Annotated in this window: 51 protein-coding genes, 1 pseudogene and 1 riboswitch (1 of these 53 running past the window's edge); of the genes and pseudogenes, 44 read left to right on the top strand and 8 right to left on the bottom strand. The window is 26.2% G+C overall.

What is annotated here, in order from left to right:
• The 5 genes from Q0K52_RS04410 to Q0K52_RS04390 form a co-directional block, all read left to right on the top strand.
• Positions 1-573 carry the 3' portion of a DUF4261 domain-containing protein gene (locus Q0K52_RS04410; RefSeq protein ID WP_297296875.1) on the top strand. The gene continues 324 nt to the left of window position 1, outside the view, so only the last 573 of its 897 coding nucleotides appear in the window; the start codon falls outside the window, past its left edge; it ends in the stop codon at positions 571-573.
• Between the two features lie 192 nt (positions 574-765).
• Positions 766-1,266, top strand: coding sequence for an NAD(P)H-dependent oxidoreductase subunit E (locus Q0K52_RS04405; RefSeq protein WP_297296873.1), 501 nt, complete (start codon positions 766-768; stop codon positions 1,264-1,266).
• Positions 1,267-1,278: 12 nt separating this feature from the next.
• Entirely contained in the window at positions 1,279-1,626 is a 348-nt protein-coding gene (locus tag Q0K52_RS04400) for a (2Fe-2S) ferredoxin domain-containing protein (RefSeq protein WP_297296871.1), read from the top strand.
• The gene (locus Q0K52_RS04395) at positions 1,586-2,968 is read left to right on the top strand and encodes an NADH-quinone oxidoreductase subunit F (RefSeq protein WP_297296869.1); all 1,383 of its coding nucleotides are present in this window, start codon (positions 1,586-1,588) and stop codon (positions 2,966-2,968) included. The genes Q0K52_RS04400 and Q0K52_RS04395 overlap by 41 nt, the downstream gene beginning before the upstream one ends.
• A 29-nt stretch (positions 2,969-2,997) precedes the next feature.
• Positions 2,998-4,746 (top strand): NADH-dependent [FeFe] hydrogenase, group A6, encoded by a 1,749-nt coding sequence (locus tag Q0K52_RS04390; protein ID WP_297296867.1) that lies wholly within the window; start codon positions 2,998-3,000, stop codon positions 4,744-4,746.
• 95 nt (positions 4,747-4,841) lie between these two features.
• On the opposite strand, the gene Q0K52_RS04385 is transcribed toward Q0K52_RS04390, so the two are convergent.
• The 3 genes from Q0K52_RS04385 to Q0K52_RS04375 all read right to left on the bottom strand — a co-directional run bounded on the left by Q0K52_RS04385 (position 4,842) and on the right by Q0K52_RS04375 (position 10,129).
• Positions 4,842-5,792, bottom strand: a complete 951-nt coding sequence (locus Q0K52_RS04385; protein WP_297296865.1) for a flavodoxin family protein — start codon at positions 5,790-5,792, stop codon at positions 4,842-4,844.
• 552 nt (positions 5,793-6,344) lie between these two features.
• A complete protein-coding gene (locus Q0K52_RS04380; RefSeq protein ID WP_297296863.1) occupies positions 6,345-7,952 on the bottom strand; it encodes a peptide ABC transporter substrate-binding protein in 1,608 nt (535 codons plus the stop codon).
• Positions 7,953-8,124: 172 nt separating this feature from the next.
• Positions 8,125-8,245, bottom strand: a riboswitch (TPP riboswitch).
• 48 nt (positions 8,246-8,293) lie between these two features.
• The gene (locus Q0K52_RS04375) at positions 8,294-10,129 is read right to left on the bottom strand and encodes a hypothetical protein (RefSeq protein WP_297296861.1); all 1,836 of its coding nucleotides are present in this window, start codon (positions 10,127-10,129) and stop codon (positions 8,294-8,296) included.
• 245 nt (positions 10,130-10,374) lie between these two features.
• Between Q0K52_RS04375 and Q0K52_RS04370 the strand changes: the two genes are divergently transcribed.
• The 11 genes from Q0K52_RS04370 (at position 10,375) to Q0K52_RS04320 (ending at position 20,178) form a co-directional block, all read left to right on the top strand.
• Positions 10,375-11,850, top strand: a complete 1,476-nt coding sequence (locus Q0K52_RS04370) for an MBOAT family protein (protein WP_297296859.1) — start codon at positions 10,375-10,377, stop codon at positions 11,848-11,850.
• A gap of 14 nt (positions 11,851-11,864) precedes the next feature.
• Positions 11,865-13,313: an SGNH/GDSL hydrolase family protein gene (locus tag Q0K52_RS04365; RefSeq protein WP_297296857.1), complete on the top strand. Its 1,449-nt coding sequence runs from the start codon at positions 11,865-11,867 to the stop codon at positions 13,311-13,313.
• Positions 13,314-13,580: 267 nt separating this feature from the next.
• A complete protein-coding gene (locus Q0K52_RS04360; RefSeq protein ID WP_367270960.1) occupies positions 13,581-15,056 on the top strand; it encodes an MBOAT family protein in 1,476 nt (491 codons plus the stop codon).
• Positions 15,057-15,067: 11 nt separating this feature from the next.
• Positions 15,068-15,823 (top strand): bifunctional 2-polyprenyl-6-hydroxyphenol methylase/3-demethylubiquinol 3-O-methyltransferase UbiG, encoded by a 756-nt coding sequence (locus Q0K52_RS04355; RefSeq protein ID WP_297296854.1) that lies wholly within the window; start codon positions 15,068-15,070, stop codon positions 15,821-15,823.
• Between the two features lie 73 nt (positions 15,824-15,896).
• Positions 15,897-16,457, top strand: coding sequence for a GNAT family N-acetyltransferase (locus Q0K52_RS04350; protein WP_297296852.1), 561 nt, complete (start codon positions 15,897-15,899; stop codon positions 16,455-16,457).
• A gap of 26 nt (positions 16,458-16,483) precedes the next feature.
• A complete protein-coding gene (locus tag Q0K52_RS04345; protein ID WP_297296850.1) occupies positions 16,484-17,914 on the top strand; it encodes an SGNH/GDSL hydrolase family protein in 1,431 nt (476 codons plus the stop codon).
• A 55-nt stretch (positions 17,915-17,969) separates the two neighbouring features.
• The gene (locus tag Q0K52_RS04340) at positions 17,970-18,182 is read left to right on the top strand and encodes a hypothetical protein (RefSeq protein ID WP_297296848.1); all 213 of its coding nucleotides are present in this window, start codon (positions 17,970-17,972) and stop codon (positions 18,180-18,182) included.
• Positions 18,183-18,193: 11 nt separating this feature from the next.
• On the top strand, positions 18,194-18,361 hold the full coding sequence (locus Q0K52_RS04335) for a hypothetical protein (RefSeq protein WP_297296846.1): 168 nt from the start codon (positions 18,194-18,196) through the stop codon (positions 18,359-18,361).
• The gene (locus tag Q0K52_RS04330) at positions 18,336-18,797 is read left to right on the top strand and encodes a hypothetical protein (RefSeq protein ID WP_297296844.1); all 462 of its coding nucleotides are present in this window, start codon (positions 18,336-18,338) and stop codon (positions 18,795-18,797) included. Before Q0K52_RS04335 ends, Q0K52_RS04330 begins: the two co-directional genes overlap by 26 nt.
• Positions 18,784-19,272 (top strand): leucine-rich repeat domain-containing protein, encoded by a 489-nt coding sequence (locus tag Q0K52_RS04325; protein WP_297296842.1) that lies wholly within the window; start codon positions 18,784-18,786, stop codon positions 19,270-19,272. The genes Q0K52_RS04330 and Q0K52_RS04325 overlap by 14 nt, the downstream gene beginning before the upstream one ends.
• 234 nt (positions 19,273-19,506) lie before the next feature.
• On the top strand, positions 19,507-20,178 hold the full coding sequence (locus tag Q0K52_RS04320) for a hypothetical protein (protein WP_297296840.1): 672 nt from the start codon (positions 19,507-19,509) through the stop codon (positions 20,176-20,178).
• A 431-nt stretch (positions 20,179-20,609) separates the two neighbouring features.
• On the opposite strand, the gene Q0K52_RS04315 is transcribed toward Q0K52_RS04320, so the two are convergent.
• The gene (locus Q0K52_RS04315) at positions 20,610-21,179 is read right to left on the bottom strand and encodes a phosphatase PAP2 family protein (RefSeq protein ID WP_297296838.1); all 570 of its coding nucleotides are present in this window, start codon (positions 21,177-21,179) and stop codon (positions 20,610-20,612) included.
• 144 nt (positions 21,180-21,323) lie between these two features.
• Here Q0K52_RS04315 and Q0K52_RS04310 point away from each other — a divergent pair, with 144 nt between their 5' ends.
• Both Q0K52_RS04310 and Q0K52_RS04305 read left to right on the top strand, forming a co-directional pair.
• Entirely contained in the window at positions 21,324-21,944 is a 621-nt protein-coding gene (locus tag Q0K52_RS04310; protein ID WP_297296836.1) for a class I SAM-dependent methyltransferase, read from the top strand.
• A gap of 102 nt (positions 21,945-22,046) precedes the next feature.
• Positions 22,047-22,688, top strand: coding sequence for an ankyrin repeat domain-containing protein (locus Q0K52_RS04305; RefSeq protein WP_297296834.1), 642 nt, complete (start codon positions 22,047-22,049; stop codon positions 22,686-22,688).
• Positions 22,689-23,489: 801 nt separating this feature from the next.
• Here the strand turns inward: Q0K52_RS04305 and Q0K52_RS04300 are convergent.
• Positions 23,490-24,503 (bottom strand): alpha-hydroxy-acid oxidizing protein, encoded by a 1,014-nt coding sequence (locus Q0K52_RS04300; RefSeq protein WP_297296832.1) that lies wholly within the window; start codon positions 24,501-24,503, stop codon positions 23,490-23,492.
• Positions 24,504-24,804: 301 nt separating this feature from the next.
• Between Q0K52_RS04300 and Q0K52_RS04295 the strand changes: the two genes are divergently transcribed.
• The 11 genes and pseudogenes from Q0K52_RS04295 to Q0K52_RS14745 all read left to right on the top strand — a co-directional run bounded on the left by Q0K52_RS04295 (position 24,805) and on the right by Q0K52_RS14745 (position 38,740).
• The gene (locus Q0K52_RS04295; protein ID WP_297296830.1) at positions 24,805-26,457 is read left to right on the top strand and encodes a tetratricopeptide repeat protein; all 1,653 of its coding nucleotides are present in this window, start codon (positions 24,805-24,807) and stop codon (positions 26,455-26,457) included.
• Between the two features lie 25 nt (positions 26,458-26,482).
• Positions 26,483-28,936, top strand: a complete 2,454-nt coding sequence (locus Q0K52_RS04290; RefSeq protein ID WP_297296828.1) for a tetratricopeptide repeat protein — start codon at positions 26,483-26,485, stop codon at positions 28,934-28,936.
• A 311-nt stretch (positions 28,937-29,247) separates the two neighbouring features.
• Positions 29,248-30,510, top strand: coding sequence for a tetratricopeptide repeat protein (locus Q0K52_RS04285; RefSeq protein WP_297296826.1), 1,263 nt, complete (start codon positions 29,248-29,250; stop codon positions 30,508-30,510).
• 58 nt (positions 30,511-30,568) lie between these two features.
• Positions 30,569-30,784, top strand: coding sequence for a type II toxin-antitoxin system HicB family antitoxin (locus Q0K52_RS04280; protein WP_297296824.1), 216 nt, complete (start codon positions 30,569-30,571; stop codon positions 30,782-30,784).
• A complete protein-coding gene (locus tag Q0K52_RS04275) occupies positions 30,765-30,938 on the top strand; it encodes a type II toxin-antitoxin system HicA family toxin (RefSeq protein ID WP_297296822.1) in 174 nt (57 codons plus the stop codon). The genes Q0K52_RS04280 and Q0K52_RS04275 overlap by 20 nt, the downstream gene beginning before the upstream one ends.
• Before the next feature lie 517 nt (positions 30,939-31,455).
• The gene (locus tag Q0K52_RS04270) at positions 31,456-32,376 is read left to right on the top strand and encodes an ABC transporter permease (RefSeq protein WP_297296820.1); all 921 of its coding nucleotides are present in this window, start codon (positions 31,456-31,458) and stop codon (positions 32,374-32,376) included.
• 34 nt (positions 32,377-32,410) lie between these two features.
• A complete protein-coding gene (locus Q0K52_RS04265; RefSeq protein WP_297296818.1) occupies positions 32,411-33,403 on the top strand; it encodes an ABC transporter permease in 993 nt (330 codons plus the stop codon).
• An 86-nt stretch (positions 33,404-33,489) separates the two neighbouring features.
• A complete protein-coding gene (locus Q0K52_RS04260; protein WP_297296816.1) occupies positions 33,490-34,467 on the top strand; it encodes an ABC transporter ATP-binding protein in 978 nt (325 codons plus the stop codon).
• 84 nt (positions 34,468-34,551) lie between these two features.
• Positions 34,552-35,514 (top strand): ABC transporter ATP-binding protein, encoded by a 963-nt coding sequence (locus Q0K52_RS04255; RefSeq protein ID WP_297296814.1) that lies wholly within the window; start codon positions 34,552-34,554, stop codon positions 35,512-35,514.
• Positions 35,515-35,523: 9 nt separating this feature from the next.
• Positions 35,524-37,158 carry a hypothetical protein gene (locus Q0K52_RS04250; protein WP_297296812.1) on the top strand — a complete coding sequence of 545 codons (1,635 nt, stop codon included), beginning with the start codon at positions 35,524-35,526 and terminating at the stop codon, positions 37,156-37,158.
• A gap of 8 nt (positions 37,159-37,166) precedes the next feature.
• Positions 37,167-38,740: pseudogene (locus tag Q0K52_RS14745) on the top strand (ArnT family glycosyltransferase).
• A gap of 5 nt (positions 38,741-38,745) precedes the next feature.
• On the opposite strand, the gene Q0K52_RS04235 reads toward Q0K52_RS14745, so the two are convergent.
• A complete protein-coding gene (locus tag Q0K52_RS04235) occupies positions 38,746-39,930 on the bottom strand; it encodes a DUF815 domain-containing protein (RefSeq protein WP_297296806.1) in 1,185 nt (394 codons plus the stop codon).
• 240 nt (positions 39,931-40,170) lie between these two features.
• Here Q0K52_RS04235 and Q0K52_RS04230 point away from each other — a divergent pair, with 240 nt between their 5' ends.
• The 10 genes from Q0K52_RS04230 (at position 40,171) to Q0K52_RS04185 (ending at position 49,695) form a co-directional block, all read left to right on the top strand.
• Positions 40,171-41,832: a methyl-accepting chemotaxis protein gene (locus Q0K52_RS04230; RefSeq protein ID WP_297296804.1), complete on the top strand. Its 1,662-nt coding sequence runs from the start codon at positions 40,171-40,173 to the stop codon at positions 41,830-41,832.
• Positions 41,833-41,946: 114 nt separating this feature from the next.
• A complete protein-coding gene (locus tag Q0K52_RS04225; RefSeq protein WP_297296802.1) occupies positions 41,947-42,306 on the top strand; it encodes a hypothetical protein in 360 nt (119 codons plus the stop codon).
• A 121-nt stretch (positions 42,307-42,427) separates the two neighbouring features.
• A complete protein-coding gene (locus Q0K52_RS04220; protein WP_297296800.1) occupies positions 42,428-42,592 on the top strand; it encodes a zinc ribbon domain-containing protein in 165 nt (54 codons plus the stop codon).
• An 82-nt stretch (positions 42,593-42,674) separates the two neighbouring features.
• Positions 42,675-43,739 (top strand): DNA adenine methylase, encoded by a 1,065-nt coding sequence (locus Q0K52_RS04215; protein WP_297296798.1) that lies wholly within the window; start codon positions 42,675-42,677, stop codon positions 43,737-43,739.
• 33 nt (positions 43,740-43,772) lie between these two features.
• Complete coding sequence (locus Q0K52_RS04210; protein ID WP_297296796.1) at positions 43,773-44,873, top strand: hypothetical protein; 1,101 nt, start codon at positions 43,773-43,775, stop codon at positions 44,871-44,873.
• Positions 44,874-44,889: 16 nt separating this feature from the next.
• A complete protein-coding gene (gene purE / locus Q0K52_RS04205; RefSeq protein ID WP_297296794.1) occupies positions 44,890-45,378 on the top strand; it encodes a 5-(carboxyamino)imidazole ribonucleotide mutase in 489 nt (162 codons plus the stop codon).
• A gap of 214 nt (positions 45,379-45,592) precedes the next feature.
• Positions 45,593-46,309: a phosphoribosylaminoimidazolesuccinocarboxamide synthase gene (gene purC, locus Q0K52_RS04200; RefSeq protein ID WP_297296792.1), complete on the top strand. Its 717-nt coding sequence runs from the start codon at positions 45,593-45,595 to the stop codon at positions 46,307-46,309.
• Between the two features lie 114 nt (positions 46,310-46,423).
• Positions 46,424-46,960 (top strand): CbrC family protein, encoded by a 537-nt coding sequence (locus tag Q0K52_RS04195; protein ID WP_297296790.1) that lies wholly within the window; start codon positions 46,424-46,426, stop codon positions 46,958-46,960.
• A gap of 700 nt (positions 46,961-47,660) precedes the next feature.
• Positions 47,661-49,076, top strand: coding sequence for an amidophosphoribosyltransferase (gene purF / locus Q0K52_RS04190; RefSeq protein ID WP_297296788.1), 1,416 nt, complete (start codon positions 47,661-47,663; stop codon positions 49,074-49,076).
• A 136-nt stretch (positions 49,077-49,212) separates the two neighbouring features.
• Positions 49,213-49,695 (top strand): hypothetical protein, encoded by a 483-nt coding sequence (locus Q0K52_RS04185; protein WP_297296786.1) that lies wholly within the window; start codon positions 49,213-49,215, stop codon positions 49,693-49,695.
• Between the two features lie 316 nt (positions 49,696-50,011).
• Here Q0K52_RS04185 and Q0K52_RS04180 read toward each other — a convergent pair whose 3' ends face one another.
• Positions 50,012-50,863: an HAD-IIIA family hydrolase gene (locus tag Q0K52_RS04180; RefSeq protein WP_297296784.1), complete on the bottom strand. Its 852-nt coding sequence runs from the start codon at positions 50,861-50,863 to the stop codon at positions 50,012-50,014.
• A gap of 135 nt (positions 50,864-50,998) precedes the next feature.
• Here Q0K52_RS04180 and Q0K52_RS04175 point away from each other — a divergent pair, with 135 nt between their 5' ends.
• From Q0K52_RS04175 to Q0K52_RS04165, 3 genes are all read left to right on the top strand, one after another.
• The gene (locus tag Q0K52_RS04175; protein WP_297296782.1) at positions 50,999-52,207 is read left to right on the top strand and encodes a hypothetical protein; all 1,209 of its coding nucleotides are present in this window, start codon (positions 50,999-51,001) and stop codon (positions 52,205-52,207) included.
• 546 nt (positions 52,208-52,753) lie between these two features.
• Positions 52,754-53,593 (top strand): diaminopimelate epimerase, encoded by an 840-nt coding sequence (dapF, locus tag Q0K52_RS04170; protein WP_297296780.1) that lies wholly within the window; start codon positions 52,754-52,756, stop codon positions 53,591-53,593.
• Positions 53,594-53,815: 222 nt separating this feature from the next.
• Complete coding sequence (locus Q0K52_RS04165; RefSeq protein WP_297296778.1) at positions 53,816-54,373, top strand: lytic transglycosylase domain-containing protein; 558 nt, start codon at positions 53,816-53,818, stop codon at positions 54,371-54,373.
• Between the two features lie 33 nt (positions 54,374-54,406).
• On the opposite strand, the gene flgG is transcribed toward Q0K52_RS04165, so the two are convergent.
• Positions 54,407-55,201, bottom strand: a complete 795-nt coding sequence (gene flgG / locus Q0K52_RS04160; protein WP_297296776.1) for a flagellar basal-body rod protein FlgG — start codon at positions 55,199-55,201, stop codon at positions 54,407-54,409.
• 180 nt (positions 55,202-55,381) lie between these two features.
• Between flgG and Q0K52_RS04155 the strand changes: the two genes are divergently transcribed.
• A complete protein-coding gene (locus Q0K52_RS04155) occupies positions 55,382-56,743 on the top strand; it encodes an AAA family ATPase (RefSeq protein WP_297296774.1) in 1,362 nt (453 codons plus the stop codon).
• A gap of 5 nt (positions 56,744-56,748) precedes the next feature.
• Complete coding sequence (locus tag Q0K52_RS04150; RefSeq protein ID WP_297296772.1) at positions 56,749-57,357, top strand: hypothetical protein; 609 nt, start codon at positions 56,749-56,751, stop codon at positions 57,355-57,357.
• Positions 57,358-57,671 lie beyond the last annotated feature (314 nt).

The following is a 57,671-nucleotide window of genomic DNA, read 5'->3' as shown; positions in this document are numbered from 1 at the left end:
TGGGATATAAAAGAGCCAAAAGAATTGATAAAAAATTGCAATTATGAAATAATGCTTAGTGATTTTATGGCAGCAGGACTTGATTATAAAAAAAGAACAACATTGCTTAATAATTGGCTTTATATTTCATTGCAGCTTTTTAATAATTGCGTAGCAGTTTATAATGAACAAAGCGGAAAACTTTTACTTCCTGAACAAATATTAAATAATAATTATCCTAAAGATTTTAGATTTTTACTTTCAGGTGTTAATATAAGACTTTTCAATGTACAAGATTCAAAAGATATTATAGTTGACACTTTAGGAATGTATGCCATAGGTTTGCCGGATATACAATACCATTTCCATGATTTAAATGTTAATGAAATTATATCGCATGCGTTAAATATTGCTGCCTATATATTTGATAAAGGCGACATAATAAAAAGCGGCGATACTATACAAAGCATATTTGAAAATGTTCAATGGAAATGTCAATATGAGAAATCTTTACTTAAACCTCATAGAGAAATTTTAGATATTAATACATTAGAATACGCTTCTGGTAAAAGAGAAGAAAACAAAACAAACTAATTTATCAAAAATAATCATACAGTTTATTTACCAAAAATGAACATTATTTCATTAATAAAAATTCTAAAATAATTATATTTCTTAATATAAAAATTATAAATTTATTGAATTTGGAATCATTTTTTCCTATACTAAAACCATACAGTTTACATAAAAATTTATATCGTATAAATATAAGAATGGAGGTAAATAATGAGTGAAGATGTTTCTTTATTAACAGAAGAAGAAATAGCTGATGAAATAAAAGAATTGGTTGATAATTGGAAAGATGCTGAAGGAAATCTTATAATGATTTTCCATGGAATTCAAAAGCATTATGGCTATGTACCTAGAAATGTCGCTAAATATGTATCCGAAAAAATTAATATCCCGCTTGCAAGGATATACGAAATTCTCACATTTTATAATTATTTTACAATGGAGCCGCCAGCAGAAAATAATATATCTGTTTGTATGGGTACTGCTTGCTATTTGAAGGGCGGCGGACAATTAGTAGAAGAAGTAAAAAGAAAACTTAACCTTAAAGGAGATCAAAAATATTCTGCTGACAGGAAATACAAACTTGAAGAAGTAAGATGTATAGGCTGCTGCGGCTTAGCTCCAGTTATTACATTTAATGGAGAAGTTTCCGGAAGGGTTGTTGTTGATGATATCGCTAAGTTCATCAATAATAGTGAAGATAAAAAAGAGTAATGGAGTCAAAAAATGGTTGAAAAATTGGATAGACAAAAATTAGAAGAACATAGGCTTAATAAAGCTAAAGAAATAGGTTTAAGAAAAGGTATTAATAAAGATTCATCATACAAATATCATATACTTGTATGCGGCGGTACTGCATGTGAATCAAATAAAAGTGATGAAATAGTAAGACTTTTAAGAGAGTATGCTGAGAAAAATGGTATTTCAGATCAAGTACTTGTTGTAAAAACAGGCTGTTTTGGTTTTTGCAGTCAGGGTCCAGTTGTAAAAATTATGCCTGGAAGAGTTTTCTATACTCATGTTCAGCCTGAACATGAGTATAGATATAATAGAAAAACATGTTATGAAAGATGAGTTGTTATTAAGAATACTTTATAAAGAGCAGAGAGAACATAGGGATTTTTCAAAAGAAATTAATTTTTATCAAAAACAAAGAAGAATTGTATTAAAAAACTGCGGTATGATAGACCCGGAAAATATTGATGAATATATAGGTAATGATGGTTATAAGGCTTTATCTAAAGTATTATTTGAAATGACTCCAGATGATGTTATTAAAGAAATGAAGATTTCAGGACTTAGAGGACGCGGAGGAGCAGGATTCCCTACTTGGAAAAAATGGAGTTTTACAAAAGACGTACAATCTGAACAAAAATATATAGTATGCAATGCTGATGAAGGCGATCCTGGTGCTTATATGGACAGAAGTATACTTGAAGGAGATCCTCATTCTGTAATAGAGGCTATGACTATTGCAGGTTATACAATAGGAGCAAGCAAAGGTTATTTGTATATAAGAGCAGAATACGGACTTGCAGTTGAAAGAGTAAAAATAGCTTTGAAACAGGCTTATGAATATGGATTATTAGGTGAAAAAATATTAGGAAGCGATTTCTCATTTGATTTGGATATAAGACTTGGTGCCGGTGCTTTTGTATGCGGTGAAGAAACTGCACTTTTAGCTTCTATAGAAGGAAACAGAGGTACACCAAGACCAAGACCTCCTTTCCCTGCTATAAAAGGTTTATTTGAACATCCTACAGTTATAAACAACGTAGAAACTTTCGCTAATATTACAGCTATTATCAATAATGGTGCTGAATGGTTTGCATCTATTGGTACAGAAAATTCAAAGGGTACTAAGGTATTCGCTTTAACTGGAAATATTAATGTTTCAGGACTTGTTGAGGTACCTATGGGAACAACCATAAGAGAGATAGTATTCGATATAGGAGGCGGTATACCTAATGATAAATTTGTAAAAGGTGTTCAAACTGGAGGACCTTCCGGAGGTATAATACCTGAATCATTATTCGGCACACATATAGACTTTGATAATTTAGTTAAATTAGGTTCTATGATGGGTTCCGGCGGTATGATAGTTATTGATGAAGATAATAATATGGTTGATTTTGCTAAATTCTATCTTGGTTTCTGTGTTGATGAAAGCTGCGGTAAATGTGTTCCTTGCAGAGTCGGCGGTATGCAGATGTTAAAAATATTAGAAAAGTTCACTAAGAAAAGAGCTAAAGAAGAAGATATACAAAAATTAAAAGATATTGCTTTAACAATGAAAAAAGCTTCATTATGTGCTTTAGGTTCAACTGCAGCAAATCCTGTAATGTCTACACTTAAGCATTTTGAAGAAGAATACAGAGCTGGTATATTTACTCCGCCTGTTCCTAAAAAGAATTAATGAGAGTAAATTTAAGGAGTGTATAAATTATGGTTAAAATAAAAATTAACGGAAAAGAAATAGAGGTTGAAGAAGGTCTTACTATATTAAAAGCGGCTAAAAAGTTAGGCATCAAAATTCCTTCATTATGCTATCACCCTGATATTCCTCCAACATCTGCATGCGGAATATGTGTTGTAAAATTGGCTAATCAAGGAAATAAATATGTCAGATCATGTTCTATGATTGTAGAAGAAGGAATGGATATCATAACTCATGATGCTGAAATTAATACAGTAAGAAAAGGGGTATTGGAATTAGTATTATCAGCACATCCTAATGATTGTTTGAACTGTATAAGAAACGGAGAATGTGAACTTCAAACTGCTGCTGCTGACTTTGGTGTTAGAAATTCTAAATATGATAATATAAAACAAAATCACCCTAGAGATGAATCTGCAGGAAGTATAGTACTTAATCCTGAAAAATGTATTAAATGCGGAAGATGTGTTGTTGTTTGTCAGCAAATGCAAAATGTACATGCTTTAGGATTTGTAAATAGAGGATTTGAAACTTATTTTGCTCCTAGTGCAGTATCATTAAAAGATTCTCCTTGTGTAGACTGCGGACAATGTGCTGCTCACTGCCCAGTTGCTGCCATATATGAAAAAGACCAAACTAAAGAAGTTGAAGATGCTATAGACGATGCTGATACTTATGTTACAGTTCAAATGGCTCCTGCAGTAAGAGTTGCTTTAGGCGAATATTTCGGATTAAAGCCAGGTGACAATATTACAGGAAAAATTTATGCTGCTATGCGTTTGATTGGATTTAATGCAATATTTGATACTAATTTCGGTGCTGATTTGACTATTATGGAAGAAGCTAATGAATTTGTTAAAAGATTTACAGAAAGCAACGGCACTGCTTGTATGACTACATCTTGCTGTCCTGCTTGGGTAAAATATGCAGAAGAATATTATCCTGATTTACTTGATAATATTTCAACAGCTAAATCACCTCATATGATGTTGGCGCCTATGACTAAAACATATTATTCAGATAAAGCTCATGTGGATCCTTTCAGCATATTCAATGTATCCATTATGCCTTGTACTGCTAAAAAGAATGAGATTAGAAAAAATGAATCTATGTATTCAAGCGGATATAAAGATGTTGATGTTGTTCTTACTACTAGAGAGTTTGCAAGAATGATTAAACACTATGGTATAGATTTGGCAGGAATAGAACCCGAAGAAGCTGACAGCATATTAGGAGAATATACTGGAGCTGGCACTATATTCGGTGCTACCGGCGGAGTTATGGAAGCTGCTTTAAGAACTGCTTACAATATTATAGCCGGAACTAATCTTGAAAATGTTGATTTTGAAGAAGTTAGAGGCTTGGAAGGAGTAAAAAGAGCTACTGTGAAAGTATTGGATAAAGAAGTAAAAATAGCTGTTGTTAATGGACTTCATAATGTTGATCCTGTAATGCAGGAAATTAGGGCTGCTAAAGAAAAAGGTGAAAATCCTCCTTATCATTTTGTAGAAGTTATGGCTTGTCCTGGCGGTTGTGTTGGCGGCGGCGGTCAGCCTTATGGTCCTACTAATGAAGTTAGAACAGAAAGAGCTAAAGGCTTATATGATGAGGATAAAAAAGTTACAAAACATAGATGCTCTCATGAAAATGAAAATGTGAAAAAACTTTATGATGAGTTTTTAGGAAAACCTCTTGGTGAAAGATCTCATCACTTCTTACATACTAATTATGAGGCTAATGATAAATATACAAAATAATTTGTAAACCTAATATAAGTTATAAAAAAGCACTATGATAATAGAAATACATTATCATAGTGCTGTTTTTTATTTATAAAAAGTTTTATTAACGGCTATTTTATAGTTTCGAATTTCATCTCTCTAAATTTTTTATATTCATCTTCTATTTCATGTTTTCTTGACATGAAATTATCTCTTGTATGAATTATTTCTTGTAAATGTACTGCTCTGGCTTCATTAATATTTCTGTCTCTTATAAGTCCGTTTTCTGCAAGTACGAATTTATATTTTCCATCTTCACCTTTTACCAAATCACCGCCTGCACCGCAAACTGCACATTCAAAATTAAATTTTACTCCGTCCCAATGTTCTTCGCCTGGATATATTAGTGAAGAATGACATCTAGGACATAAACCTAAATTAGGATCTCCGAGCCATTTTCTTTCTTCAACTGGTGTATTTATTGCTTCAATAATATTTTTACCCATTTGATATGCTCTGTCTAAATAATCTTTATGAAGCAAAACATTGCCAGGTCTTCCCACACTTTCAGCTAAATACATATCTACAACAGTCATAGATTGAGTAAACATTGTAGCAGCTAAACCTTCTAAACTCATTGTCTGCCAATCATGTTTTGATCCTCCAACTCCAATAAGTCCTGCAACTGTATGAGGATCTTCTTTTACTTGTCCTATTTGAAGTCTGAATGACAATTCATAGGCTAAAAATCTTTGAGCAAATGACAAATACAAAGATGAAGGAAGTAAGTCGTAAGTAGGGCAGCCCACTATTATTCCATGACATTCATTCATAACATTTACTATTTTGTCCATATCATCTTTTTCTTTGTAAATACAGCCCTTATATTCTCCGCCTTCTTTGAATATTTTTCCCATAGCTATAGTACAAGATTCACAACCGGAACAAGGTTTTATATTATAATCAAATAGATTAATAAGTATTGCCTCTGCTCCTGCATCTTTAACTGCTGTTAAAGCTTGTTTTACTAATATTTCGCTGTTTCCATTATGTCTGCCAGCTACTATACCCATAACTTTCATAAAATATGATTCTCCTTTTTATAAAAAAATTACTGGACAGGCTGCCAGCCTTCGTATTTATTTTTTGTAAATGATATTATCGAAGTTTATCGGAAATCTTATACTAAAAAATATATAAGTCCTACCTTATTTTAGATTATATAGCATACAATATATTAAAAAAATGTCAATATAAAAAAGTGAATACTTGATATCGGTATTATCAAGTATTCACTTTGATGATATAAGAATATGAATTTTTTATATGAAATAATTTTATATTATTTATTTTTTGTTTTATAATTTTTATAATATACCTAAACAATTATATTTTGTCAAAAATAATTTTTTTAAATTTTAAATATCTGCAAGGCTTTGCCCCGCACCCCACTTCTTTTGGTGCCCCAAAGAAGCAAAAGGGCTATATTTTAGCTTAAATTAATAGTTTATATTACATGTAAAACAATTTTAGTATGATTTAGTACTAATTTTATACCTTGCACTTTTTGCAACTTTTTGCGGCGGGAAAAAGTTGAATAAAAAAATGACAAACTTAAAAATTTTCAGTATATATCATTCTTCTAAGTATGCATAATTAAATTTGTATCTTCCCAAAGGCTCATCAATATAATTTTTTAATTTAGGATTTACTATCAAGAAATCAGTTCTATATATAAATGGTATAATAGGAACTTCATCAAAAAGTATTGATTCAGCTTCTTTCAAAGCCTCCATTCTTTTTTGTGCATTTGTTGCAGTTGTAGCAAACTCTATTAAAGAATCATATCTAGCATTAGAAAATCCTCCGTAATTTATATCGCTGTAGCTAGTCATAATTTGAAGCATTGTAAGAGGATCATTATAATCACCAGTCCAGCTTGTTCTAGCCATTTGATAATTTCCTGATTCTCTGAAAGGCAAAGTAATTTTTGATTCTTCTGTTCTAACCATTACATCAATATTAAGTGTATTTTTCCACATTTGCTGAATTGCTTCTAATACTGTAGTATAAAAACCAGATGAAACTTTTACTTCTAATATTGGGAAATTTTCGCCATTAGGATATCCTGCTTCAGCCAATAATTTTTTTGCTTCTTCTACATTGTTACTATAATTGTTTGCTATTATATAATTACTGCTTTCTTCTCTGAAAGATTTTTCAAGTCCTTTTACTACAGGAGGAACAAATGCTTCTGCCGGTATTAATTTACCATATCCTATATTTGATACTATGTAATTTCTGTCTATTGCAAGAGATAATGCTTTTCTTACTCTTTTATCTGATAATGTTTTATCTTTATTATTTAAATCTAAATAGTAAACTCCTATAATATCGCTTACAGCCATTAAATTATCTTTTATCAAATTTTCTATCTCACCAATAGGAGGGGCATTTATAGAAAAATCAACATCTCCTGTTCTTACGGCATTAAGTGAAATATATTCATCAGCTATCAAAACAAAATTAATTTTTTTAGCTACTTGATTAGTATAATTCCAATAATTAGTATTTATTTCAAAAGATAATAATTCATCGGGCTTTCTTTCTATCATTTTGTATGCACCGTTTCCTATATAAGTTTCAGGCTTCCAAGTCCAATCATCTCCGTATTTTTCTATTATATCTTTTCTTACCGGCATATAAACTCCTCCGGAAGCTAGTATATCAGTAAAGTATAGGGTAGGTGCTTCAAGTTCTATTGTAAGAGTATTTTCATCTATAGCTTTAACTCCAAGATTTTCTATTGGCTGTTTTCCTCTTACTATATCTTTTGCATTTTTTATATATTCCATCAAATAACTTATAGGTGAAGCTGTTTTTGGATCAACTGCTCTTCTATAAGAATAGACAAAATCATCTGCTGTAACTTTTTTTCCATCGCTCCATTTGGCGTTATCTCTTAAATGAAATGTATATGTAAGGCTGTCATCGCTTATTTCCCATTTGTCGGCAACACCTCCTACAATGTTTCCGTTTATATCTTTATCAAGAAGTCCTTCAAAAGCATGATTGATATAAATAAATCCATAAGTTTCATCATTTAAAGCTGGGTCTATAGTATTAAGTTCATATCCTAAATTCACAGTGATTTCATCTTTGATATTTTTGATTTGTTTTTTACAAGATATACCTAATATAAACAAAAATAATAGAATAATAAATTTTAGTTTTGAAGTCATAAAAAGCTCCTTAAATTATTAAATATAAAAGCGAGATTTTTATAACGCCGTTTGTCTTGTTTTATTGAATTGTATTTAAGTCTTGTTTATTTACTTTAGATAAGATAATTTAATAAAACAAGACCAACTTTAGAAAAGGTCTCATTTTATTAATATTAAGAAAATCTAATAAAAAATAAAAGAGATAATTCCCTACGCTGGCATTACCCAAACAGGTTATAAGGGTCGAAATTTAATAATGAAAAATTATATAAATTTCCTCTCAGCCTTTTCAAGCTCCCCAAGTTGAAAAAATGATATAATATTATTATTTTTTTATCAAGTATTTTATACCTAATATTTTATGAAATTACCCTAAAATAATTATAAAGTGATAAATATATAAATATTTGTATAATTATTAATAATGATGCAGAAATTAAAACTAATTTATTTTCTTTTAAAATTGAAATTCCATAAAATAAAAATATAGAAAATAAATATATTATAAATGCGTATAAATATATTATATCTTTTATTTTTAGCGTATATTGTATGTTATCAATTTTCTTATTTGTATCTATTGCTTTTGTAGTTATTAATGTACCAAAAGGACTTCCATCTTTTTCCATTTTTATTTGTTTAATGAAATTATTATCTTTAATAGTTTTTTCTATATCTAAATATACATTATAAATATCACTATTTCTAAAAACTTTATCATAATAATTTATTCTAAATGAATAAGTATTGTTTTTTATTAATTTTATTTCATTTAAATATCCTGTTCTTTTTATTGAGCCTAAAATTGTTAAAGAAAGTAATGATATTATAAATACAGATGATATTATTAATATAGGTATGGCAGTTTTTTTGTTTATTGTTATAAAATTAATATATATTTTTAATGAATTTATTATTTGATCAATAAAGTATAATAAATTATATAAAAAGTATAAAAATACTGCAATTATTAAAGTATAAATATATATTATATTTTTTATTTTTAGTGTATATTGAATTTTAATAATATTAGTATCATCAATTTTTTTAGAAGAAGTAAATATTATACTATTTCCTGATTTAAGATATAAATTATCTGACACCTGTTTTATATTTAAATATTTTACATTAATAGTTCCTAAAGGATAAAAAACTCTCATTACTGGTTTTACAGATTTTTTAGCATCTTTAATATTTAAAGTACTAATATATTCTTTGTATTCATCAGTCATTTTATCTGTATTTGGTACGACAATATCATGATTTATATCATCCAATTGATATCTTATATTTCCTGATATATCACCTATTTTTTTAGCTTCTAATGTAAAAACATACTTTTCTCCAACAGAAGGCTCTATATCATATCCTAATATACTATAATAATTGTTATAGTTTGAAATCGTAATAGTTTTATCAGGATTATTATAAATTAATCCGTTTTTACTTTTATGATTTCCTAATTTTAAATTGAGATTATAACCATAATTCTTTATATAATCAGGTTTATTTTCAAATTTTAGTATATTATTATATTTGTATATAGAATTATCAGAAAATAAGCCTTTACTTGCTACTCTTGCCCTATAAACATATCCAGCTTCACTTTCAGCAATAAGCTCCAAATCTTCTAAACTGGCTTTATGATTTAACTTTCCAAGTATAAATAATAATACTAATACAGCTAAAATTGAAATAGAAGATATTTTTGATATTTTAAGTATTAATTCTTTTTTATCTTTAGAAATTTTAAAAATTAATTTGTGGTTAAATAAAATATATATAAATGCTAGTAATCCTATAATTATTAGATAAGGTTTCAATTTTAATTTATAATTAATACCTTGTATTTTATCATCATATTGAAGTTCTCTTGTTGATATAAAATTACCAAAAGGGCTGCTGCCTTTTTTATCAAATGTTATATTTTTGAATTCTATAAGGTTCTTACCTACGTAAACAAATTGAGGAACATTAAAAACAACATCATATATATCACTATTTCTAAATATTTTGCTATAATATTTTAATCTGAAATCATAATAATAAGCATTTTTTTTAGATAAATCTTTATTTAATTTGAATTCTGATAGATAACCTATTCTATTAACTGAGCCTAATATAGCTAATAATAGTGTTAATATTATTGCACTAAAACTTATAATTAATAGAATCCTATTTAATTTGTTTTTCATAAAAAGTCCTTGAAAGTTTTTAGTTAATTCAATTTGAACTTTACAAGATATATAAAAAAAATCAAGTGATTTTAATTATTTTATATATTTTTTATTTTAGTTATTGATTTTTCTTTGTTATATTATATAATGCATTCCTATGAATAAGTACAAACCAAACCAAACCAAACCAAACCAAACCAAACCAAACCAAACCAAACCAAATAGAATAGAATACTTTTGCATTTTTTTCTTGGAGTTAAATAATGTTATTTAATTCCACAGAATTCATGATATTTTTTCCTATAACACTTATTTTATACTGGATATTTCCTAAAAAGTATAGATATATTTGTTTATTCATAGCCAGCTACACATTTTATATGTTTTGGAACCCTAAGTACGCTTTGTTAATGGGAACTTCTACAGTTATAACATTTTTAAGCGGAGTATTAATAGAGAAATTAAAATATAAAAGAACAGTAGTAGCTTTTAGTTTTATTATAAATTTAGCCATATTAATATTTTTCAAATATTTTGATTTTCTTCTTCAGAATATTAATATAGTTTTGTCTATATTTAATATTAAATTAATAGAAAAGCCTTTTGATATTATTTTACCTGTTGGAATATCATTTTATACTTTTCAGGCATTAAGTTATACTATAGATGTTTATAGGGGTGAGATAAAGTCAGAGAAAAATATAATTAAGTATGCCTTGTTTGTATCATTCTTTCCGCAGCTTGTAGCTGGTCCAATAGAACGTTCTAGAAACTTGCTTATTCAGGTGGACAATTTAGATAAAATAAAAAGATTTGATTATGATAGAATAACGGAAGGTTTATTATTAATGCTTTTTGGTTATTTTCAAAAGATGGTAATAGCAGACAGAGCAGCAATATTAGTTGATACAGTTTTTAATGCCTATTATGAATACAACAGTATGGCTTTAATTTTGGCGGCAGTATTTTTTGCTATACAGATATATTGTGATTTTGGAAGCTATTCACTCATAGCAATAGGAACAGCTAAAGTTATGGGTATTAATTTGATGGAAAACTTTAATACTCCTTATTTTGCTAGAGGAATAAAAGAGTTTTGGGGCAGATGGCATATATCATTATCTACTTGGTTCAGAGATTATCTTTATATACCTTTGGGTGGAAATAGATGTTCAAAGTTTAGAAAGAGCTTTAATATATTAGTAACCTTTTTAGTAAGCGGATTATGGCATGGAGCTAATTTTACTTTTATAGCTTGGGGGGCTATACATGGAATATTCCACATAATAGAAGAACAATTGAAGCCTATTAAGGAAAAATATTTCAATAAGTTCAATATCAAAACAAATGTATTTAGTTTCATAATATTAGAAATCATAATTACTTTTATAATAGTAGATTTAGCTTGGATATTTTTTAGAGCAGAAACTATACATGATGCTATTTTCTACATACAAAGAATATTTACAAGAATAGATTTATGGACATTATTTGACGGTACTTTATATACTTTGGGCTTGAATAGATTTGAGATGAACTTACTTATCATAGCATTGTTTATATTGATGTCAGTAGATTTAATAAAGTATATAAGAAAAGAGAATATATTTGAATTTTTAAGTAAACAGAATTTATATTTCAGATGGTTTGTAATGTTATTTTTGATTTTTTACATAATTGTTTATGGTAAGTACGGAGCAGGATTTGATCCTAAACAGTTTATATATTTCCAATTTTAATATGTGAGTTATTTATGAAAATAAAAGCTATAAAGATTATTTCTTTTATATTAATATTTTGTATATTACTTTACTCTGTAAGCAGAGTATTAAGATTTAAATATGATGATGGTATTAAGCAATTAGATTCGTTTTATAAATTAGAAAATAATTCTATAGATGTATTGATATTAGGAAGTAGTCATGCATATGCCAATATATATCCATTTTATTTATATAGTTTATATGGAATATCATCATATGATATGTGTTCACCAGCACAGCCTATATGGAATACTTATTTTTATTTAAAAGAGGCGTTAAAAACACAAAAACCTAAATTAATTATATTAGAATCGCTTATGATTCTTTTAAATAAAGAATACTATAATTCATTTATTCATCGAACATTTTATGGGTTAAATTTTTCTAAAACTTTTATAGAAAATATAAAAACTAGCCGTACAAAAAAAGAATGGGTTAGTTTTATCAATCCTTTTTATCAATATCATAACAGATATTCGGATTTAACTTTTAATGATTTTATTAAAAAAGATAGTTATAAATATTTTAAAGGAAATATTTTTTATATTCGTTCTAACATTAATAATATTCCAATTGAATATCATACTACTAATATTGGTAATTTATATTGGAAAAGTGAGAAATATTATAGAATTATAATTGAATTAGCACAGAAAAATCAAATACCAATATTGATTATAAAATCACCATATAATGTATATACATACGAGCAAAAGTTATTTAAATTTAATGATACAAATTACATTCAAGAGCAATATAATGCCATTATGAAAATAGCCAATGAATATGGTATTCATTTTATTAATTTTAATTTTAATTATGGTAAATATAATTTAGATTTTAATACAGATTTTTCTGATAAATGGGGACATTTAAATTATAAAGGTGCAGAAAAGTTTACTAGATATTTAGGGAAATATTTAAAAGAAAATTATGATTTGCCTGACAGAAGAGGTGATCCTAAATATTATTCTTGGGAGATGAATGCTAAATATGAATATAAAGGCATATATAATATAGAACTGAAACAGTCTAAAAACTTGAATGAATATATAGAAAAAGTAAAAAATGCTGAGGATTATGTTATAGGTATTACTATGCTTGGTAATTATAAAAAAAATGATGCTATTATCAAAAATATATCTACAAATTTTAATATTAACAATATATATTTAAAAAATGCTTCTTATGTTGTGGATAATAATAAACTTATATATTCTTCATCTGGATCAAATCGATATTTATTTTATGATGAAATAGGAAGCTATACTGATTTGGTTGCTGATAGCGGACAAAAATTATCTATAAATAGAACAAATTATATTAAGACAAAAAATGGAATTAATATGGTTATTTATGATAAATTTACTGAGGTTATAGTTGATAATATATATTTGGAATATAAAGGAAATTCTATAAATCCTACAATTAAGAGATAATAATTATTTTTTTATTATATAATTAAATGTTATCTAAAATATGGAATTTATATTATTTAGACTTATTAATAGTTGAAGTTTTAATATAAAGTTAAATAAATTTCCTCTCAGCCTTTTCAAGCTCCCCAAGTTGAAAAAATGATATAATATTATTATTTTTTTATCAAGTATTTTATAATTTAATTGTACTTTTTTTGTAATTCATATTACAATTAATAGTTTCATAAGTTATAAATTTATATTTTAGTATTATTATGAGTTATGTAAATGTTGTTTAATTCTACGGATTTTTTAATATTTTTTCCTATAACACTTATTTTATATTGGATATTTCCAAAGAAACTAAGATATATTTGTCTTTTCATAGCAAGTTATATCTTTTATATGTTTTGGAATCCTAAATATGCCCTATTAATGGCAACTTCTACCGTTGTAACTTTTTTAAGCGGTGTATTAATAGAAAAATTAAAATATAAAAGAATAGTAGTGGCATTTAGTTTTATAATAAATATTGCAATACTGATATTTTTTAAATATTTCGATTTTCTTCTATTAAATATAAATATGCTTTTATCAGCATTCAATATACAATTGATAGAAAAGCCTTTTGATATAGTGCTGCCTGTAGGAATATCATTTTATACATTCCAAGCATTAAGCTATACTATAGATGTTTACAGAGGTGAAATAAAGTCAGAAAAGAATATCATTAAATATGCCTTGTTTGTTTCATTCTTTCCTCAATTAGTGGCTGGACCTATAGAGCGTTCAAAACATTTACTTGGTCAAATACAGAATATGGATAAAATAAAAAGATTCGATTATCAAAGAATAACTGAAGGTCTTATTTTAATGCTTTTCGGTTATTTTCAAAAAATGGTAATAGCGGATAGGGCTTCTATATTAGTAGATACTGTATTTAATAGATATTATATTTATAATACAAGCGAATTAGTATTATCAGCAATGCTTTTTGCAGTTCAGATATATTGTGATTTTGCTAGCTATTCACTTATAGCAATAGGAACGGCCAAAGTTATGGGTATAGATTTAATGGAAAACTTTAATACTCCATATTTTGCAAGAAGCATAAAAGAATTTTGGGGAAGATGGCATATATCTTTATCTACTTGGTTTAGAGATTATCTTTATATACCTTTGGGCGGAAACAGATGTTCAAAGTTTAGAAAGAGTTTTAATATATTAGTGACTTTTTTAGTAAGCGGATTATGGCATGGAGCTAATTTTACTTTTATAGCTTGGGGAGCCATACATGGAATATGCCATATAATAGAAGATCTTACTTTAAAATTCAAAAATAATATTTTAAATAAATTAGGTGTAAAAGTACAAAGTTTCAGCTTTAAATTTTTGGAAGTAATTTGCACTTTTATAATAGTAGATTTGGCTTGGATATTTTTCAGAGCAGAAACTATACATGATGCTTTTTACTATATACAGAGAATGTTTACTAAAGTAGATTTATGGCGTATATTTGACGGTTCATTATACAAACTAGGATTAGACCGTTTTGAAATGAATATACTTATAATATCTTTGATAGTGCTGTTTTTAGTTGATTTAATAAAGTATATAAAGAAACAAACTATTTATGAGTTTTTAAAAGATCAGTGTTTGTATTTCAGATGGGCAGTAATATTTTTCTTGTTATTCTTCATTATAATATATGGAAAATATGGTGCAGGTTTTGATCCTAAGCAGTTTATATATTTCCAATTTTAGGAGTTATAAAAATGAGTGAAGTTAGAAAAAATTATTATGGCAGTCTTTGTACTGAAATGTATGAGATACTGCATGAAAGAGCACCTGAAGATGAATTAAACTTTTATCTATCTTATGCTGAAAAAGGTAAAAAGATTTTAGAACCTTTATGCGGAAGCGGAAGATTTCTTATTCCATTTATAGAAAGAGGGTTTGACATAACAGGAATAGATATGTCTAATGAAATGCTGCAAAAACTAAAATTAAAATTTCCTGATGCAAAAACAGTTCATACTGATATTATGAAATATGATCCGAAAGAAAAATTTGATTATATATTTATCAGTTCAGGTTCAGTATCATTGTTTACAGATATTGATATTTGCAAACAAATTCTAATAAGAATAAAGAACTGGCTTTTAAAGACTGGTAAATTTGTTTTTGCAGTTGATACAATAAAAAATAGATGTATAGATGATAATGATTATAATATTGCTGTATCCGTTAAAACAAGAGAAAATTTTGAAATAGTGCTTAAATCAAAAAATTATTATGAAGAACAAACTCAAACTCAGTTTTCGCCATCAATTTATGAAATGTATAATAATACAGAATTACTTCAAAGTGAGTTTATGGATTTTCAGACGCACCTTTATAAATATGGTGAAATGGAGCAGTATTTAAAAGAAGTTGGATTTACTCAAGTTAAAACATTTTCTTCTTTTGAAAAGGAAATTGCAGTTAATGATAAATGTGATATGTTTTTATTTGAATGTAGTTTTTTATAATTATTATAATGTGGTTGATTACTTAATAAATAATAAAAAAAATTATAAAAAAATATTTTTTGTGAAGAAAATTATGAACTATAAAGGAACAATACAATTAGAAAGTGAAAGATTATTGCTTAGAAGATTTAAAATAGAAGATGCAGAGGATATGTATAATAATTGGGCTAGCGATGATGAAGTTACTAAATATTTAATTTGGCGAACTCATAAAAATGTTGAGGAAAGCAGAATAATTTTAACTGAATGGACTAGTCAATACTGTTATAAAGATTTTTATCAATGGGCTATTGTACTAAAAGAGAATAATTTCTTGCTTGGAAGTATAGGATCCGTTGATGCAAATGATAATATAGATTGTATTAGAGTAGGATATTGCATATCAAGGAAATATTGGCATCAAGGCATTACATCAGAGGCTTTTTCTATGATTATTAAATTCTTTTTTGAAGAAGTTAAAGCTAATAGAATAGAAGCGGCTCACAATGTTAATAATATAAACTCTGGTAAAGTGATGCTTAAATGCGGATTAAAAAAAGAAGGTGTATTAAGAAGCGTTTATAGGGATAATACAGGACTTGTTGATGCTGCAATTTATTCTATATTGAGTAAAGAGTATTTTAATCAAGTTTAATAATTTAATAATAGGCTGTTTATAATATGATAAGAAATACGATAAAAATTATTTGTTTTATAGTGATATTTATTACATTACTTTGGTGTTCAGGCAGAGTTTTAAGATTCAAAAATGAGAATGGTATATATCAGGGTGACAGTTTTTACGAACAGGGAACTAACAGCATAGATGTTATGTTTATGGGAAGCAGCCATGTTCATTATAATATTAATCCTGCTATTTTGTATAATGAATATGGTATAGCAGCTTATAATTTTACTTCAGGAAGTCAGCCTATTTGGAGTACATATCATCATTTAGTAGAAGTATTAAAATATCAAAAGCCTAAATTAATTGCATTAGAGTCTTATATTGTTGCAGCAAGCAGAACTAATGTTGTAGATTATCAAATTGTGGCAGCTACTTATTCATTAAAATGGTCAAAAAATAGAGTTGAATCTCTAAAAGTAACAGCTGCAGAAAGATTTGATGAATTTATTAATCCTATGTATAGATATCATAACAGATACAAAGATTTAAAAGATGAAGATTTTATACCTTATGCCAATAATTATAATCATTATAAATATTTTAAGGGATATTCTTTTCATAATAAAACATTCCCAGTACAAAGGCCGGATATAGAAAATATTAAAGATAGTTTGCCATTACTTGAAGAACAGGAAACTTATTATAGAAAAATATTAGAATTAGCTAAGACAAATAATATTCCTATTGTTGTAATAGCTTCTCCGTTTCCTATGACTGATGATGAGGCTAGACATTTTAATAGGGTAGGAGAGATAGCAAAAGAATATGATGTTCCTTTTATGAATTTCAATCATTATTATGATGATTATGATTTAGATTTTTGGACTGATTATAATGATTCAGGACATTTAAATTATAAAGGAGTTCAGAAATATACTTCTTTCTTGGGTAAATATTTAAAAGATAATTTTGATTTGCCTGACAGAAGGGGCGATACAAATTATGACACTTGGGAGAAAAATGCTTTATATGAGTATAATAAAGTTTATGATATGAATTTAAGAGATATAGATAATATTCATGATTATATTACAAAAATAACTAATCTTAATGATTATACTATAGTAATAAATATGCTTGGTGAATATTCTACAAATGATAATGTTGTAAAAGGATTATACTCTAATTTTAATATAACTAATGAAATGTATACTAATAATGTTTCTTATGTTATAGATAAAAATAAATTAGTATTTTCTTCAATGGGTGAAACTAATTATCTTTATCATAAAGAACTTAATAAATATAATGATTTAGTAGTTGACAGCGGAAGCAGAATAATGATAAGCAGAAGCAATTTGAGAAAAACTACAAATGGGGTTAATATAATAGTATATGATAATATCACTTCTGAAGTAGTTGATTTCTTTGATTTGCCTTATACTAATGATGCAATAAGCGAAGTAATAGAAAGAGATTATTAATTTTGTATACTTTTTATTATAATTACAATAATGTACATTAAAGTAGGAAAATAGTATGATTAAAAAAATTTTATTAATATTTATGTCAGCATTGATATTTGTATCATGCTCAGCATCAGTTATATCTCCAAGCAGTAATGGCAGTAATTCCGGTAATGGTACAGAAGATGGAGGCAATACTGGTGGCGGTGATGGTGGAAGCGGCGGAGATGGTGCAATGAAGGCGGCGGCGGTACTGAAATACCAGATATACCTTGGACTGATATAGAACCTCCTTTAATGGCTCCTTATCCTATTTTGGATGCAGAAGCGATTAAATATGGAATAGATATTTCTCAAGAAGATAATTTAATAAAAGAACAAATAAAAACTAGATTAGAAGAATGTAAGAAAGAAGGGCGTGAATATAAAATAATATTTATTGGTATTGGTTTCATGTTCAAATAATGCTACATCTCCTGATAATAGTAATAACGATGATAATTCAGGAGTTACACCTCCTACAGGTCCAACCGAAGAAGAATTATTAATAAAAAAATACGGTATAGACATAAGTCAGGAAGATGCAGTAATAAGTCAAAAAATAGAAGAAAATTTAAAAGCCTATTTTTCTGAAAAGAATTCATATAGAGTAATATTAACAGGTACTCCTAAAGATTATACTCAAGATGTTAATGAGTCTTTATATACTTTAGTTTTAAAAGCAGCAGTTAAAGTTAATACTAGTATGAATATAGAGTTGGATTTAAAAAATATTGATTTTAAAGATAGTTCTGTAAAAACAGGTATGTTTTCTGGAAATATTATTGATAATGCTGAAAATATAGTTGTTAGTTTTTCTTTTCCAACAGATAAAAAAAACTATAGAAATGAGGTCTTTTGATAGTTTATATAATACAAAAGAGATAACACTTCCAGATTCAGTAATTACAATAAAAGAAATGGCATTTCAAAATTCTCAAAGCATAGAAAAATTAACTCTAGGTAATGGTGTTCAATCTATAGGTGATCAGGCTTTTTTATATGTTCAAGCATTGAAAGAATTAATAATTCCTGATTCTGTAAAATCAATAGGAATGGGGGCATTCAGCGGATCATTTATAGAAGTATTAAAATTATCTTCTTCATTAGAATCAATAGGAGATTCTGCTTTTGATTCCAGCAGCATTACAGAGCTTACAATACCTGCTTCTATAAAATCAATAGGCAGTATGGCATTTGCATTCTCTAGACAATTAACTACTCTTACTTATTTAGGTACAACACCTAATACTATCAATAATATAGGAGATGTATTTATAGAATGTTCTAAACTTACAACTTTAATAGTTCCTAATGCTGAAAATGAGAAAGATTAAGGTTGGAAAACTTTTTTAGGCGGTTCATTCACTGATATAAGAAAACAATAATAATTAATGATAATGTTATTATTTTACGATACATATTTGACTATTATATAAAATACATATATACTTGATAAAATAATATTAAATAATCAAAAAATACATAATTTCATAAACTTTTTTTGATTGTTTTATTTCTATTTCTTGTATAAACTGTTTTATATATTACTAATTTTTAAGGAAACAAATATGAGTAAAATAATAATATTATTAATGTTAATTTTATCTTTGATATCATGTTCTAAAAAATCGGATAATAATAATTTGAAAGAAAATGTAAAAACTGAAGTAAAGGTAGGAGCTTGGGATATCAATCCAAAACAAGTTAATTCTATAGATGATAATATAAAAGATGTTTTTTCAATCGCTGCAAAACAATTATTAGGTGTAAAAAGAGAATTAATGCTTTATCTTGGAAGTCAGGTTGTTAATGGTGTAAATCATGCTTTTATATGCAGAAGTACTGTTGTGTATCCTTCAGCACTTCCATATTATGAAATTATAATTTGTAATGTATCAGCTGATAATGAAATATCTATAGTGAAGCTTGATAAAATTATAGAAAGCAGTCAAAGCGAAGTAGGCGGTATAGTATGTACTTCTTCTGATGAGGCAAAGATTAATATTTCAAATTCAAAAGAAGCTAATGATTTAATAAAAATATTTCAAAATGCTGTTAAAGATATAAAAGACATAAAATATACTCAAGAACTTTATGTAGCAAATCAGGTTGTAAAAGGTGTTAATTATTCTTTTGTGGCAAAAGCATTATCGAATGATGGTTCTGTTTCTGTAAAACTATTAACTATTAATAATTTTATGGAATCAAGCGAAGTAATAGAAGTAGAAGATATTTTATAATTTTAAATATAATTCTAATATATGCCTAAACAACTATATTTTGTCAAAAATAAATTTATATTTTTGTTTTTATATCTGGGGCTTTGCCCACCGCTCTGCGTGCTTACGCAAAACACCAGTTCTTTTACGACCGAAGGAAGTACTGTAAGGTATTGGTATAAGGCACAGCCCGCCTTCGGCGAGAACCTTATATCCTCGACAAGATCGGATACGCTTTGCGAACAACTGCATTTTTGACCTACAACTAGGGTATTACACTATATTTAATACATATTCTTAAAATATAAAGTTTTAGTAATTGCGTTTTTTGCTACTTTGACGAAGTCCGCAGAGCGTGTGCGGCAAAAAAGTAGATAACATTTATATAAAGTGTATCAGTTGACAATACATTTACAAATTTAAAAATTGTCAGTAATATATTTATAATAACTTTAAATATTTAAACTTTTTAATCTATCTTTTACTTCCAATTTGTTTAAAACTATATAAGTAATACTGGAAACAGTTATTCCAAGCAATGCTCCAAGTAATACATCGCTTGGATAATGAACTACTAAATAAACTCTTGAGAAACCTATTAATGAAGCTATCAATATAAATATAAAACTATATTTTTTATTGAAGTTTAAAAATAGCGGGAATAAAGCGGCAAAAGATGCAGTAGTATGCGATGAAGGACAGGAAAAAGAAGTTTCTAAATGCTTTCCAACAGCTATCCAATATTCATTATAAATAGGATCCATAAAAGGTCTTTCTCTGGCTATTAAAGGCTTTAATATAAATGCTCCTATTGCTATAGATACAAATAAACTGATTGCCATATTTATACCGCAGAATCTTGTTCTTTTTATAAATATTAATATTATAGTTATAATCATTAAAGGCAATGCTTCGCCTAAATTGGTTATAGCAGAAAAGAAAAAGTCTAATGCCTTGTAATTTGTATGCAGGCTATTAGCGAACTTTATTATAGTATCATCAAATAAATTAATTATTTCCATAAATTATATTCTCTTTTAAATTGTATTTTTATCAGATAGTTTTATTTCAAGTATAACAGTTAATTTTATTTATTGTAATATTTATTGATTTTATTATTTTAAATGTTAGAATAATCTAACAAATATTATTGATTGGAGTATGTTATGAAAGACTATGAAAGATTATCCAAAGAACATTTTAATAAACAAGCTGGTATTTATGATGAAAAAGATACAGTATATTATTCAAAATTTGGAAAGATAAGCTGCAATTATGTATCAGAATATTTAAAAAATATTGATTATAATAAACTTTTAGATGTAGGATGCGGAACGGGATATTTAATAAATTTACTTCAATATAAAGATAATACATTATTTTACGGACTTGATTTATCAGAGGAAATGCTAAAAATGGCAAAATCTAAAAATATAAGAAATGCTGAATTTGTTTTGGGCAGTGCAGATAAACTTCCATTTGATGACAATAGTTTTGATGTAGTAACATGTATACAAAGTTTTCATCATTATCCTTATCCAAATGAAGCTATGAAAGAGGTTTACCGTATTCTTAAAAAAGGCGGTATTTATATATTATCCGATACAGGAGTAGGAGGCATAGCTGCTTGGATAGATAATAATATTTTATTTCCTTTGATGAAAAGCGGTGATTGTCATACAGAAAATAAAGAAGCTATATCAAAAAGAATGATTAAAAATGGATTTGAAATAATAGAGAAAAAACAATTAAAAGGATTTATATATTCTGTTATAGGGAAAAAATGATATGCTTTATTAATTTAAAACATATTGATGTTTATTAATATCTTTATAATTTTATATTGATTTTTATTTTTTATGATGATATAAAAACAATAAAGGTATTATATGAAAAAGTTATTATTAATTTTATCAGCATTATTCTTTATATTGGTAAGCTGTTCTTTTTATAAAGAAGTATCGTCTTATGCATTAATTGTTTCTTCAAAAAAAGGACATGAAAGTATAGTAAATATATTATTGAAATTGAATTCTGATATAAATATGAAAGATAATGAATACGGATACACTGCTTTAATGGAAGCTTCATCAAAAGGATATACAAAAATAGTTAATACTTTATTAGCTCATAATGCTGATGTAAATATTCAAAACTATGACGGACAAACTGCTTTGATGCTTGCTTCTTCAAAAGGAAATACTGAAATAGTTAATATGTTGTTAGCTCATAATGCTGATGTAAATATTAAATGTGATAATGACCGTACTGCTTTGATAGAGGCTTCTGTAAATGGATACACAGAAATAGTTAATATTCTATTAGCTCATAATGCTGATATAAATCTAAAAAGTTATGACGGGCGTACTGCTTTAATAAGAGCTTCTCAAAAAGGGTATGAAGAAATAGTAAATATATTATTAAAACATAATGCTGATACAACTATACAAGATATATCCGGCTTTACTGCATTAGATTATGCCTTAGAATCAGGTAATTCAAATATTATAAGAATGCTTGAAAACAATTAATTAAAAAACATACTTGTTTAAAAACTACATAACAAAATTATATATAAGGTTATTGTATTTTTTATTATAATTTTAATATATACTTAAATAATTATATTTTGTCAATTTTTACTTTTTCGTAAATGTAATTTTTCTTTATTAATAGTATAAAATATTATTAAGTTTTGTTTGAAATGTGAAGTAAAACCAAGATTTGTGTCAAAAATGCAGTCTTTCGCGAAGCGTATCTGAGCCAGCCGAGGATATAGGTTCTTTGTGCCACGCCACAGGCACTCCTTTCAGTCGCAAAAGAACTGGGGGTACGAAGTACGCAGAGCGGTGGGGCTAGTCCCCACAAATAACCTAAATTTAAAATTGTATTTTTTGACAAACTCTAAAATTTTTAGTATATACCTAAACAACTATATTTTGTCAAAAATAAATTTATATTTTTGTTTTTATATCTGGGGCTTTGCCCCATACCCCAGTTCTTTTATTGGTATAAAAGAACCAAAAAAACTGCATTTTTAGTCTAAATCTAGGTTATACCATACATTTAATACATATATTTTTAATATAAAGTTCTAGCAATTGCGTTTTTTGCAACTTTTTTGTGCGGAAAAAAAGTTGATAATATTACATAATGTGCAGTAGTCGGCAAAATGAAATCGTTTCAGTATATATTAAAATTATAATTAAAAAAATTATACAGTTTTATTAAGTAGGTTTTAAAAAGCATATTAATAAAAAATAAACTCAATATAAAGAGAGTTACTCTTGTATATTGAGTTTGTTTAATTATAAAAATTATAGTAAATAAAATTAAAGTCTTACTATATCTCTAGTAATTTCTTTTAAGCTGTGAACACCGCACATAGTCATAGCATCTTCAAGTTCTGCACCTAATTGAGCGGCATAAGATTTAACTCCTTCTTCTCCTCCGCCGTAAGCAGCTATTACAAAAGTTCTTGCAATAACAACACCGTCAGCACCTAAAGCAATAGCTTTTAATATATCAGTACCATTTCTAATACCGCCGTCTACTAATATTTTTATTTTTCCTTTAACAGCATCAGCAATTTCAGGTAAAACTTCAGCAGTAGAAGGACATTGATCAAGTACGCGTCCTCCATGATTTGATACTATTATTGCATCGGCTCCAGCCTCAACAGCTTTTTTAGCACCTTTTACAGTCATTATTCCTTTTATTATGAATGGTCTTTGAGCAATTTCTTTTATTTGTTTTAATTCATCTACAGTTTTGCTTCCTGCTTTTGGAGTAAGATTCTTTAAGAAAGGAAGTCCAGCAGCATCAACGTCCATAGCAACAGCAAAAGCATTTGAATCTGCAACTAATTTCATTTTTTCTTTTATAACATCTATATTCCAAGGCTTAACTGTTGGCACTCCTACACCGTTTTGTTTTTTTATCATAGTAGTTGCTGCAATCATTACATTTGGATTAGTACCGTCGCCAGTGAAAGCTGCAATTCCTGCTTCCGCACAAGATTTTACTAATATATCATTGTATTCTTCTTCTGTGTATTTATCGCCATAGTGAAGCTGAACAGCACCTACAGGGCCAGCAAATATAGGATATTTAAATTTTTTACCGAATAACTCAAAAGAAGTGTCAACATCTTCATTAGAACATATTGTGTCCATATTGAGTCTTATCTCTCTCCATTTATCATAATTTCTAATAGCAACATCTCCTATGCCTTTTGCACCAGGTCCAGGCATACTATTTTTACATACTTTACCATTACATATTGGGCATGCCTTACAAAATCCCATACAGTCTTTTGCAGCTTCTATAATTTCTTTATATGTCATAAAATTCCTCCGATATTTAATAATTAAACTGTGATAATAATTTACCGCAATAATAATACTAAATATAAAAAATAAAACAAGTAAATTATTAATATACTTTGGTTTTATGAAAATATATTATTTATGTAATAATTTTATAATATTATAAATGATTATATTACATTTTAAACATTTATTTGTATGAAATACAATAATAAAATTAGTATGCATTATTAATAATAATTTTATATGGTGTTAAATTATTTTTGTATTATAATATTATAATTTATGGAAAATTAATAAACTATGATAGGAGTCGTAAATGCTGAGAATATATAATTATCTATTTAATAAATATATAGAAGGCTGCAAAATCAGATTAGAATCTTTTGAAGATGAGGAAATTGGAGATTTAAGGAAAGATCTCAGAAAAGAAGCAAAACAAATTATAGCTGATGCCAGTGACTTTTTTGATAGTATTGATGCATTAAATTATTCTGATTTTGATGATTTTAATAGTAAAATAAAAACTTTTAATGATGAATTAAATAAAATATTTGAAACGTTTTATACAGAGAATCATGAAGAAGGAAGCTATGTATACGAAAAAATTATACTTGATTTTTATTATGATAAAACTATGTTTAATGATGAAGATGATGAAATAAGTATTGACGATTTTGATATTTTAGATGAATATTTTTATTATAATACTGAAGGAATTAATAACAACGATTCAGGTATATATTCAAAAGCTATTAAATATTATGATAAAGCTATAAAATTGATTAATAATTATGCATTCGCTTATTATAATAGAGGTCTAGCTAGAAGTAATTTAGGTATGTATGAGCAAGCTATAAAAGATTATGACAAAGCTATAGAATTAAGTAAAAATTATAAAAATGCATATTATAATAGAGGATTTGCAAAAACAAATTTAGAATTATATGAAGAAGCTATAAAAGATTATGATAAAGCTATAGAGTTAGATCCTAATTTTATTGATGCATATAATAACAGAGGATTTTCAGAAAATTGTTTGGAATTGTATAAAGAGGCTATAAAAGATTTTGACAAGGTTTTGGAATTGAATCCTAATTATTATTATGCCTACTGCAACAGAAGTTATTCTAAATATTGTTTAGGTTTATACAGAGATTCTATAAAAGATTGTGATAAGGCTATAGAATTTGATGAAAATTATTCAACTGCTTATTATAATATAGCAAATGCAAAAAGAGAGTTGGGGTTATATAAAGAAGCTATAAAATATTATGATAAAGCTATATATCTAAATCCTAATTATAGCGATGCATATAATAATAGAGGGCTTGCTAAAAGCAGTTTAGGAATGTATGAAGAAGCCATAAAAGATTATGAAGAATCTATAGATTTATGTGCTGATAATCCAGAAGCCTATTATAATATAGGAAGTGCTAAATATGATTTGGATCTTTTAAAAGAATCAATTAAATATTATGATAAGGCTATAGAATTAAGACCAACTTATAGTGAAGCATATAATAATAGAGGTCTTTCTAAAAATGATTTAGGATTACACAAAGAAGCTATAAAAGATTATGATAAATCTATAGAGTTAAACCCAGATGACAGCAATACTTATAATAATAGAGGACTTACTAAATACAGTTTAGGATTATATAAAGAAGCTATAAAAGACTATACTAAGGCTATAGAATTGACTCCTAATTATACAAATGCTTATGGTAATAGAGGAAGTGCTAAAGATGAATTAGGACAGTATAAAGAAGCTATAAAGGATTATGATAAGGCTATAGAATTATCACCAAATACTTCTTATTTATATAATGATAGAGGCTGGGTTAAGAAAAATGCAGGACTATATAAAGAAGCTTTGAAAGATTATAAAAAAGCTTTAGAATTAGATCCTAATAATAAATATGCAATTAGTAATATTGAAAATCTTAAAAAAGAACATGGCTTGAAATAAAATTAGTTTTATAGGAAATTGTATTATGAATAACAGTATTGAAGAATTATTGGATAAAGCTAAAGAAGCATATCAAAATAAAGAGTATGAAAAATCCATTGAATATCTTGATAAGGTTATATTTTATAATGGTGATTCTTATGATCTTTACCATAATAGAGGATTATCAAAATTAAATTTAGGTTTATATGAAGAAGCCATAAGAGATTTTGACAGAGCTATTGAATTGGGTGATGATACTACTGGAAGTTATTATGACAGAGGTTTTGCAAAATTAAATTCAGGTAATTATGAAGAAGCTATAGAAGATTTTAACAGAGTTTTGCAAATAGATAATAATGATATTGATTCTCTCGTTAATATAGGAATATGTTATCTTTACATGAAAAAATATAAAGAAGCTATAAATATTTATGATGAAGTAATAGCTGATTTTCCTGATAATGTTAATTCTTATAATAATAGGGGATTATGTAAGTTTTATTTATCCCAATTTGAAGAAGCTATAAATGATTTTAATAAAGTTGTAGAATTAGATAAAAATTATACAGCAAGCATGGCATATAACTATATTGGTTTATGTAAATATAATTTAGATGAAATTACTGAAGCTTTAAAATATTATGAGAAGGCTATAGAGATAAATCCTAATCTAATTAATGCCTATCATAATATTGCTTTGATAAAACATGCTGGTGAATTTGATGATGAGGCTTTATCCTATTTAAATAAGGCTTTAGAAATAGATCCTGGTAATATTGAAACATATTTAAAAATTTATTCTATAAAATTAGATTTAGAACTATATGATGAAGCTAATGAATATTTAAATAAAATTTTAGAAATGTATCCTGATGATATTTATGTTTATGATAGAATAGGTAATATAAAAATTGATGCAGGATATATGGAGGAAGCTGTAGAATATTTTAAAAAAGCATTAGAGATAAATCCTAATTTTATTGATGCATATTATGATATTGCTTTTGCTTTGCATAAATTGGATTTAAATAATGAAGCTTTGGAATATTTAGAAAAAGCACTTATAATTTATCCTAATAGTGCAGATACTTATTTCAAAATATTTTTAGTAAAAAGAGCTTTAAAAGATTATGACGGAGCTTTATCTTGTTTAAATAAAATACTAGAAATAGATGATACTGATATTACAATTTATAATGAAATAGCTTTGATAAAAATGGAACTAGAATTATATGATGAAGCTTTATATTATTTGAATAAGGCTTTGGATATAGATACTAATAATGCTGAAATATATAATAGTATTGGTTTAGTATATCATTATAAAAAAGATTACGAAGAAGCTATTAAAAATTTTAATAAGGCCATAGAATTAAATACTTATATGGTTAGTGCCTATTATAATATTGGTTTATCATATTATGAAATGTACGATTATGAAAGATCTATTCAATATTATAATAATGCATTAAAAATAAATCCTCTATATTCATCTGCTTATATTAATTTAGGACTTATTAAACATAATTTAGGAAACTATCAAGAAGCTATTGACTATTATAAAAAAGCATTAGAAATAAAGCCTGATTATAGTTTAGCTTATTATAATATTGCACTTGCTGAAATGAGTTTAGAAGATTATGAAAAATCTTTGGAAGATTTTAACAGAGCATTAGAATTAAGCTATGATGAGGCAGATATTTATCTTAATATTGGACTTATATATTCAAGACAAACTATATATGATAAAGCTATAGAATATTATAATAAAGTATTAGAGATAAATCCTGATAAACTTAATGCTTATTATAATATTGCCTTTTGTTTATCTAATATGAATAAATATGAAGAAGCTTTACAAATATATGATAAAGTTATGAATATGTATCCTGATAATTTTGATGTTTATTATGAAAGAGGATACACTAAATACAGAGCATTAAAATATGATGAAGCAATAAAAGATTTTGATATTATTATAAATAAAAAGCCTGACCATTGCAGTGCTTATTATTATAGAGGCTGTTCTAAAAAGTATTTAAAGAATTATGATGAAGCTATAAATGATTTGAATAAAGCTATAGAATATGATCCGAATAATCCTAACTATTACAGTGAAATAGCTTTATGTTATGATTATTTACATAAGTATAGAGAAAGTATTGAAAATTATGATAAAGCTATCGAGTTAAATGATAATGATTGGTTTTTATATATTTTAAGAGCTAAAGAGAAATTTCTTTTATCAAAGGAAACTAATGTAGAAAATAAAGCAGATGAGAAGAAATCATTTTTTAGTAAAATTATATCAAAAATTACTTCATCAAAAAATTATACTGATTTAGAAAAGTCAGCATTGAATGATTTGGAAAAATCTTATAAATTAGCTTTAGAAGATGAATTTAATCTTATGGTATTTAAAGATATTATAAAAGATGAATTTACCAATATAGATTTGGCATCTGAATTTTGTAAGGATAATAATATTACTTTATAAATTATAATATTAGCAGCTGTTTTATTTTTTGTTTTAATTTTGTCAACTACTAGCCGTAGTGGCAACCCGCACGGTATCGTTTATTCTTAATGAATGTTCTTTATACGTGCGGCTGATAACTTATTATTATACAAAATCAATAAATCTATATTACATGTAAAACATATTTCTTAAATATTAGATAATCTTTTATTTTATAAAAAGGTGAAAATTGACAAAATATAGTTGTTTAGGTATATACTATGATATAATTGTATCGTATACAAAATTGTAACTTATATATTAATAATAAATAGTTATAGGAGTTAAAAATGGCAACAATGACTAATTTTCTATTCGGACAACATTTAAAAGAATCTAAAAACAAATTAGAAAATTTAAAAACAGAATTAAATAAATGTGTAGATGAATTTAATGATTTTTTAAATAATATTGATGCAGAAAATTATTCTGATTTTGATGATTTCAATGACAAAGCAAAAACTTTTAATGAAGAATTAAATAAAATAATGTCAGATAAAAAACATTTTATAGTCAGTTTTACAAATATAGTTGATAATAAGAAAGAAGTTGATATTGATCGTTTAAACGATCTTACTGATTATCATGATTATAATTCTAAAGGTATTTATAAAAGTGCTAATGGAGAATATGCAGAAGCTATAAAATATTATGATGAAGCTATAAAGTTAAACCCTAATATGGCAGATGCTTATTATAACAAAGCTATTGCCAAAACTAAACTTGGACTTTTAAAAGAAGATATAGAAGAATATGATAAGGCTATAGAGTTAAGAGCTGATTATACTTATGCTTATTATAATAGAGGACTTCTTAAAAGTGATTTAGGACTTTTAGAAGAAGCTATAAAAGATTTTGATAAAGCTTTATCAATAGATCCTAATTTATTTGATGCTTATAATAATAAAGGATTATTAGAAGATGAGTTGGGATTTTCTAAAGAAGCTATAAAAGATTTTAACAAAGCTATAAAATTAAATCCTAATTATGCTCTTGCATATAATAATAGGGGATATGCCAAAGATAATTTAGGCCTTTATGAAGAAGCTATAGAAGATTTTAACAAAGCTATAAAATTAAATCCTAATTATGCTCTTGCATATAATAATAGGGGAAATGCTAAAGATAATTTAGGCCTTTATGAAGAAGCTATAGAAGATTTTGATAAGGCTATAAAATTACAACCTGATAATACAGATGCTTATAATAACAGAGGTAATGCAAAATATAATTTAGAGTTTTATGAAGAAGCTATTAAAGATTATGATAAAGCTATAAAATTAAATCCTAATTATGCTTTTGCATATAATAATATGGGAAATGCCAAAGATAATTTAGGCCTTTATGAAGAAGCTATAGAAGATTTTGATAAGGCTATAAAATTAAAACCTGATTATGTAGATGCTTATAATAACAGAGGCCTTACTAAGGAAAATTTAGGTCTTTATGAAGAGGCATTAAAAGATTATAAGAAGGCTTTAAAATTAGATCCTAGCAATGAATGTGCCAGAGAAAATGTAAAACGTACTAAAGAAGAATATGGTTTGAAATGAAGTTGTAATATATTGTTTTTTTATTAAAATAAAATATAATTTTTCAAGAGGTATTTTTATGATTTTTAAAGTTATTGTTCATCAAGATGAAGATGGTTTCTGGGCAGAAGTTCCATCTATAAAGGGGTGTTTTACTCAAGCTGATACTATGGAAGAATTAGAATCAAATATTAAAGAGGCTATCGAAGGCTGTCTTTCTGTTGATATTGAAGAATATTCTAAAGAAAACATGATAAAAACTATTGATGTATATTATGAAAACTATAAGCAGTAAAAAGTTTTGCAAATTATTAGAAACTCATGGTTGGATACTCGAAAGAATTAATGGAAGTCATTATATTTATATAAAATCTGGCAGTGATTTGAGAATATCTGTATCAGTACATAAAAATGATGATTTAAAAATAGGACTTTTGAAAAATTATTAAAACTAACAGAAATATCTGAAGATGAACTATAATTTAATAAATTTCTTCTAATTCCCGCCCTCTAGGCTTTATAATATCATTTGAATTTTTATATTATATTTCTTTATAATTTGCACTGTTATTATAAAGCCCACCCTAGATTTATTTAAATTTTTAACATTTTTAACGCACGCAGAACAAGGCTAAATATATAAAATGTATTATAAATGCAATTTATATTATGTTTGAAATTTGGTTAACCGTGCGTTGAATAGGCTTTAAATTTAATAAAAACTTGGGCGGGCATGTTTTTTTCTTATTGAGTGTTAAATATGATGAAAATTAGAATTTTTAATGATGTTTAAGAGAATAAAGGGCGGGATTTCTGAATAAATTGTAGTTCATTTATGCTTTTATTTTGATGATATTGAATTTATTATAAAAATTAGTAATATTTAAAGTTTGACAAAAGTTAATTTTTATTAGATAATATACTGTCAATAATAATTTGAATTATTTTAATTTAGAAGGTATTTTTATGTTTTCTTATGTTGTCAGAAGATTATTAGTTTCACTTTTAACCCTTTTTGTTATAGTAACTATAACATTCTTTTTAATGCATACAGTACCAGGAGGCCCATTCGTAGGTGAAAAACCTCTTAGTAAAGTAGCATTAGAAAATTTAAACAAAAAATATGGACTCGATAAACCGCTAATAGTGCAGTATGGTAATTATTTGAAAAATGCCATTAAAGGTGATTTGGGTACTTCACTTACTAAAATAGGTCAGTCAGTTTCAGGTACTATAATAAGAGCTTTTCCAGTATCTTTTAGACTTGGAATATTTAGTATGTTTATTTCTACTACAATAGGAGTTTTGTTCGGAATAGTTGCAGCACTAAGGCATGGTAAATTTGTAGATAGGGCTGTAATGGTTGCTGCTACTTTGGGTATAGCAGTTCCTAGCTTCGTAGTTGCTACAGTTTCTATTATTATATTTTCTGTACAATTAAAATTACTTCCTGCTTATGGATTTGACTCATTTGCTCAATATATAATGCCGGGTTTTGCTTTATCTTTTAGTTCTTTAAGCTTTATGGCAAGACTTATGAGAAGTTCAATGCTTGATGTTATTCACCAAGATTATATAAAAACAGCAAGAGCAAAAGGTATATCAAGAGGTATAATCATATTTAAGCATGCTTTAAGAAATGCTATTATACCAATAGTTACTTATATAGGACCTTTAGCCGCTGCTATACTTACAGGTTCATTCGTAGTAGAAAAAATATTCAATATACCTGGACTTGGAAGATACTTTGTTGAAAGCATAACACAAAGAGATTATCCTACAATATTAGGTGTTACAATATTCTATGGTGCTTTTTTGATAGCAATGAATTTCTTGGTTGACTTATCTTATGGTATTATAGACCCTAGAATAAAAATACAGGAATAATTTTATAATTTTTTATAAAGGCGGATATTAATTAATGGAAAATAGTTTAGAAAGTTTAGATAAATCATTATTTGTAAAAGCAACAGATGAGGAGAAATCATCAGCAGAAGTAAAAAGAGAAAGTGTGACCTATTGGCAGGACGCATATAGAAGATTTAAGAAAAATAGAGTAGCTTTAGTGTCTATTATAGTAATAGGTATTATAGCAATACTTTCTATTATTATACCAATAATATCAGATTATGGATATGCCCAAATAAACAGAGGTGTAGAAAATAGCCTTCCTACATTTGAACACCCATTTGGTACGGATACTTTGGGCAGAGATTTGCTTGTAAGATGTATGATAGGTGCTAGAATATCGCTTTTGATAGGTATAGTATCAGCTACATTGGTTGTAATAATAGGTATAGTTTATGGTTCTATATCAGGTTATTTCGGCGGCTTAACTGATAGTATTATGATGCGTATAGTAGATATAATAAGTGCCGTTCCAACACTTTTGGTAGTTGTATTATTATCAGTAGTACTCAAAGCCCCAATGGATAAATTATTTTTACAAAATGAATCTTTAAGAGGAATAGGTCTTTTAGGGCCTGGACTTTTCAGTATATTTATAGTTATATCTTTGCTTTATTGGACTAATATGGCAAGAATGACAAGAGGTCAGATTTTAGCATTAAAAGGTCAGGAATTCGTAACAGCAGCAAGAGCTTTAGGAACTCCTCATAGCAGAATAATTTTCAAACATTTAATACCTAATGCAATGGGAGCTATAATAGTTTCTGCTATGGTTCAAATACCTAATGCTATATTCGTTGAAGCATTTTTAAGTTTCTTAGGTTTAGGTGTTAGTGCTCCTATGGTTTCTCTTGGTTCATTAACTTCAAATGCTGTAAGCGGTGTATACTCTTATCCTTATCAATTACTTTTCCCAGCAGCTTTAATAAGTATTATAATACTTTGTTTTAATTTGGTTGGTGATGGTTTAAGAGATGCATTAGATCCAAGAATGAAGAACAGATAAATATATAAAAATTGTGAGCATCCGATAAGTTTACTTGTCGGATACTATTAGCGAACAATTTTTATTAGCAATAATAAGGATTGAATATGGAAAATAATCATTTATTAGAGGTAAAAAATTTAAGTGTGTCTTTCTTTACTCCTCTTGGAGAAGTTAAGGCGGTTAATAATATTTCTTATAATTTGGATAAATCAAAGGTTTTGGGTATAGTAGGAGAGTCTGGAAGCGGTAAAAGTGTTTCAGCATATTCTATTATGGGCCTTATAGAAGAACCAGGTAAAATTATTAATGGAGAAATACTTTTTGAAGGCACTGATTTAATTAAGCTTTCAGAGCATGAAAAAAAGAAAATCAGAGGCGATTTGATATCAATGATATTCCAAGACCCTATGACTTGTCTTAATCCAGTATACACAATAGGCAATCAGTTAATGGAAGCTTTAACTACACATCAAAAGATAAGCAAAACTGATGCTATAGAGAGAATAGTTGAGCTTCTTACATTGGTAGGTATTAATGAGCCTAGAAGAAGAATAAAACAATATCCTCATGAACTTTCAGGCGGTATGCGTCAGCGTATAATGATAGCTATGGCACTTGCCGGAGATCCAAAGATACTTATAGCCGATGAACCTACAACTGCATTAGATGTTACTATACAGGCACAAATACTTGAGCTTATAAAGGATATACAGAAAAAAATCAATATGGCTGTTATACTTATTACGCATGACTTTGGTATAGTAGCTGATATGGCTGATGATATTATAGTTATGTACGGCGGCGGTATAGTAGAGAGAGGAACAGTATTTGATATATTTGAACGTCCTAAACACCCTTATACTTTAGGACTTTTGAAATCACTTCCTCGTATCGACATAAAACAGGACAGACTTATACCTATAGAAGGAACACCAATAGACTTGCTTAATATGAAAGCAGGCTGTCCTTTTAGTACTAGATGCGATGAATGTATGAAAGTATGTATAGATCATAAACCACCTATAACAGAATTTGAGAAAGGTCATTTCTCAGCTTGCTGGCTTCATCAAATGCCTAAATGATTATATGGTTATAGGGTTAATGGTTTTTATATAAATAATTAAAAATATTAACAATAAAGTATTAGTGAAATAAAGAGAGTTTTTATGGCACCTTTAATAGATATACAAGATTTAAAACAACATTTCAAAATAAAAGGCGGATTCTTCGGAAGAAGCATACAAACTGTAAAAGCAGTTGATGGAGTAACTTTTACTATAAATAAAGGTGAAACTTTCGGACTTGTAGGAGAATCTGGAAGCGGTAAAACAACATTAGGAAGAACTTTGCTTCATCTTTATAAGCCTACCAGCGGAAAAATATTTTTCGACGGACAGGAAGTTAATAATGAAAATTACCGCAATTATGCTAAGAAAATGCAGATAATTTTCCAAGACCCTTATGCATCGCTTAATCCTCGTATGACAGTTGAAGATATAATAGGCGAGGCATTAGATGTACATAAATTATATTCTACAAAAGATGAAAGAAGGGAAAAAATAATAAATCTTCTTAAACTTGTAGGACTTAATGCTGAGCAGGCACAGAGATATCCTCATGAATTTTCAGGCGGACAAAGACAGCGTATCGGTATAGCCAGAGCTTTGGCAGTTAATCCGGAGTTTATAGTATGCGATGAGCCTGTATCAGCATTAGACGTTTCTATTCAGGCTCAAATTATCAATATGCTTTATGATATGCAGCAGGATATGGGACTTACTTATTTATTCATAGCTCATGATTTGGCTGTAGTACGTCAGATATCAAAAAGAATAGGTGTTATGTATTTGGGTAATATTGTTGAGCTTACTGACAGCGAATCATTATACACAAAATCGCTTCACCCTTATACGCAGTCTTTGATTTCAGCAATACCTATATCAGAACCGTCAATTGCAAAGACTAAACAGAGAATAATACTTTCAGGTGAAATACCTTCTCCAATCAATCCTCCTTCAGGATGCAAATTTAGAACCAGATGTCCTAAAGCAGAGGCTATTTGTGCAGAAAAAGCACCGGAGTTTAGAGAAGTAGAAAGCGGTCATTACTGTGCTTGCCATTTGGTATAAGGACCATTTATGAGGTTTAATAAGTATATATTAATTCCCATTTTGTTAATAGTGTTATCTATTTTTGCTAATTTATTTTTAGCATATTATAGCATACCTAAAAAATTTATTGGTACTATAGGTATAGATCAGCCAACTCATTTTTATGATATGAAGAGATGGTATGAAAGTAAAAAGTTTCCAACTACAAGTACTAGATTTACAGCTACTAGAATTATAGATGATGAATTTACTACACCAAGAGTTCCTGGAGGAGCTTATTATATTTTTTATACAATATTTTATAAACTTTCAGGTGAAAATTTATTAATTGCTAAAACATTAAATTTAATATTTAATTTGATAATTATATATATTTTTATATTTTGGATTTATAAAAAGTTTGGATTATTCATAACTGGTATGATATCTCCATTAATTTTATGTAATGGATATATTGTTCTTGCAAGTACAGATTTTTGGAATCCAAATTTATCTTTAATATTTAGTTTTTTACTTTTTATATTTTTGTTTGAATATATTGATAATCATGATGAAGATAATGCTAGAAAAAATATAGTTAGAATTTCTTCTATCCTTATTTTTCCTATATTGGCTATAATAGCACAAGGGCATTTTTTTGCATTTTTTTCAATAATTCCTACAGTTATAGTATATTTGATTATTAAATATAAACGTACATTAAAATATATAGTTTATTGGATTTTAGGTGTATTTATATCTTTTTTAGAATATTTACCTTATCTAATATCTGAAATACAAAGCAATTTTTCAAATTTGAAAATGGCATTTTTAGTTAAAGATAGTTTCACTAAATTTCCATTTCCGCAAATATATGCTATAGCTATATTTCCAACAAATGAAATGTCTGTGTTTTATGGAAGTAAATTTGAAAGTATTGTTAATTTTTGGATGAATCTCTATCCTATAGGAATATTAGGAGTACTATTTTTAATAATTACTTTAATATTAGCTTTTGTATCAATTATAAGAGGCGGATATTTTATATTTAATAAAAATTATAAAGCTGTTTCAAATAATGAAAAAACTTTAATTGAAATGCTAATGATATTTTTTATGTTTATACCAATAACAATAGTATTAAACATGTTTTCAGGACAGTTTTCAAAGATTCATTATATGTATCCTTTTTTTGCATTATCGTATACTCCTATACTTTTATTCTTTATACAAAAAGTTGATACAATTAAATATAATAATAAATTGTTTTATTTAAGTTCTTTTTTATTGTTTATTAATATTTTTGTATTAGCTTTGCAGTTGCATACATATATTAAATATTATGAAAAGGATTTAACAGCCAAAGAACTTAAAAATATGCTTTATGCTTTAAGTGAAGATGCTGCTGATAATGATATTAGTATTAATCTTGCATATAGCGGAAGTCATAATTATTTGTATAGAGATATTTCTATGATATATTTTCCTGAAATCAATATAAATCAAGTTGATGATTCAACAAATCTCTATATTATTCTTAATTTAGCGGGAAGTAGATCAAGAACTTTAGAAAGTGTTTCTAATTATATGAATTATATGAGTACTAATTCTATTTTAATAACAAATAATTCAACTCTTTATATATATAAGTATATAGGTAAAGAAAATTTTAAAAGGCCATAAGGTGTATAATGAAAAAGTTAATAATTATTTCTATATTAGTTTCTATTTTTTGTGCTATATTTATTCATATTTATGCTTTTAATAAAACAGCTGTTTATATAGATCCAATATATCATTTATATGACATGAAACAGTATTATGATACAAAGACTATACCTGTTGTAGGAAACAGACTTATGAATCCTGAATATGTTACTGATAATACCACTTATGCAAGAATCCCAGGTGGTTTTTATTATATAGTTTATTTACTATGTTATACTTTGGGCGGTGCATCTGTTGCTGGTGCTAGGATTATTTATATTATACTTTGTGCTGTAATATTGATATTATTTTTATTTTGGATATATAAAAGATTTTCTATATATTTATGTGCTATTTTATCTGCATTAATACTGACTAATGGTTATGTTATGTTTTCTTCAAATGATTTTTGGAATCCTAATGTACCGTTGATGCTTTCTTTTATACTTTTAATAATATTTTCTGAATATGTATCAAATAATAATGAAAAATTAGTTTTTACATCTGCAATGCTTATTTTTCCAATAGAAGCCTTAATGGCTCAGGGGCATATTGCTGTATTTTTCTCTGTGGTTCCAACAACAATAGTTTATTTAATAATTAGATACAAAAGAACATTAAAATATATAAAAGCTCATTTGCTTGGTGTATTTATAGCTTTTTTAACTTATTTGCCTTATTTGATTTCTGAAATCAAAAACGGATTTTTTAATACTAATTTGATGCTTAATATGCAAAGTTCTTCTGTTTTTAAAGGACTTCCTCAGGTTTACTCAATATTAATTTTTCAACTAATGAGCTTTCTGTTTTATATGGTACTAATTCTACGCCTACAAATTATTTTTGGTTTAATGAAAATACTTTTTTTATTGGTATGATATTTCTTGCAATTACTGCTGTTATTTCTTTAGCAGGATTTATATATTCTATAATATTTTTGATTAAGTCAAGAAAAATTAAATTAGAAAATTACAAATCTATTATTGAAAAAGAAGTATTTATATTTTATTTATTATTTATGCCAGCTACTTGTTTAACCTTCTTTTTATTTAAATCAGCTCCTGGTACATTCAGATATCTATACGGAATATTTGCTTTTTCTTTTATAACTATAATAATATTATTTAATGAATTATTAAAAAATAAAAATAGATTATTATTATCAGCTTTAATATTATTAACTTTAAATAGTATTAATATGGGATTTTTACATTTAACAAGATATTATAATTTATTTGAAGCCCCATATACAGAGAATAAATTTAGAAATATATTAACTGCAATATCAAAGGATGCTGAAGGAAAATCATTTAAAATAGTACCTTATGATGAACATTATTTTGATAATATGCAGATGGCTTATTTTCCAAATTTAGATTGGAATAGAGATGATAATTCAAAGTTAACTTATTTTATATATTATGAAATAGAAAATATAAGATTAAAAAATACAGGTAAATCAAAACCTTATGATGATCTATTAAATAATTTGCCTAGTGATGCTGAACTTATAGCAGGAGATGATAAGTTAAAAGTTTATAGATATACTGAAAAATAATATTATTATAATAAAGTTTCTATAAACTGTTTTGCTGCTCTTGGACTTCTTCCAGCACTTCTTATAGCATAACTTTCAGCTTGTTTTATAAGTTCTTCTTTGTCCATTTTTATATTATTATACTCAGCATAAGATAGAACTATATCAATAAATAAATCTTTGTCTGGTCTTTGGAAAGTGATAATGATTCCAAATCTATTAGTTAAGCTTATTATTTGCTGAATAGTATCTTCTATATGAATGTCATCGCCTGTTCTGTCATTAAAATTTTCTTTTATTAAATGTCTGTAATTTGAAGTAACATAAACTACTACATTATTTGGAAAAGAGTTTACGCCTCCTTCAAGTACAGCTTTCAAATAGGAAAATGTATCATCATTAGAAGAGAAAGTTAAATCATCTATAAATATTATGAATTTAAGAGGACTTACGCTTAGCATTTCTATTATATCTGTAATAAATGATAACTGACTTTTTTTAACTTCTATAAGCCTTAATCCTTCATTTTTGAACATATTCGCAATTGCTTTTATAGTACTGCTTTTTCCAGTACCAGCATCACCGTAAAGAAGTATATTATTTGCCTTTTTTCCCTCTAATAATGCTTTTGTATTTTGTATAACTTTGCTTCTTTCTCTTTCATAACCATATAATTGTTTTATATTTTGCATATCCTGATGTTTTGCCGGTATTATATTTTTTCTATCATCAAGAGTAAACATATTACTATTATAAAATATTCCATATCCTTTTTTATCGATATTGTTTATATGGTCAGTATATATGTTATAGAAATCTATCTTTTTATTTTCTAATTGAGCTATATTTTTTGAATATTCTTCTTCAAATAAAGCTGTAAAATCAAATGATGATATAAATTCAAAGAAATATAATTCATTTTTTAACGCATTTTCTAAAGAGTTATTCATATATTCATTTTTTATTTTTTTATTTATATAGGTATTATTATCTAAAAGTATTTGTGATAATATATAATCTCCTATTGTGATATTATATTTAAATAACTCATATAAAAAATCTGAATAATAATCAATCACTTTTATTTTATTATTGTCTTCATAGATTTCTAAAAATTTTATTAATTTTTTTATTACTTTATTTTTTAAAATATCTCTAAATATAACTATGTTAGAAAGTCCTAATCTTATTTTTTTTACTTGTTCGTTCATAATATATTCCAATAATTATTTTTTATAGTAATGTATTTTAAGTTTATTATAAATAATATTCAAGTATTCTTATTGTCATTTTTTTTTATTTTTTTGTATGATTTGTTATTTTATTTTATATATTTTAAATATAATGATTTTATTTTATATTTTTATAGTATTTTTGTAAAAATTTATTCTTATATTAAATACATATAATTCCGAAATCATTAAATACTATTTTTATTGGAGATGTGTATCATGAAGATCAGGACTAAGTTTATAATTTTTGGCTTTTATATTTTTGTAGTGACAGTTTTATTAATATATCTTCAAGTGAGAATAGTTAGAAGTGTTACGGATTATAGCCGTATTTATCAACATACTATAAAATCATCAGCTATAGCTAGACAATATCAGCAGAATTCTGCATTTTTAACTCAATTTGTTAGAAGTTATGTTGCAACAGCAGATCAAAAGTATGAACAAGCATATAATGATTGTATTGCAATATCAGGCGGTACAAAGCCTACACCTTTAAACTATGATAGGGGTATATATTGGTCTATTTTCTTAGGAAGCGGCAGAAAACCTTCTAGTGACGGGCAAACAAAATCTTATGCAGATGTTATGCAGGAATTAAATTTTTCTAAAGAAATGTTTGATTATTTAGCCTTATCTAAAAGCAGATCAGAAGCATTGGTAAAATTAGAAGTACAAGCTATGGATATAATAAAAAGTATACCTAGAAATCCTGATGGTTCAATACCCGAAGAATATAAAGGAAGACAATTAGAAGCTATAAACCTTGTTAATGGAAAAGCTTATGAAGAGAAAGTTTCTGAAATAATGGCTCCTATTAATCAGTTTTTTGATAGGCTTGAAGCTGATAATGCTTTAAAATTACAAAAATCTGCAAATGAAGTAAGAAATGATACAATTCTATTTTTTATAGGATTGTTTATTGTTGGATTATCTGTTGGTTTATTCTTAGCTTCTTTAGGAAAACTTATAGGAAAAAATTTAAGATTATGCGTTCATTTAGCTTCTGAAATATCAAACGGTAATTTAACTGTAAAAATAGATGAAAGTAAAATGACAGGTAATAGTGAATTTGCTTCACTTCTTGGCAGTTTACATAATATGGTTAATCACTTAAGAGAAATTATATCCAAAGTTTTGGAAAGCTCAAGGGAGATATCAAATGCTGCTACTGAAATAGCTCAAGGTAATACAGATTTATCAAGCAGAACAGAGCTTCAGGCGTCTCATTTGGAAGAAACAGCTTCTTCTATGGAAGAGATAGCTTCTACAATAAAATCATCAGCTGATAATTCTGTTAGAGGAAATCAGATGATGCAGGATTCTGAAAAATCAGTTCAGGAAGCAGGAGAAATAATTGAAGCTACTACAAACAACATAGAACTTGTATTTGAGGCTAGTAATAAGATTACAGATATTACTAAAATAATAGAAAATATAGCTTTCCAAACTAATATATTAGCACTTAATGCTGCAGTAGAAGCTGCACGTGCAGGAGAACAAGGTAAAGGTTTTGCGGTTGTAGCAAGTGAAGTTAGAAATTTGGCACAGACAAGTCAGTCTTCTGTTAAAGATATTACTTCTCTTATAGCTGATGCAAATGATAAAATCAAAACAGCTACAGAAACAGCTAGAAAATCTAAAGAAATATTTATGGATATTGAACAAAAAATAGAAGATACATCTAAAATTATGCAAGATATTAGTGCTATGGCAGTTGAGCAGCAGGCAGGTGTAGATCAAGTTAATATAGCAGTTTCTCAAATGGATCAATCAACTCAGCAAAATGCTTCTTTAGTAGAGGAGGCTACTGCTTCTTCTGAGGCTTTAATGGGACAGGCTAAAGAGCTTGTTGAATTGATGAATTTCTTTAAAGTTTAATATTAATTTATAGAATATTTTTTTAAAAACAATAGTTATATATTAATTTATATGGCTATTGTTTTTTTATTTTTACATTATATAATTTATATATTATTAGGTTAGGATTTTGTTATGAATAAGATTATATTTACATTTATTTCATTTTTATTTGCTTTTAGTTTGTATGCTAAAGATATATCTATAGAAGAGTTAGTAGGTGTCTATAAAAGGACAGATGATAATGCTACTATAGAACTTTCATTAAAGAATAATACAGAACTATATATTAAAGGAAATGCAGTATCAAAAGCTGGAGATGTTTTAGAATTAGATGATGTTGCTAATTATGATGGAGAAAGTATTATTTATAAATGCGATAAGTATACTATAAAAATTTCTATTATAGACAGAGGCAGAATAGAAATAGTAGAAGAATCAAATTATGAAACACTTGATATTACTTTTGATGGTGTTTATTTAAAAAATAAATAATTTTAATAATTAATTTATTTTTTTATGGCATTATAAAAAATTAATAATTTTAAATCATGACAAAAATTGTCATATATATAATTTATAATATTATTATATTAATATTTTTAAGGAGTTTTTTATGTTGCCATTTCACCCGCCTTTTATGTACAAATGTAATTCTTGCGGTAAAATCTTCAGTTCTAGAAAAAGACCTTCTGTTTTTAATTTATTAGGTTTTGGCCATAAATGCCCAAAATGCGGAAGCAAAGATACTAAGTCAATGGATCATATTATAAAAAAATAGTTTATATTTTAGATTTATTAGCTTTTATTATATTATTGTTTATTATACTTGCAAAATAATAATTAATAAATTATACTAAATTATGGTTAATTTATTTAATGAAATAACATATTTGGATTATACATTTCCACAACCCCAATATCTAGGTGCTAAATATAAATTTATAGATTGGATATCTAGTTTTTTACCTAATAATATAAATAATGTATTAGATGCTTTTTCTGGATCTCAATCTGTATCTTTTAGATTTAAGCAATTGGGATATAAAGTAATAACTAATGATTTTTTAAATTTTAATCATCAAATAGGGATTTCATTAATAGAAAATAAAAATAATATATTGACAGATATAGATTTAAATATTTTATTTGATAAAAATTCTAATGAAAATTTTTTTAATTTATTTCAAGATGTATACACAAATGTTTTTTTTGATATTAATGAAACTTTATTTTTAGATTCGTTTAGGTCTAATATAGATAGATTGGAGAATAGATATAAAAAATCTTTAGCTTTATCAATAATGAATAGAAGTATGACTAGAAAAGTAACAATGGGACATTTTTGTCATGCTCAAGCTTTAAATTATGCTTCTAATCCAGATAGAATAAAAAGAAATAGAAGTTTGATAAGACCTATAAAAGACATATTTATAGATTTATTAAAATATTACAATGCAGCAGTATTTGATAATAAGAAAGATAACATAAGTTATAATTGTGATATATTAGAATTACTTCCAAATTTAGATAATATAGATTTAGTGTATTTTGATCCTCCATATTGTAATAGTCATGCTGACTACCAAAGTTTTTATCATGTTTTAGAGACTTATACAGAGTATTGGAAAGATAAAGAATTTGTTAATTCAACTAAAAGATATGAGCCAAAAAAGTATACAGGTTTTGATAAAAAAAATAATGTTATAGAATCATTAAATTTATTATTTGAATTTTCAAAAGATATACCTTATTGGTTATTTAGTTATAATGATAGAAGTTATCCCGATGAAAATACTATAGTTAATATGATTAGTAAGTATAAAAAAAATGTAGATTTATATTATAATAAATATATGAATGGTGTTGGAGGTAAGGGAAGTGTAGCTGGTAGCCATGAAATATTAATAGTAGCAAGTTCTAAATAATTTTAAATTTTTTATTATGGATAATAATATAATATGATGACTTTTAATGAATTAAAATTAAAATACTCCAATAATGACCTTTTATTATTTTCATCAAATGAATATGGTATTTTATGGCTTAAAATAAAATCTATTTTAAGAAAAGATATAATAAAAGATTTTTTAATTAGAAATAGCATAACATTACAGACAACTAAACTTGAAGATAATTTTGAAGAATTATATACAATTTTATCTTTAGATGTTATTAAATCAATAGATATGATTGATGAATATTGTATTTTAAAATTTAATGATAATTTAATAGATATAAAAAATATAGAAAAAGAATTATATAAAATGAAATTTTTTGAATGGGGTGGTGATTATAGTAATTCTTTAGATAAGTATTTTGTAACTAAGTATGTAAAAACAACAAATATAATACCATATAACGTTATTTCTAATAATATAGAAAAAGATATTCAAAATTCAGTACTAGGTTATATAGTTAGCAGTTGGTATAATTATTGGTCATCTGTACTTATTGAAAATATTTTTAAAAAGCAAAATTTTGTTGTACCTGCTATTGGTAATATAAAAAATGTAGATTTTTTTATAAAAGATATTCCTTTTGATTTAAAAGTTACTATTTTTCCCAAAGGTTATATGGAGAAAATGAGAAAAGATAGTAATTTAAAATCAGAAATTAGTACTTTAAAAAATATAGCAAAAAAATTTAATATATCATATGATAATAATGATGATAAAAATTTACAATATGAAATTTTAGAAAGATTAAAGTTAATAAAAAATAAAGAAGCTAAATTAGAATTAGAAAATTTTCAAAATGAGCAAATAAAAATAATAAATAATACAATAATTAATTACAAGCCGTTAATAAAATATTTATATGAAAATCAAGGGGATATGCGGTTTGGTTGTGAAAATAGAATATTTATTATAGTAATTGATGTTAATGATATATATAATTCATGGAAATTAAAAAGAAATATAGAATTATTAGAAAAGCCAATTAAAAAATATATAAATAATTTTAATCCTAATAATTTAGATAAATTAAGAATTGATTTTATTTATAAAAATAAAAAATACACAACATATTCGGATATTATATTTATAATTAATCAATAAAAAATAAGGAGAAAATATGAAAGTTGCTATAATATTTGGAAGCAGATCTGATACTGAAAAAATGAAAGGTGCTGCTTCTTGTTTAAAAGAATTTGGAATAGAATATAAAGCATTTGTACTTTCAGCTCATAGAGTACCAGAACATCTTGAAAAAACTATTAAGCATATTGAAGAAAACGGCTATGAAGTGATAATAGCAGGTGCTGGACTTGCTGCTCATTTACCTGGAGTAATAGCTTCAAAAACAATACTTCCTGTTATTGGTGTTCCTATTAGTGCGAGCAATCTTGACGGAATGGACGCTCTTTTATCTATAGTTCAAATGCCAAAACCTATAACTGTTGCTACTGTTGGTATTAATAATTCTTATAATGCTGGTATGCTTGCTGTGGAAATGCTTGCTTTAAAGTACGAAGATATTAAAAATAAGTTAATTATATATAGACAAAAAATGAAAGAAGACTTTATTGCTGATAATGATAAGCCTATAGAGTTTGATATTTAATATTATTTTTTATATTAAAAAGTCAGTAAATAATTTTATATCATTTTTATTTATTGTTTATATATTAATAAAATATGTTTTTCAATTTTGATTATTCTAAGTTTTTTATTATTTATAAATATAGTAAAATAATTAAAAAAGATATATAATAGCATAACAAAAATAAATTAGTTTATAATTTGTAAATTAGTTTTATAATAACAGGAGTTAGAATATGTCTAAAGAAAAGAAAGAAATGCTTTATGAGGGTAAAGCAAAAAAGGTTTACGCTACTGATAATGCAGATGAAATAATTGTGTATTATAAAGATGATGCTACAGCTTTTAATGGAGAGAAAAAAGGTTCTATTAAAGATAAAGGTGTTATGAATAATGAAATTACTTCATTACTTTTTAAAATGCTTGAAAAAAATGGAATCAAAACTCACTTTATAGAAAAATTAAGCGACAGAGAACAGCTTTGTCAAAAAGTAAAAATTTTCCCATTAGAAGTAATTGTTAGAAACTTAATAGCTGGTTCTATGGCTAAAAGACTTGGAATAGAAGAAGGTACAGTTCCTCCTAACACTATATTTGAAATTTGTTATAAAAATGATGAATACGGCGATCCTTTAATCAATGATCACCATGCAGTTGCTTTAAAGCTTGCTACTTATGATGAATTAAAATATATTTATGAAGTTACTTCTAAAGTTAATAATTTATTAAAAGAAGCTTTGGACAAAATAGGCATCACTTTAGTTGATTTCAAAGTAGAATTCGGTAAGAACTCAAAAGGTGAAATACTTTTAGCTGATGAAATTACTCCGGATACTTGCAGATTCTGGGATAAAGAAACTGGTAAAAAATTAGATAAAGATAGATTTAGAAGAGATTTAGGTTCTATTGAAGAAGCTTATATAGAAGTTTTAAATAGACTTAATAATCTATAATACTAAATAAAAAAGAATTTGAAGACTTTGCTTAATATTTTTTATATTTTGCAAAGTCTTTTATATTTTATAGCAGAAATTTTATAATAGCAGAAATTATAAGGAGAGTATTCAATGTCTGATATAGCTAAATTTAAATATGTTGATGATAATATTGTTAAAAATTTTTTTGTAAAGGAAGATAATAAAGTATTATGCAAATGCTGTGAAAATGAAACAGATTTGGTTTATTATACTATTCCGCATTGTGAAGATGAAATAACACCATTATGCCTCGAATGCATAGCAAATGGAAAGGCAGCTGAAAAATTTGATTGTGATTTTATTGATGAACCTTTTGACAGTGATAGTATTATTGAAAATAGAGATGAAAAAATTGAGGAACTTACAAAAAGAACACCTGAATATTCAGCTTGGCAGCAGCCATATTATCCAAACCATTGTGATGATTTTTGTAAATTTATTTCTTATGTTGGCTATAAAGAATTAAAAGAAAGAAATTTATTAGATAAAATAATTATATCCTCTGATAATGATGAAGATTCTGTGAGAGAATATATTGAAGATTTAGAAATAGGAGGAAGTTTCCAAGGATATTTATTTGAATGTTTGAAATGCGGACAATTAATTTTGCATACAGACTGCGATTGATTTTATATTTTTGTATATACTAAGAATTTTTAAGTTTGTCAACCGATGCACTTTATATAGATATTATCAACTTTTTTACCGCACACGCTCTGCGGACTTCGTCAAAGTTGCAAAAAACGCAATTGCTATAACTTTATATTACAAAACATGCCTATTAAATATAGGATATATCCTAAATTTGGATTAAAAATGCAGTTGTTCGCGAAGCGTATCCGAGCCTGTCGAGGATATAGGTTCTTTTATACCAATAAAAGAACTGGGGTGTTACGAAGTACGCAGAGCGGTGGGCAAAGCCCCGCAAATATTTTAAATTTAAAAAATTATTTTGACAAAATATAGTTGTTTAGGTATATACTTAATAAATAAGTTATCCGAAGCATATGACAGCTTTAGCTGGCATCTAATATTTGCGCCAACAAGCCTAGACGCCGAGTTTCCACTCGGGCCTTTTAGTCTAGGCAAGTTTAACAATAATAAAGAACATAGCAATAAAATAAGTGAGCCGAAGCAGATGAGAGTTTTATCTGAAATCTTATATATGCGACAACGAGCCTAGACGCCGAGTGACAACTCTGGCCTTTTAGTCTAGGCGAGTTTAACAATAATAAAAAAATATTTAATAAATATATTGTATAAAAATACGATTAACTATAATATTGATACATCAAAAATCTAAAAATAAAGTTGGTTATAATAATATATGAATAATAATATGGAATTTAATGATAAACCTAGAGAGGAATGCGGAGTTTTTGGTATTTATTCTAAAGAAATAAAGAAGGATATATTAAAAACTTTGAATTATGCACTTTATTCCTTACAGCATAGAGGTCAGGAAAGTGCAGGTATTACAGTATCTAATTACAAACATTTATTTACTTATAAATCTATGGGACTTGTATCCGATTTATTTTCAAGTAATATACCAAAAGATACTGAAGGAAATATAGCTATAGGACATGTAAGGTATTCTACTACAGGAGCTAGTAAAATAGAGAATGCTCAGCCTCTTGAAAACCTTTTCAGATTAGGTCAAATTGCTATAGCACATAATGGTAATTTAACTAATGCTGAAGAATTAAGATATGAACTTGAAGAAGGCGGAGCAACATTTAATGCCACTTCAGATACAGAAGTTATTATTAAGCTTATAGCTAGAAAAACAGTTAGTAACTTTATAGAAGGTATTAAAGAATGCGTTAATATTATAAAAGGTGCTTTTGCTCTTGTCATAGTTGTAGACGGAAAGCTTATAGGTATAAGAGACCCTTATGGTATAAGACCTTTATGTTTAGGTATGAATGATAATGGCGATTATTGTTTAGCTTCTGAATCTTGTGCTTTAGATGCAGTTGGTGCTAAATTTATAAGAGATATTGAAGCCGGTGAAATGGTTATAATAGATGATGAAGGTGTAAAATCTTTCAAATATTCTAAAAATGAAGTTAAGCATTATCCTTGTGCTTTTGAACATATATATTTTGCTCGTCCTGAAAGTAATATTGACGGCATAAACGTTTATAATGTAAGATTCCAAACTGGGGTTTTATTAGCAAAACAAAATAAAGTTGATGCTGATATAGTTATAGGCGTTCAAGACTCTGGTACTATAGCTGCATTAGGTTTTGCAAAAGAAAGCGGTATTCCTTATAGTATTGGTTTGGTAAAGAACAGATATATTGGAAGAACTTTTATTATGCCTGAACAGTCTACTAGAGAAGAAACTGTAAAACTTAAATTCAATCCTTTAAAACACTTAATAGACGGTAAAAGGGTTATATTAATAGATGACTCTTTAGTAAGAGGAACTACAAGTAAGATATTAATAGATATTGTAAGACGTGCCGGAGCTAAAGAAGTACATTTTAGATCTGCTTCTCCTGTTATTAAAAGTCCTTGCTATTATGGTGTTGATATATCTTCAAAAAAAGAGCTTATTGGTGCTAAGCTTTCTGTTGAAGAAATTAGAAAAGAAATTAATGCTGATACATTAGAATATCTTACTATAGAAGACATGCTTAGTGCTTTAGGAAATAAAAATTATTGTATAGGCTGTTTTAATGGCTTATATCCTACCGATATACCTCAAAGAGCATTATCAAATAAAACTTGTTAATTAATAATAAAATATAAAAAGGGCTTTATTTATATAAAGTCCTTTTTTAGTTTTTATAAAAAAAATTATAATTGACTTTTATCATCAATAAATTTATCATATAAACAAATACAATAAAACGGGGTTAGAAATTATTATGAAAGAAGTTTCTTATAAAATATGCATGAATGAAGAAGAATTAGTGGATAGTATAATATCTGATGATGATGTTATTTATGTAGATCATAAGCTCGGAAGTAAAGTTTCTAATATCAAAAATACTGGTAAAATTGCTTGGGGTGTTCTTATTGGGGGAGTTATAGTTGCAGCTACAGCTATAATATCTTCTAAAAAATTGGGAAAGGATAAAGCCTTGATTGCTTCTTCTATAGCTACAATTCCTTCTGCTGGTATAGCTATCATATATATAGGGCTTCCTTCTACTATATCATTAATACAAATGCTTATTTATGCCTATAAACAAAATGACGGTATTAATGGTGCTAAAGATATAGTATTAAAATTAAGAAATGATTATTATATTGCTGAGAAAGACAGAGAAAAAATTACATTAAAGAAAACTGCAGGCGAAAAAGTAAAAGAAGTAAAAATCACAGAAATAAAAAAAGCAGAAAATTAATATATACTGAAAATTTTTAACTTTGTCAACTGATGCACTTTATATAAATGTTATCTACTTTTTTGCCGCACAAAAAAGTAGCAAAAAACGCAATTGCTATAACTTTATATTTTAAGAATATGTATCAAATATGGTATAATACCCTGATTTTAGGTTAAAAATGCAGTTCTTCGCGAAGCGTATCCGAGCCTGTCGAGGATATAGGTTCTTTTATACCAATAAAAGAACTGGGGTATGGGGCAAAGCCCCAGATATAAAAACAAAAATATAAATTTATTTTTGACAAAATATAATTGTTTAGGTATATAATTAATTTTTAAATTAATAAGTTACATATATCATTTATTTGTACAATATTTTCCTTGCTTTCTATTTCATAAACATCAGTTTCTATTAATAAAGTTTTAAGATAGGGAATTTTTACAATATCAGTATCCCTATCACCTATCATAAAAGAATTAAATAAATCTATATTATATTTTTTCGATGCAAGTAAATGCATTCCTGCTTCAGGTTTTCTTAGTACTGATAATATATTGTAAGGCTCAACATGACCTTTTATATGATAAGGGCAATAATAAAAATCATCTATAACAGCATCATGTTTTTTATATTCTTCGTATATATAATTATGAACATTATGCACATCTTCATTGCTATAATAATCGTATGATATACCAGCTTGATTTGTTGTTACTATTGTGATGTATCCTTTTTTATTTGCTTCTTTTACTACATCTATAAATTCTTTTTTGATTTTTACTCTGTCAACTGTTCCTATATATCCGACATCTTCTATTAATACGCCATCTCTATCTAAAAATAATGCTTTAGTAGCTTTTTTATTTTCATCTGCAAAATATGCAGGAATACCGTATAATATATTTTCCTTGAATGCATTTTCTATTAAATTATTTATATATTCTATATTTTCGTTTATTTCATTATTTTTATATATCTTATTATTATGTATTAGAAAATTATTATTAAATGAATATCCTGATAATATATTTTCTATATCGTTTTTAATTATTTTATAATTTTTGTCTATTGTATATAATTTATTTTTTATTTTTGAATCAGTATCAAAATCAAGTGCAATTAAAACAGCATTATTTTCGATTTTTTTTGAAAAGTTTAAAAAGTAATTTTCTATATCTTTGTTCATAATATTAACTTCCTACAATAATTCTTTAAGTTTAATATAAAACAAAATTTTTATCAATTAATAAAGAGAATATTATTAATAATTGATTTTTTTTATTTATGTTATATATTATTACTCGAATTATGGAGGAATATAATGGAAAATACTTTAATTAATAGGAATAATACTTTAAATAATGATTATAATAAATTTATAAAAGCATTAAAATATTTACTTGTATTTGCATTATCAACAATACCAACCTGCATTTATATATTCAGTTTAAAAAATATAGATACAAGCTATATATTCCCAATATTTTTGAATAGTCATTTATTTGTTAGTTTTTATTTATTTTGTTTTACAGTACTTTTTCATTTGATTCCTTTTAATAGAAAAGTTATTTTAATGACATTTTTATCTTTTTTGCTTGTAAGTATTATAGCAGTATTTTCAAATATTTCTTTTAATTATATTTACATGCCTCCTATAGGCACTGCTGATTTTCAGATATTATTCAATAGAAGTGTATTTTTTACTATAATATTTTTTATTATAGTAATGCTTTCATATAATTCTTTTGATGCTGTAAATACTGATAAAATTTCAGATTTTTTTACAGTTTTTGGAGATACATTTTTGTGGTTTGTGATAATTAATACAGCAAGCAGTACTGTATTAACAATACTAACTTATTTACTTATTATTGTAGGTTTTTCTATTACAGCTTTATTTGAGTCAAGCACAGATATTGGTTTTATAATAGCAAAATTAGTTATATGTTTTACAATATTTATATATGGGTTTATTCCATTTTTAGCTTATTATATATACTGCAAAACAAAATCTGTAATATCTATGTATGTTTCTAGGGCTTTTTTGGTAATTACTTTATTTTGTATGTTTATAATGTTATTCTTAATGCTTCCTTATGAATCAAGACCTTATAATAATAGAGTTGTATATGTTTTATATAATTGTATACTAGCTTTTACTATAATTAATTTATTGTTTACAAGAATGGATAAAAAATCAAATATATTTATAAAGGCAATGTATTTGATAGTGCCATTATTTGCAATGATTTTTGATTTATTGACTATAACAGCTACAATATATAGAATAGTTAACTTTGGACTTACACCTACTAAATTAACTTTGATTATATTAAATATAATTTTTCTTATTCATTTAATATTTATTTCAGCGAGTACTATTGTTTCATTTATGATGTCATTTAAAAATAGAGAAACAACCGGTACATTTGATATTGTTATAAATAATAAACCGATGATATTCATTTATGTTTATTTATTATTTTCTTTTGTAGTATGTTTTGTACTTCCTATTATTTATATTAATTGATATATACCAAAAATTTTAGAGTTTGTCAAAAAATACAATTTTAAATTTAGGTTATTTGTGGGGACTAGCCCACCGCTCTGCGTACTTCGTAACACCCCCAGTTCTTTTGCGACTGAAAGGAGTGCCTGTGGTATTGACACAAAGAACCTATATCCTCGATAAACTCGGATACGCTTCGCGAAAGGCTACATTTGGGCTTTAATTTAATAAATTATATTACATATAATACAATTTTAGTATGATTTAGTACTAATTTTATACTTGCACTTTTTGGTTCTTTGACGCTGTCCGCCTGCGACCGTAGGGAGTGCCTTTTAGGTATGGCGTGCGGCGGGAAAAAGAACAACAAAAAAATTGACAAAATATAGTTATTTAGGTATATACTATAGCTTGTTTAATTTATAGTATTATAAAGTTAATAATACTATATAATTTTTTCTTTATATAATTGTATATTTTAAAAATTGTTATATGATTGAATTGTATAATATTAAAGAAATTATAAATTTAATAAAGTATATTTAAAAAATTGTTTAGGGGTTTATTATGATCTTAAATTTTACAAAAATGCATGGTATAGGAAATGATTATATTTATGTTGATTGTTTTAAAGAACAATTTACTGTAGATGATGCTGTTACTTATGCACCAATTTTAAGCAACAGACATTATTCTATAGGAGCTGATGGAATTATACTTATAATGCCTAGCAATATTGCTGATGTTCAAATGAGAATGTTTAATTATGATGGTTCTGAAAGTGAAATGTGCGGAAATGGTATAAGATGCGTAGCTAAATATGCCTATGATAATAATATAAGCAGAAATAACCCAATGAAAATAAAAACTTTAAGAGGCATATTAGAAGCTAAATTATTTATAAAAAATGATGAAGTTGACAGTGTTGAAATAAATATGGACAGTCCTATATTAGAAGGATTAAAAATTCCAACTACAATAAATAAAGAAAGAATAATTGATGAACCTATAAATATTAATGGAAAAACATATTATTTTACTTGTGTATCTATGGGTAATCCTCATTGTGTAATATTTGTTGATAGTATTGATGATATTGATATTAGTAAAATAGGAAGCTATATAGAAAATAACAGTATATTCCCAAATAGAACTAATGTAGAATTTGTTGAAATTATTAATAGTGGAGAGGTTAAGCAAAGAACTTGGGAAAGAGGAAGCGGAGAAACTCTAGCATGCGGAACTGGTGCATCTGCTGTGTGTGTTGCTGGTTTTATTAGCGGAAGAACAGATAATATCATACTTAATCATCTTCTTGGAGGTGATTTAGTATTAAGATATGAAAATGATACTGTATTTATGAAAGGTGAAGCTAGATATTGCTTTAATGGAACCGTTAAAATATGATATAAAAAATTTACAAAATATTCCACTATTAGAAAATAAAATATATGTAATTGTAAAAATATGAAAATTAAATATTTCTTTATGTAAATATGATGTAAAAATAGTATAAAAAATATAATTATATTATAACTTTTTTAAAAAAAATGTTAATTTTAAAATAGGTTGATTTTATTATTAAGTAGTTTATACTAAGAAATGAGAATCACAAAATAAGAGGGGGATATGAAAAGAACAGTTATAGTATTAGTTCTATTTTTGTGCCATCTTAATTTGGAGACACATAATTTTAATATTAATGATTATTCTTTTCCATCTAATGATTGGGTAAATTTAATTAAAGATGTTGCCAATCACTACAATCAAGATTTCTGGTTCATAAAAGATGTATTTGATGTTTGCAGCAATTATGATGTTGATCCGCTTTTAATGGTGGCATTAATAAAAGTTGAAAGCAGTTTTATTCCAACAGCTTTATCTAAAAAAAATGCTTATGGATATTGTCAAATAACTCCAATTGCTAATGAAGATGTTGATCCTACTTTAAATAGATATAATCCAAGAGACAATATTATATTAGGTGTAATATTTATAAGAAAACTTTTAACTAGATTTGAAGGCAATATTGTAAAAACACTTAGATATTATAATGCCGGAAACAATTATGATGAATACGGCGAATCTTATGCTGAAAGTATAAAATATGAATATACTACTATGGTTAGTCTTTATGTAAAAGAAGATAGTTCTTACGGCAATATATATAGAAAAGAGGCCTTTTAAAAGACCTCTTTAAATATTTTTACTAATTATGTTTTATCTTTTCAAATTGACAACAGTAGCAAGTAAGTTATCACTTGTTTGTACTGCTTTAGAGTTCATTTCATAAGCTCTTTGAGCCACTATCATATCAACCATTTCATCAACAACTTTAACGTTTGACATTTCAACGAAACCTTGGTGGATTCTTGGGAATCCATTAGCACCTGGTTCGCCTTCAAAAGCAGGACCGCTTGCTATAGTTTCTTTATATAAGTTATCACCTATAGATAAAAGACCAGGCTGATTGATAAATCTATGCAAAGTGATTTGACCTATTTCAACAGGATCATTTTCATCGCCTATTTTTACAGAAACAGCACCTTCTCTAGATATGCTGATTTGTTCTACTAAGAAATTTTCAGGGAATACTATTTCAGGAACTAATCTGTATCCATTAGAAGTAACCATTTGACCATTAGCATCAATTTTGAATGAACCATCTCTAGTATAAGCAACGCTTCCATCAGGCATTAATACTTGGAAGAAACCTTCTCCTTCTAATGCTAAATCAAGTTTATTTCCTGTTGCCTGTAAAGAACCTTGATCAAACATTTTTTGAGTAGCAGCACTTTTTACACCCAAACCAGTTTGAAGACCTACAGGAGTTACAGTATCTTCTGTAGCAGGAGTTCCTTGTATTTTTAAATTTTGATATATTAAATCCTCGAAATCGGCTCTAACTTTTTTATATCCTATAGTATTAACATTTGCAAGGTTATTAGCAATGGTATCAGTTTTAAATTGCATACCGTTCATACCGCTTGCAGCAGTCCATAAAGAACGTACCATATAATAAACTCCATAATTTAAAATTATTTGATATTATATGTTCGGTAAATTACAAATTTGCTTTATAATTTTAAATAAAAAATATTATGTTAAGTTATGAAATATTGTTTTAATATTAAACACTTGTTAAAGATAAAATTCTATTATAAAATAATGTAAACTAAAAAAGGTATTTTGAAAATGTCATATTCCAAGCTAATAATTAAGAATTTCAGTAAGATTAAAGAGGCAGAAATAGAACTTTCTAATCTTATATTGTTTATAGGTGATAATAACAGCGGAAAAAGCTATTTGATGACATTGATATATGGCTTGATGAAATATAGTGATGATATTGTAAATATTATCTTTCAGGATAAAGAATTTATTTACAGCTTGGAAGAATATAAAGAAATGCAAAATATAGTTACTAAATATATAAAAATAAATGAGAATATAAATCATGGTAAAAATATATTGAATTTTTTTTCAGATTCTGATAATAAACATTTACTGTCAAAAAATGAGCTTAATATATTTTATAATTTTCTAAATCAATTATTAAATAAATATAAAACAGAAATTTTACAAATTATTTTTAATGATGAGGATAATGTAATAAATTTAGAAAGTATATATTTTGATTATTCAAATTGTTTATTTGATGTTCTAATTATTCAAAATTATGTAGCTATTAACAAAAAAAATGATTTTATGACTGGTTTTAAATATGAAAATATTGATTATATATTCCTAATTAAAAATATTATTAGTAATATATTACAAAATACTTTCTATGATTTAAAATTTTTACCTACATCAAGAACTGGTTTTTTATTAACATATAAAGAATTATCAAAAATATCAAATATGCATCAATTTAGTATTAAAGATAAAAAAGAAAAAACTATATTTCAAAAACCTATTATAGATTTTATTAATAGTTTAATAGATTTATCTTATAATTTTAGAGAAAATGATAATTATAAAGATATAATAGAAATATTTGAAAATAACATACTAAAAGGTAAAATAAATCTTAATAGAGAAACAAATGCTATGTATTATCAGCCAAATAATAGAGATTTGAAAGTACCTATGCATTTATGCTCGGCTGTTATTACAGAAGTTGCTCCATTATATTTACTTTTAAAATATTATCCTATTTTAGGCGATTTATTCATAGAGGAGCCTGAATTATCATTGCATTTGAAATTGCAGAAACAATTAGCTCGTGTATTAATAAATCTAATTAATAAAAGAAGAAATATAATAATATCAACTCATAGCGACACTATATTAGAACATATAAATAATATGGCTGTTCTTCATAGCATGAAAGATGAGGATAAAAAGAATCAAATATTAAAAGAGTATTCATATACTGAAAATGACACCATAGACATAGATAAAATTAGAATATATCAATTTGATACTGATGACAATGATATTACAACCATAAAAGAATTGAAAGGTGATAGAGAAACAGGATTTTATATAGAAACATTTCATAAATACATAAATAATGCCTCTATAGAATATGATGCAATAAATGAAGATTAATGATTATGGACGATTTTAATAAACTTTATAATTCTGCTTTTATAGATCATAAAAAATATTTATTTGATAATACTATGTGTAAAATTGATGTAATAAAAGATATTTTTACTATAAAAGATAAAAATTCAGAAATGGAATGCCGTGTAAAATTAAGTTCTGAATCTATTTGCAGTTTGGATATAGAAGGCGATAAAAAATTTAACCATTTAAGAATGAATAAATGTGCTGATGCTGTGATTATAAATAAAAATAACAATGATAAATTTGATTTGCATATAATAGAATTAAAAAATGATATTCATGATGATGACTTGAAATGGATTCATCAGCAGTTTTTAGGGGCATATTTGAGAATAAGAGCAATTTTTCTTGCTTATTCTAATGATATAGAAAATATAAAGTTTTATTTAGTATATAAAAATAATATTAATTCTGATAATAATTCCAAACAAAATAACAGTACAAATAAGAAGAAAGATAAAATAAATGAAAGACGTTTATTTGCTAAAAATAAGATAATTAATAATGTACTTTTAAAAATATATCCTTTTAATTCTGAAATATTAGATATAATAAAATGCGATATAACTGATAATAATGAAATTCTTATTTAATTAAAAATTTGTATGCTTGCGTTTTTTGCGTAGCGTATGCGTCGGGAAAAAGTTGACTAAAAAAATGACAAAGTTAAAAATTTTCAGTATATATTCCTAAATATATAGAGTTATAGAATTTAAATTTTTCTTTTTGAATGTATTAAGTGTCAGCAGAAACTTTGATAAAATCGGTAATATATAAATAGTTTAAATATAACATTATCATCAACTTTTAATACAGAATGATTGTAAATATTTTTTGCACAGGAGCCAGACATATTGCATTAAGTATTCCTTAGTTTTTTAAAGTATAACATAGGTGTATCATAATT

It is taken from the genome of uncultured Brachyspira sp., assembly GCF_944390845.1.
GTDB lineage: Bacteria > Spirochaetota > Brachyspiria > Brachyspirales > Brachyspiraceae > Brachyspira > Brachyspira pulli.
The sequence above is the reverse complement of the archived record's forward strand: the minus strand, read 5'-3'. Positions and strand labels throughout refer to the sequence as shown.

Bases quoted from the DNA above. Each gene is read 5' to 3' on its own strand.
- Q0K52_RS04265 (WP_297296818.1), top strand. From the start codon at position 32,411: ATGGAAAATAGTTTAGAAAGTTTAGATAAATCATTATTTGTAAAAGCA.
- Q0K52_RS04180 (WP_297296784.1), bottom strand. From the start codon at position 50,863: ATGAACAAAGATATAGAAAATTACTTTTTAAACTTTTCAAAAAAAATC.
- Q0K52_RS04390 (WP_297296867.1), top strand. From the start codon at position 2,998: ATGGTTAAAATAAAAATTAACGGAAAAGAAATAGAGGTTGAAGAAGGT.
- Q0K52_RS04280 (WP_297296824.1), top strand. From the start codon at position 30,569: ATGATTTTTAAAGTTATTGTTCATCAAGATGAAGATGGTTTCTGGGCA.
- Q0K52_RS04295 (WP_297296830.1), top strand. From the start codon at position 24,805: ATGCTGAGAATATATAATTATCTATTTAATAAATATATAGAAGGCTGC.
- Q0K52_RS04365 (WP_297296857.1), top strand. From the start codon at position 11,865: ATGAAAATAAAAGCTATAAAGATTATTTCTTTTATATTAATATTTTGT.
- Q0K52_RS04345 (WP_297296850.1), top strand. From the start codon at position 16,484: ATGATAAGAAATACGATAAAAATTATTTGTTTTATAGTGATATTTATT.
- Q0K52_RS04375 (WP_297296861.1), bottom strand. From the start codon at position 10,129: ATGAAAAACAAATTAAATAGGATTCTATTAATTATAAGTTTTAGTGCA.
- Q0K52_RS04210 (WP_297296796.1), top strand. From the start codon at position 43,773: ATGATGACTTTTAATGAATTAAAATTAAAATACTCCAATAATGACCTT.
- Q0K52_RS04235 (WP_297296806.1), bottom strand. From the start codon at position 39,930: ATGAACGAACAAGTAAAAAAAATAAGATTAGGACTTTCTAACATAGTT.
- Q0K52_RS04300 (WP_297296832.1), bottom strand. From the start codon at position 24,503: ATGACATATAAAGAAATTATAGAAGCTGCAAAAGACTGTATGGGATTT.
- Q0K52_RS04350 (WP_297296852.1), top strand. From the start codon at position 15,897: ATGAACTATAAAGGAACAATACAATTAGAAAGTGAAAGATTATTGCTT.
- Q0K52_RS04370 (WP_297296859.1), top strand. From the start codon at position 10,375: ATGTTATTTAATTCCACAGAATTCATGATATTTTTTCCTATAACACTT.
- Q0K52_RS04360 (WP_367270960.1), top strand. From the start codon at position 13,581: ATGTTGTTTAATTCTACGGATTTTTTAATATTTTTTCCTATAACACTT.
- Q0K52_RS04325 (WP_297296842.1), top strand. From the start codon at position 18,784: ATGAGGTCTTTTGATAGTTTATATAATACAAAAGAGATAACACTTCCA.
- Q0K52_RS04385 (WP_297296865.1), bottom strand. From the start codon at position 5,792: ATGAAAGTTATGGGTATAGTAGCTGGCAGACATAATGGAAACAGCGAA.
- purF (WP_297296788.1), top strand. From the start codon at position 47,661: ATGAATAATAATATGGAATTTAATGATAAACCTAGAGAGGAATGCGGA.
- Q0K52_RS04320 (WP_297296840.1), top strand. From the start codon at position 19,507: ATGAGTAAAATAATAATATTATTAATGTTAATTTTATCTTTGATATCA.
- Q0K52_RS04315 (WP_297296838.1), bottom strand. From the start codon at position 21,179: ATGGAAATAATTAATTTATTTGATGATACTATAATAAAGTTCGCTAAT.
- Q0K52_RS04250 (WP_297296812.1), top strand. From the start codon at position 35,524: ATGAGGTTTAATAAGTATATATTAATTCCCATTTTGTTAATAGTGTTA.
- flgG (WP_297296776.1), bottom strand. From the start codon at position 55,201: ATGGTACGTTCTTTATGGACTGCTGCAAGCGGTATGAACGGTATGCAA.
- Q0K52_RS04225 (WP_297296802.1), top strand. From the start codon at position 41,947: ATGAATAAGATTATATTTACATTTATTTCATTTTTATTTGCTTTTAGT.
- Q0K52_RS04230 (WP_297296804.1), top strand. From the start codon at position 40,171: ATGAAGATCAGGACTAAGTTTATAATTTTTGGCTTTTATATTTTTGTA.
- Q0K52_RS04215 (WP_297296798.1), top strand. From the start codon at position 42,675: ATGGTTAATTTATTTAATGAAATAACATATTTGGATTATACATTTCCA.
- Q0K52_RS04220 (WP_297296800.1), top strand. From the start codon at position 42,428: ATGTTGCCATTTCACCCGCCTTTTATGTACAAATGTAATTCTTGCGGT.
- Q0K52_RS04380 (WP_297296863.1), bottom strand. From the start codon at position 7,952: ATGACTTCAAAACTAAAATTTATTATTCTATTATTTTTGTTTATATTA.
- Q0K52_RS04255 (WP_297296814.1), top strand. From the start codon at position 34,552: ATGGCACCTTTAATAGATATACAAGATTTAAAACAACATTTCAAAATA.
- Q0K52_RS04285 (WP_297296826.1), top strand. From the start codon at position 29,248: ATGGCAACAATGACTAATTTTCTATTCGGACAACATTTAAAAGAATCT.
- Q0K52_RS04400 (WP_297296871.1), top strand. From the start codon at position 1,279: ATGGTTGAAAAATTGGATAGACAAAAATTAGAAGAACATAGGCTTAAT.
- Q0K52_RS04165 (WP_297296778.1), top strand. From the start codon at position 53,816: ATGAAAAGAACAGTTATAGTATTAGTTCTATTTTTGTGCCATCTTAAT.
- dapF (WP_297296780.1), top strand. From the start codon at position 52,754: ATGATCTTAAATTTTACAAAAATGCATGGTATAGGAAATGATTATATT.
- Q0K52_RS04150 (WP_297296772.1), top strand. From the start codon at position 56,749: ATGGACGATTTTAATAAACTTTATAATTCTGCTTTTATAGATCATAAA.
- Q0K52_RS04355 (WP_297296854.1), top strand. From the start codon at position 15,068: ATGAGTGAAGTTAGAAAAAATTATTATGGCAGTCTTTGTACTGAAATG.
- Q0K52_RS04310 (WP_297296836.1), top strand. From the start codon at position 21,324: ATGAAAGACTATGAAAGATTATCCAAAGAACATTTTAATAAACAAGCT.
- Q0K52_RS04175 (WP_297296782.1), top strand. From the start codon at position 50,999: ATGGAAAATACTTTAATTAATAGGAATAATACTTTAAATAATGATTAT.
- Q0K52_RS04290 (WP_297296828.1), top strand. From the start codon at position 26,483: ATGAATAACAGTATTGAAGAATTATTGGATAAAGCTAAAGAAGCATAT.
- Q0K52_RS04260 (WP_297296816.1), top strand. From the start codon at position 33,490: ATGGAAAATAATCATTTATTAGAGGTAAAAAATTTAAGTGTGTCTTTC.
- Q0K52_RS04405 (WP_297296873.1), top strand. From the start codon at position 766: ATGAGTGAAGATGTTTCTTTATTAACAGAAGAAGAAATAGCTGATGAA.
- Q0K52_RS04395 (WP_297296869.1), top strand. From the start codon at position 1,586: ATGAGTATAGATATAATAGAAAAACATGTTATGAAAGATGAGTTGTTA.
- Q0K52_RS04335 (WP_297296846.1), top strand. From the start codon at position 18,194: ATGGCTCCTTATCCTATTTTGGATGCAGAAGCGATTAAATATGGAATA.
- Q0K52_RS04340 (WP_297296848.1), top strand. From the start codon at position 17,970: ATGATTAAAAAAATTTTATTAATATTTATGTCAGCATTGATATTTGTA.
- purC (WP_297296792.1), top strand. From the start codon at position 45,593: ATGTCTAAAGAAAAGAAAGAAATGCTTTATGAGGGTAAAGCAAAAAAG.
- Q0K52_RS04185 (WP_297296786.1), top strand. From the start codon at position 49,213: ATGAAAGAAGTTTCTTATAAAATATGCATGAATGAAGAAGAATTAGTG.
- Q0K52_RS04195 (WP_297296790.1), top strand. From the start codon at position 46,424: ATGTCTGATATAGCTAAATTTAAATATGTTGATGATAATATTGTTAAA.
- Q0K52_RS04305 (WP_297296834.1), top strand. From the start codon at position 22,047: ATGAAAAAGTTATTATTAATTTTATCAGCATTATTCTTTATATTGGTA.
- Q0K52_RS04275 (WP_297296822.1), top strand. From the start codon at position 30,765: ATGAAAACTATAAGCAGTAAAAAGTTTTGCAAATTATTAGAAACTCAT.
- purE (WP_297296794.1), top strand. From the start codon at position 44,890: ATGAAAGTTGCTATAATATTTGGAAGCAGATCTGATACTGAAAAAATG.
- Q0K52_RS04270 (WP_297296820.1), top strand. From the start codon at position 31,456: ATGTTTTCTTATGTTGTCAGAAGATTATTAGTTTCACTTTTAACCCTT.
- Q0K52_RS04155 (WP_297296774.1), top strand. From the start codon at position 55,382: ATGTCATATTCCAAGCTAATAATTAAGAATTTCAGTAAGATTAAAGAG.